Origin of the sequence: Streptomyces montanisoli (genome assembly GCF_017813245.1) — a bacterium.
GTDB lineage: Bacteria > Actinomycetota > Actinomycetes > Streptomycetales > Streptomycetaceae > Streptomyces > Streptomyces montanisoli.
On sequence record NZ_JAGIQL010000024.1, the window covers coordinates 1 to 54,677 of the forward strand.

Annotated in this window: 57 protein-coding genes and 1 tRNA gene (1 of these 58 running past the window's edge); 31 read left to right on the plus strand and 27 right to left on the minus strand. The window is 71.8% G+C overall.

All coding sequences use genetic code 11. The features are described 5' to 3' along the window. Window positions 1–789, plus strand: a 789-nt coding sequence (locus JFN87_RS08605; protein WP_245178976.1) for a class E sortase, incomplete at its 5' end; no start/stop codon positions are given. Window positions 790–843: 54 nt separating this feature from the next. After that, window positions 844–1,593 carry a class E sortase gene (locus tag JFN87_RS08610; protein ID WP_209339330.1) on the plus strand — a complete coding sequence of 250 codons (750 nt, stop codon included), beginning with the start codon at window positions 844–846 and terminating at the stop codon, window positions 1,591–1,593. A 63-nt stretch (window positions 1,594–1,656) separates the two neighbouring features. Here JFN87_RS08610 and pknB read toward each other — a convergent pair whose 3' ends face one another. From pknB to JFN87_RS34075, 7 genes are all read right to left on the minus strand, one after another. Beyond that, on the minus strand, window positions 1,657–3,675 hold the full coding sequence (pknB, locus tag JFN87_RS08615) for a Stk1 family PASTA domain-containing Ser/Thr kinase (protein ID WP_209339331.1): 2,019 nt from the start codon (window positions 3,673–3,675) through the stop codon (window positions 1,657–1,659). A 190-nt stretch (window positions 3,676–3,865) separates the two neighbouring features. After that, window positions 3,866–5,332: a peptidoglycan D,D-transpeptidase FtsI family protein gene (locus JFN87_RS08620; protein WP_209339332.1), complete on the minus strand. Its 1,467-nt coding sequence runs from the start codon at window positions 5,330–5,332 to the stop codon at window positions 3,866–3,868. Then, complete coding sequence (locus tag JFN87_RS08625; RefSeq protein ID WP_209339333.1) at window positions 5,329–6,741, minus strand: FtsW/RodA/SpoVE family cell cycle protein; 1,413 nt, start codon at window positions 6,739–6,741, stop codon at window positions 5,329–5,331. Before JFN87_RS08625 ends, JFN87_RS08620 begins: the two co-directional genes overlap by 4 nt. A 28-nt stretch (window positions 6,742–6,769) precedes the next feature. Next, entirely contained in the window at window positions 6,770–8,344 is a 1,575-nt protein-coding gene (locus JFN87_RS08630) for a Stp1/IreP family PP2C-type Ser/Thr phosphatase (RefSeq protein ID WP_209339334.1), read from the minus strand. Between the two features lie 163 nt (window positions 8,345–8,507). After that, window positions 8,508–9,035: an FHA domain-containing protein FhaB/FipA gene (locus JFN87_RS08635; RefSeq protein ID WP_209339335.1), complete on the minus strand. Its 528-nt coding sequence runs from the start codon at window positions 9,033–9,035 to the stop codon at window positions 8,508–8,510. A gap of 10 nt (window positions 9,036–9,045) precedes the next feature. Beyond that, complete coding sequence (locus JFN87_RS08640; RefSeq protein ID WP_209339336.1) at window positions 9,046–9,924, minus strand: FHA domain-containing protein; 879 nt, start codon at window positions 9,922–9,924, stop codon at window positions 9,046–9,048. After that, window positions 9,912–10,040 carry a hypothetical protein gene (locus tag JFN87_RS34075; RefSeq protein ID WP_282961563.1) on the minus strand — a complete coding sequence of 43 codons (129 nt, stop codon included), beginning with the start codon at window positions 10,038–10,040 and terminating at the stop codon, window positions 9,912–9,914. Before JFN87_RS34075 ends, JFN87_RS08640 begins: the two co-directional genes overlap by 13 nt. Window positions 10,041–10,393: 353 nt before the next feature. Between JFN87_RS34075 and JFN87_RS08645 the strand changes: the two genes are divergently transcribed. Together JFN87_RS08645 and JFN87_RS08650 are read left to right on the plus strand one after the other, a co-directional pair. After that, window positions 10,394–10,480, plus strand: a tRNA-Leu gene (locus JFN87_RS08645). Window positions 10,481–10,670: 190 nt separating this feature from the next. After that, window positions 10,671–11,207: a DinB family protein gene (locus tag JFN87_RS08650; RefSeq protein WP_307865369.1), complete on the plus strand. Its 537-nt coding sequence runs from the start codon at window positions 10,671–10,673 to the stop codon at window positions 11,205–11,207. 34 nt (window positions 11,208–11,241) lie between these two features. Here JFN87_RS08650 and JFN87_RS08655 read toward each other — a convergent pair whose 3' ends face one another. Continuing rightward, on the minus strand, window positions 11,242–11,721 hold the full coding sequence (locus tag JFN87_RS08655) for an ATP-binding protein (protein WP_209339338.1): 480 nt from the start codon (window positions 11,719–11,721) through the stop codon (window positions 11,242–11,244). A gap of 261 nt (window positions 11,722–11,982) precedes the next feature. Between JFN87_RS08655 and JFN87_RS08660 the strand changes: the two genes are divergently transcribed. Both JFN87_RS08660 and JFN87_RS08665 read left to right on the plus strand, forming a co-directional pair. Continuing rightward, on the plus strand, window positions 11,983–13,374 hold the full coding sequence (locus JFN87_RS08660; protein WP_209339339.1) for a WXG100-like domain-containing protein: 1,392 nt from the start codon (window positions 11,983–11,985) through the stop codon (window positions 13,372–13,374). Between the two features lie 4 nt (window positions 13,375–13,378). Next, complete coding sequence (locus JFN87_RS08665; protein WP_209339340.1) at window positions 13,379–13,720, plus strand: hypothetical protein; 342 nt, start codon at window positions 13,379–13,381, stop codon at window positions 13,718–13,720. Here the strand turns inward: JFN87_RS08665 and JFN87_RS08670 are convergent. Beyond that, window positions 13,652–14,671, minus strand: a complete 1,020-nt coding sequence (locus tag JFN87_RS08670; protein WP_209339341.1) for a hypothetical protein — start codon at window positions 14,669–14,671, stop codon at window positions 13,652–13,654. The genes JFN87_RS08665 and JFN87_RS08670 overlap by 69 nt on opposite strands. A gap of 382 nt (window positions 14,672–15,053) precedes the next feature. Between JFN87_RS08670 and JFN87_RS08675 the strand changes: the two genes are divergently transcribed. The 5 genes from JFN87_RS08675 to JFN87_RS08695 all read left to right on the plus strand — a co-directional run bounded on the left by JFN87_RS08675 (window position 15,054) and on the right by JFN87_RS08695 (window position 17,502). Continuing rightward, window positions 15,054–15,899 carry a helix-turn-helix domain-containing protein gene (locus tag JFN87_RS08675; RefSeq protein WP_209339342.1) on the plus strand — a complete coding sequence of 282 codons (846 nt, stop codon included), beginning with the start codon at window positions 15,054–15,056 and terminating at the stop codon, window positions 15,897–15,899. Next, on the plus strand, window positions 15,896–16,138 hold the full coding sequence (locus tag JFN87_RS08680; RefSeq protein WP_209339343.1) for a DUF397 domain-containing protein: 243 nt from the start codon (window positions 15,896–15,898) through the stop codon (window positions 16,136–16,138). The genes JFN87_RS08675 and JFN87_RS08680 overlap by 4 nt, the downstream gene beginning before the upstream one ends. A gap of 28 nt (window positions 16,139–16,166) precedes the next feature. Then, window positions 16,167–16,724 (plus strand): isochorismatase family protein, encoded by a 558-nt coding sequence (locus tag JFN87_RS08685; RefSeq protein WP_209339344.1) that lies wholly within the window; start codon window positions 16,167–16,169, stop codon window positions 16,722–16,724. Between the two features lie 135 nt (window positions 16,725–16,859). Next, on the plus strand, window positions 16,860–17,252 hold the full coding sequence (locus tag JFN87_RS08690; protein ID WP_307865370.1) for a type II toxin-antitoxin system RelE/ParE family toxin: 393 nt from the start codon (window positions 16,860–16,862) through the stop codon (window positions 17,250–17,252). Next, on the plus strand, window positions 17,212–17,502 hold the full coding sequence (locus tag JFN87_RS08695) for a helix-turn-helix domain-containing protein (RefSeq protein WP_245178977.1): 291 nt from the start codon (window positions 17,212–17,214) through the stop codon (window positions 17,500–17,502). Before JFN87_RS08690 ends, JFN87_RS08695 begins: the two co-directional genes overlap by 41 nt. A gap of 108 nt (window positions 17,503–17,610) precedes the next feature. Here the strand turns inward: JFN87_RS08695 and JFN87_RS08700 are convergent. Together JFN87_RS08700 and JFN87_RS08705 are read right to left on the minus strand one after the other, a co-directional pair. After that, window positions 17,611–18,521 (minus strand): IS5 family transposase gene (locus tag JFN87_RS08700; protein WP_209339381.1). Its coding sequence is split into 2 segments (ribosomal slippage): window positions 17,611–18,182 and window positions 18,182–18,521, totalling 912 coding nucleotides; the frame shifts between segments, so codons are not numbered across the junction. A 22-nt stretch (window positions 18,522–18,543) separates the two neighbouring features. After that, entirely contained in the window at window positions 18,544–19,131 is a 588-nt protein-coding gene (locus JFN87_RS08705) for an NADPH-dependent FMN reductase (protein ID WP_209339347.1), read from the minus strand. Between the two features lie 88 nt (window positions 19,132–19,219). On the opposite strand from JFN87_RS08705, the gene JFN87_RS08710 reads away from it, so the two are divergent. Continuing rightward, entirely contained in the window at window positions 19,220–19,708 is a 489-nt protein-coding gene (locus JFN87_RS08710) for a MarR family winged helix-turn-helix transcriptional regulator (RefSeq protein ID WP_209339348.1), read from the plus strand. Window positions 19,709–19,882: 174 nt separating this feature from the next. Here the strand turns inward: JFN87_RS08710 and JFN87_RS08715 are convergent, their stop codons facing one another. Beyond that, window positions 19,883–20,761 carry an SAM-dependent methyltransferase gene (locus JFN87_RS08715; RefSeq protein ID WP_209339349.1) on the minus strand — a complete coding sequence of 293 codons (879 nt, stop codon included), beginning with the start codon at window positions 20,759–20,761 and terminating at the stop codon, window positions 19,883–19,885. Between the two features lie 184 nt (window positions 20,762–20,945). Next, window positions 20,946–22,001, minus strand: a complete 1,056-nt coding sequence (locus tag JFN87_RS08720) for a methyltransferase (protein ID WP_209339350.1) — start codon at window positions 21,999–22,001, stop codon at window positions 20,946–20,948. 123 nt (window positions 22,002–22,124) lie between these two features. On the opposite strand from JFN87_RS08720, the gene JFN87_RS33575 reads away from it, so the two are divergent. The 3 genes from JFN87_RS33575 (at window position 22,125) to JFN87_RS08735 (ending at window position 25,040) form a co-directional block, all read left to right on the plus strand. After that, window positions 22,125–23,186, plus strand: coding sequence for a helix-turn-helix domain-containing protein (locus JFN87_RS33575; protein ID WP_307865371.1), 1,062 nt, complete (start codon window positions 22,125–22,127; stop codon window positions 23,184–23,186). Between the two features lie 121 nt (window positions 23,187–23,307). Continuing rightward, on the plus strand, window positions 23,308–24,114 hold the full coding sequence (locus tag JFN87_RS08730; RefSeq protein WP_209339351.1) for an SDR family oxidoreductase: 807 nt from the start codon (window positions 23,308–23,310) through the stop codon (window positions 24,112–24,114). A gap of 26 nt (window positions 24,115–24,140) precedes the next feature. After that, window positions 24,141–25,040 carry a helix-turn-helix transcriptional regulator gene (locus tag JFN87_RS08735; RefSeq protein WP_209339352.1) on the plus strand — a complete coding sequence of 300 codons (900 nt, stop codon included), beginning with the start codon at window positions 24,141–24,143 and terminating at the stop codon, window positions 25,038–25,040. A gap of 117 nt (window positions 25,041–25,157) precedes the next feature. Here the strand turns inward: JFN87_RS08735 and JFN87_RS08740 are convergent, their stop codons facing one another. Then, window positions 25,158–25,874, minus strand: a complete 717-nt coding sequence (locus tag JFN87_RS08740) for a TetR/AcrR family transcriptional regulator (protein WP_209339353.1) — start codon at window positions 25,872–25,874, stop codon at window positions 25,158–25,160. An 89-nt stretch (window positions 25,875–25,963) separates the two neighbouring features. Here JFN87_RS08740 and JFN87_RS08745 point away from each other — a divergent pair, with 89 nt between their 5' ends. After that, window positions 25,964–26,842, plus strand: a complete 879-nt coding sequence (locus JFN87_RS08745; protein ID WP_209339354.1) for an aldo/keto reductase — start codon at window positions 25,964–25,966, stop codon at window positions 26,840–26,842. A gap of 9 nt (window positions 26,843–26,851) precedes the next feature. Here JFN87_RS08745 and JFN87_RS08750 read toward each other — a convergent pair whose 3' ends face one another. Then, the gene (locus tag JFN87_RS08750) at window positions 26,852–27,289 is read right to left on the minus strand and encodes a glutaredoxin domain-containing protein (RefSeq protein WP_209339355.1); all 438 of its coding nucleotides are present in this window, start codon (window positions 27,287–27,289) and stop codon (window positions 26,852–26,854) included. Between the two features lie 162 nt (window positions 27,290–27,451). Then, a complete protein-coding gene (locus JFN87_RS08755; protein WP_209339356.1) occupies window positions 27,452–28,066 on the minus strand; it encodes an FMN-dependent NADH-azoreductase in 615 nt (204 codons plus the stop codon). Window positions 28,067–28,223: 157 nt separating this feature from the next. Here JFN87_RS08755 and JFN87_RS08760 point away from each other — a divergent pair, with 157 nt between their 5' ends. Next, window positions 28,224–28,571, plus strand: a complete 348-nt coding sequence (locus JFN87_RS08760; protein WP_209339357.1) for a winged helix-turn-helix transcriptional regulator — start codon at window positions 28,224–28,226, stop codon at window positions 28,569–28,571. Window positions 28,572–28,592: 21 nt separating this feature from the next. Here JFN87_RS08760 and JFN87_RS08765 read toward each other — a convergent pair whose 3' ends face one another. Then, the gene (locus tag JFN87_RS08765; protein ID WP_209339358.1) at window positions 28,593–29,276 is read right to left on the minus strand and encodes a hypothetical protein; all 684 of its coding nucleotides are present in this window, start codon (window positions 29,274–29,276) and stop codon (window positions 28,593–28,595) included. 81 nt (window positions 29,277–29,357) lie between these two features. Here JFN87_RS08765 and JFN87_RS08770 point away from each other — a divergent pair, with 81 nt between their 5' ends. Both JFN87_RS08770 and JFN87_RS08775 read left to right on the plus strand, forming a co-directional pair. Further along, the gene (locus JFN87_RS08770) at window positions 29,358–30,161 is read left to right on the plus strand and encodes a hypothetical protein (RefSeq protein ID WP_209339359.1); all 804 of its coding nucleotides are present in this window, start codon (window positions 29,358–29,360) and stop codon (window positions 30,159–30,161) included. Between the two features lie 39 nt (window positions 30,162–30,200). Further along, window positions 30,201–30,542, plus strand: coding sequence for a rhodanese-like domain-containing protein (locus JFN87_RS08775; protein ID WP_209339383.1), 342 nt, complete (start codon window positions 30,201–30,203; stop codon window positions 30,540–30,542). 374 nt (window positions 30,543–30,916) lie between these two features. Here JFN87_RS08775 and JFN87_RS08780 read toward each other — a convergent pair whose 3' ends face one another. From JFN87_RS08780 to paaA, 5 genes are read right to left on the minus strand one after another with little or no spacing between them, the layout of a single operon-like run. Beyond that, the gene (locus tag JFN87_RS08780; RefSeq protein WP_209339360.1) at window positions 30,917–31,966 is read right to left on the minus strand and encodes a 2Fe-2S iron-sulfur cluster-binding protein; all 1,050 of its coding nucleotides are present in this window, start codon (window positions 31,964–31,966) and stop codon (window positions 30,917–30,919) included. Further along, complete coding sequence (gene paaD, locus JFN87_RS08785; protein WP_209339361.1) at window positions 31,967–32,527, minus strand: 1,2-phenylacetyl-CoA epoxidase subunit PaaD; 561 nt, start codon at window positions 32,525–32,527, stop codon at window positions 31,967–31,969. After that, a complete protein-coding gene (paaC, locus tag JFN87_RS08790) occupies window positions 32,521–33,222 on the minus strand; it encodes a 1,2-phenylacetyl-CoA epoxidase subunit PaaC (protein ID WP_209339362.1) in 702 nt (233 codons plus the stop codon). The genes paaD and paaC overlap by 7 nt, the downstream gene beginning before the upstream one ends. Further along, a complete protein-coding gene (paaB, locus tag JFN87_RS08795; protein ID WP_030905597.1) occupies window positions 33,219–33,509 on the minus strand; it encodes a 1,2-phenylacetyl-CoA epoxidase subunit PaaB in 291 nt (96 codons plus the stop codon). Before paaB ends, paaC begins: the two co-directional genes overlap by 4 nt. Continuing rightward, window positions 33,506–34,504 carry a 1,2-phenylacetyl-CoA epoxidase subunit PaaA gene (gene paaA / locus JFN87_RS08800; RefSeq protein ID WP_209339363.1) on the minus strand — a complete coding sequence of 333 codons (999 nt, stop codon included), beginning with the start codon at window positions 34,502–34,504 and terminating at the stop codon, window positions 33,506–33,508. The genes paaB and paaA overlap by 4 nt, the downstream gene beginning before the upstream one ends. Before the next feature lie 563 nt (window positions 34,505–35,067). On the opposite strand from paaA, the gene JFN87_RS08805 reads away from it, so the two are divergent. From JFN87_RS08805 to JFN87_RS08815, 3 genes are read left to right on the plus strand one after another with little or no spacing between them, the layout of a single operon-like run. Further along, window positions 35,068–35,832, plus strand: a complete 765-nt coding sequence (locus JFN87_RS08805) for a DUF5819 family protein (RefSeq protein WP_209339364.1) — start codon at window positions 35,068–35,070, stop codon at window positions 35,830–35,832. Continuing rightward, window positions 35,829–37,073: an HTTM domain-containing protein gene (locus JFN87_RS08810; RefSeq protein ID WP_372449203.1), complete on the plus strand. Its 1,245-nt coding sequence runs from the start codon at window positions 35,829–35,831 to the stop codon at window positions 37,071–37,073. The genes JFN87_RS08805 and JFN87_RS08810 overlap by 4 nt, the downstream gene beginning before the upstream one ends. Next, window positions 37,070–37,759 carry a TrmH family RNA methyltransferase gene (locus JFN87_RS08815; RefSeq protein ID WP_209339365.1) on the plus strand — a complete coding sequence of 230 codons (690 nt, stop codon included), beginning with the start codon at window positions 37,070–37,072 and terminating at the stop codon, window positions 37,757–37,759. The genes JFN87_RS08810 and JFN87_RS08815 overlap by 4 nt, the downstream gene beginning before the upstream one ends. Before the next feature lie 31 nt (window positions 37,760–37,790). On the opposite strand, the gene paaN is transcribed toward JFN87_RS08815, so the two are convergent. Next, window positions 37,791–39,485 (minus strand): phenylacetic acid degradation protein PaaN, encoded by a 1,695-nt coding sequence (gene paaN, locus JFN87_RS08820; protein ID WP_209339366.1) that lies wholly within the window; start codon window positions 39,483–39,485, stop codon window positions 37,791–37,793. Window positions 39,486–39,658: 173 nt separating this feature from the next. Between paaN and JFN87_RS08825 the strand changes: the two genes are divergently transcribed. Both JFN87_RS08825 and JFN87_RS08830 read left to right on the plus strand, forming a co-directional pair. Then, entirely contained in the window at window positions 39,659–41,230 is a 1,572-nt protein-coding gene (locus JFN87_RS08825; protein WP_209339367.1) for a 3-hydroxyacyl-CoA dehydrogenase, read from the plus strand. Next, the gene (locus JFN87_RS08830; protein WP_209339368.1) at window positions 41,227–41,829 is read left to right on the plus strand and encodes a TetR/AcrR family transcriptional regulator; all 603 of its coding nucleotides are present in this window, start codon (window positions 41,227–41,229) and stop codon (window positions 41,827–41,829) included. The genes JFN87_RS08825 and JFN87_RS08830 overlap by 4 nt, the downstream gene beginning before the upstream one ends. A 660-nt stretch (window positions 41,830–42,489) precedes the next feature. On the opposite strand, the gene JFN87_RS08835 is transcribed toward JFN87_RS08830, so the two are convergent. After that, the gene (locus tag JFN87_RS08835; RefSeq protein WP_245178993.1) at window positions 42,490–42,990 is read right to left on the minus strand and encodes an Lrp/AsnC family transcriptional regulator; all 501 of its coding nucleotides are present in this window, start codon (window positions 42,988–42,990) and stop codon (window positions 42,490–42,492) included. 199 nt (window positions 42,991–43,189) lie between these two features. Between JFN87_RS08835 and pdhA the strand changes: the two genes are divergently transcribed. From pdhA to JFN87_RS08860, 6 genes are all read left to right on the plus strand, one after another. Beyond that, entirely contained in the window at window positions 43,190–44,383 is a 1,194-nt protein-coding gene (pdhA, locus tag JFN87_RS08840; RefSeq protein ID WP_209339370.1) for a pyruvate dehydrogenase (acetyl-transferring) E1 component subunit alpha, read from the plus strand. Continuing rightward, the gene (locus JFN87_RS08845) at window positions 44,380–45,405 is read left to right on the plus strand and encodes an alpha-ketoacid dehydrogenase subunit beta (RefSeq protein WP_209339371.1); all 1,026 of its coding nucleotides are present in this window, start codon (window positions 44,380–44,382) and stop codon (window positions 45,403–45,405) included. The genes pdhA and JFN87_RS08845 overlap by 4 nt, the downstream gene beginning before the upstream one ends. Next, window positions 45,405–46,784 (plus strand): dihydrolipoamide acetyltransferase family protein, encoded by a 1,380-nt coding sequence (locus JFN87_RS08850; protein ID WP_209339372.1) that lies wholly within the window; start codon window positions 45,405–45,407, stop codon window positions 46,782–46,784. The genes JFN87_RS08845 and JFN87_RS08850 overlap by 1 nt, the downstream gene beginning before the upstream one ends. A 122-nt stretch (window positions 46,785–46,906) precedes the next feature. Then, a complete protein-coding gene (locus JFN87_RS33580; RefSeq protein ID WP_245178979.1) occupies window positions 46,907–47,803 on the plus strand; it encodes an NTP transferase domain-containing protein in 897 nt (298 codons plus the stop codon). Further along, a complete protein-coding gene (locus JFN87_RS08855) occupies window positions 47,800–49,209 on the plus strand; it encodes a molybdopterin molybdotransferase MoeA (RefSeq protein ID WP_372449204.1) in 1,410 nt (469 codons plus the stop codon). The genes JFN87_RS33580 and JFN87_RS08855 overlap by 4 nt, the downstream gene beginning before the upstream one ends. Further along, window positions 49,206–50,312: a potassium channel family protein gene (locus JFN87_RS08860; protein ID WP_372449205.1), complete on the plus strand. Its 1,107-nt coding sequence runs from the start codon at window positions 49,206–49,208 to the stop codon at window positions 50,310–50,312. Before JFN87_RS08855 ends, JFN87_RS08860 begins: the two co-directional genes overlap by 4 nt. A 17-nt stretch (window positions 50,313–50,329) precedes the next feature. Here JFN87_RS08860 and JFN87_RS08865 read toward each other — a convergent pair whose 3' ends face one another. After that, complete coding sequence (locus JFN87_RS08865) at window positions 50,330–51,274, minus strand: ribose-phosphate diphosphokinase (RefSeq protein WP_209339375.1); 945 nt, start codon at window positions 51,272–51,274, stop codon at window positions 50,330–50,332. A gap of 178 nt (window positions 51,275–51,452) precedes the next feature. Between JFN87_RS08865 and JFN87_RS08870 the strand changes: the two genes are divergently transcribed. Continuing rightward, window positions 51,453–52,430: an NAD(P)H-quinone oxidoreductase gene (locus tag JFN87_RS08870; RefSeq protein WP_209339376.1), complete on the plus strand. Its 978-nt coding sequence runs from the start codon at window positions 51,453–51,455 to the stop codon at window positions 52,428–52,430. Window positions 52,431–52,541: 111 nt separating this feature from the next. On the opposite strand, the gene JFN87_RS08875 is transcribed toward JFN87_RS08870, so the two are convergent. Beyond that, entirely contained in the window at window positions 52,542–53,096 is a 555-nt protein-coding gene (locus tag JFN87_RS08875) for a bacterial proteasome activator family protein (RefSeq protein WP_209339377.1), read from the minus strand. 33 nt (window positions 53,097–53,129) lie between these two features. Further along, window positions 53,130–54,677, minus strand: partial view of an ABC transporter permease gene (locus JFN87_RS08880; RefSeq protein ID WP_209339378.1) — the 3' portion only. Its footprint extends 1,305 nt past the window's final position; only the last 1,548 of its 2,853 coding nucleotides appear in the window; its start codon lies off the right edge, out of view; its stop codon occupies window positions 53,130–53,132.

Consider the following 54,677-nt stretch of genomic DNA (forward strand, 5'->3'; position numbering starts at 1 on the left):
CTCCCGCCGCTCCCCGCGCCCGGCGCGCCGGAAGCGGCGGACGCGGCGGCGCGGCCGCCGGGCCGCCCCCTCACGCGCATAGAGGCACGGCAGGCCGCCCGCGCGCTCAAGGACAGCCCGGGCGTCGTCGTCAGCCGGGCCGTGGGGGAGTTGTTCATCAGCTTCGGCGTGCTGATGCTGCTGTTCGTGACCTACCAGTTGTGGTGGACGAACGTCCGCGCCGACAACTACTCCAACAACGAGGCGAGCAAGATCCAGAACACCTGGAAGGACCACAAGGGCCCCGCGGCCGGCGCCTTCGAGCCCGGCCAGGGGTTCGCGATCATCCACATCCCGAAGCTGGACGTGGTCGCGCCGATCGCGCAGGGCGTCAGCAAGGAGAAGGTGCTCGACCACGGGATGGTGGGGCACTACTCCGAGGGCTCGCTCAAGACGGCCATGCCCGAGGACAAGACGGGCAACTTCGCCCTCGCGGGCCACCGCAACACGCACGGCGAGCCGTTCCGCTACATCAACCGGCTGAAGCCGGGGGACAAGGTCGTCGTCGAGACGCAGGACGAGTACTACACGTACCAGATGACGCGGACACTCCCGCAGACCTCCCCCGCCAACGTCGGCGTGATCTCGCCGATCCCGCAGGGCTCCGGCTTCACCGAGCCCGGCCGGTACATCACGCTGACCACGTGCACGCCTGAGTTCACGAGCACCTACCGGCTCATCGTCTGGGGCAAGATGGTCAGCGAACAGCCGCGCAGCCAGGGGCTTCCCGCGGCTCTGCAGAAGAGCTGACGGCACGGCGGAACGAACAGCGCGGTGGAACAACTGGAACGGGGCGGAACAGGGGTGGCAGCCACGACCGAGCAGGAGGGGCGTGACCGGACGGCCGGGCGGCGCCCGAGACCGAAACGCGGACCGGTCGCCGGCACGTTCGCCGTCATCGGCGAACTGCTCATCACGGCAGGCCTGGTGCTCGGCCTGTTCGTCGTCTACTCGCTGTGGTGGACGAACGTGATAGCCGACAAGGAGGCGCACAAGCAGGCCGACCAGGTGCGCAAGCACTGGGCGCAGGCCCCGCCCGCCGGCCAGGACGGCAAGGCGCCGTCGTTCGACACGAAGGACGGCATCGGCTTCCTGCACGTGCCGTCGATGAAGAACGGCGAGGTCCTCATCAAGAAGGGCACCGGCGTCCCCGTCCTCAACCAGGGCGTCGCGGGCTACTACACGAAGCCCGTCAAGTCGGCGCTGCCGTGGGACAAGACGGGCAACGTCACGCTGGCCGCGCACCGCGACGGGCACGGCGCCAAGTTCCACAACATCCACAAGGTCAAGGTCGGCGACCCGATCGTCGTGGAGACGCGGGACGTCTGGTACGTCTACAAGGTCTACAAGATCCTTCCGTCCACGTCGAAGTACAACGTCAACGTGATCCAGCAGATCCCGAAGGAGTCCGGCAAGACCAAGCCGGGCCGCTACCTGACGCTGACGACGTGCACGCCCATGTACACCTCGGACTACCGCTACATCGTGTGGTCGCAGCTGGTGCGCACGCAGAAGGTCGACAAGAACCGCACCCCGCCGCCCGAGCTGCGCTGAACGACGAAGCTCCCGCACCCGGGCTCGCGTGGGTGCGGGAGCTTCCGCGTTCGCGTGCCGACGTCAGTGGCCGGGCCACCAGCTGCTCAGGCCGCCGTTGCCGTTGTTGCCGCCGTTCTTCCCGCCGTTGCCGTTGCCGCCGCCGGCCGGCGGTCCGACCGTGTTCAGCTTGACGACGCTGCCCTGGTCGACCATGGTGCCGGCCGGAGGGTCGATGGCCATGACGGTGGAGGTACTCGGGTCGTCCGGGCCGTTGATCTTCGGGTTGAGGCCCGCCTGCTGGAGGGCGTTGAGGGCGTCCTGAAGCTTCGTGCCCGGACCGATGTTCGGCACCGCGACCTGCGGCGTCGCCGGCCCCTTCGAGACCTGGAGCTTGACGTGGCTGCCCTTGGCGGCCTTCTCGTTGCCCTTGGGGCTCTGGTCGGTGACCGTCCCCGCGGCCTGGTCGGATTCGACGTCCTGGCGGTCGACGACGAAGCCGAGCTTCTGGAGCTGGTCGCGTGCCGCGTCGAACTGCTGGCCGTTGACCGGCGGCACCGTCACCTGCGCCGCCTTCGCCACCTTCAGCGTGATCGTCGCGCCCTTCTGGGCCTTCGAGCCGCCCGACGGGTCCTGGCCCGTGACCGTGCCCTCGGTCTGGTCGGACTCGACCGTCTTCACGTCGACCTTGAAGCCCTTGGACTCGAGGTCCTGCGTGGCCGCGTCCTGGTCCTGGCCCGTCTCGTCCGGCACGTCGACCTTGGCCGCGCCCGCCGAGACGACGACGCTGACCGTGCCGCCGACGTCCATCTGCCCGTTCGCCGGGTTCTGGCTGCAGATGGAGCCCTTCGGCTGGTCGCAGTGGCCGGTGCCGGACTGGGAGACCTTGACGTCCGCGTTCGACGCGAGCGACCTCGCCTCCGACATCGTGTGCCCGACGAGCGTCGGGACAGCGGTCTGCTGGTTGTCCGACTTGCCGCCGAACATCGACTTGCCGATCAGGATGGCGCCGACCAGCACGCAGATCGCCGCGATCACTATCAGGATCGTGCCGGTGTTGGACTTCTTCTGCTGGCGCCGCCTGCCGCCGCCGGCCCGCTGCTCGTCGTAGCCGCCGAACCCGCCGTCGTCGGGGTTCATCGGCGGCAGCATCGACGTCTGGCCGCCCTGGTCGTGCTGGCGCAGCGCCGTCGTGGGCTGGTCCTCGGGGCCGTAGCCGCCGCCGTAGCCGACCGCGCCGAGCGCGGCCGTCGCGGCGACGGGCTGGCCGTCGAGGCAGGCCTCGATGTCCGCGCGCATCTCGTCCGCGGACTGGTAGCGGTAGTCGGGGTCCTTGACCAGCGCCTTGAGGACGATCGCGTCCATGTCGGGCGTGATCTCCGGGTCGAAGACGCTGGGCGGCTGCGGCTCCTCCCGCACGTGCTGGTACGCGACCGCCACCGGCGAGTCGCCCACGAACGGGGGACGCACGGTGAGCAGCTCGTAGAGGAGGCAGCCCGTGGAGTACAGGTCGGAGCGCGCGTCCACCTGCTCCCCCTTGGCCTGCTCGGGCGAGAGGTACTGCGCGGTGCCGATGACGGCGGCGGTCTGCGTCATGGTCATGCCCGAGTCGCCCATGGCGCGCGCGATGCCGAAGTCCATGACCTTGACCTGGCCGGTGCGCGTCAGCATGACGTTCGCCGGCTTGATGTCGCGGTGGACGATGCCGCTGCGGTGCGAGTACTCGAGGGCCTGGAGGATGCCGATCGTCATCTCGAGCGTCCGCTCGGGCAGCAGCTTGCGGCCCGAGTGCAGCAGCTCGCGCAGCGTGGAGCCGTCGACGTACTCCATGACGATGTACGGGAGCGACACGCCGTCGACGTAGTCCTCGCCGGTGTCGTAGACCGCGACGATCGCCGGGTGGTTGAGCGAGGCGGCGGACTGGGCCTCCCGGCGGAACCGGGCCTGGAAGGACGGGTCGCGCGCGAGGTCGGCGCGGAGCGTCTTCACGGCGACGGTCCGGCCGAGCCTGGTGTCATGCGCGAGATGCACCTCGGCCATGCCACCACGGCCGAGCACCGAGCCCAGCTCGTACCGGCCGCCGAGGCGACGCGGCTCATCCATGTCTTCCGGCCCTCTCCGTCAGTACCGACCGCACCTGCGTGTGGTCCGGCGGTGTGCTGTCCGCGCAAAGGCTACCGGGCCCGATCCCTCCGGTTCGCCGGAGCGTGTGACCTGATACACGACCGGTACGGAGCTTCCTTGCCGCCTCCGTATCGTGGCGTGCGCCTTCAGGGGCGAACTGTGCGCCGTGTCACTTCCCACTGTTGATCACGGCCTTCATCACGTCCTTCGCGACGGGAGCCGCGAGACCGCCACCGGAGATGTCGTCGCGGTTGGCCTTGCTGTCCTCGACGACCACGGCCACCGCGACGGGCGAGCTGTTGTGGACCTTGGCGTACGAGACGAACCAGGCGTACGGCTTTCCCGAGTTGTCCACGCCGTTCTGGGCCGTACCCGTCTTGCCGCCGACGGTCGCGCCGCTGATCTTCGCGTTGTGGCCCGTGCCCTGCGGGTCGTTGACGACGGACTCCATCATCGACTGCAGCTTCTGCGCGTTCTCCGGGCTGAGCGGCTGGCTCATCTGCTTGGGCTGCGTCTTGTCGATCACGTCGAGGCCGGGCGAGCGCAGCTCGTCCACCATGTACGGCTTCATCAGCTTGCCGTCGTTGGCGATGGCCGACGCGACCATGGCCATCTGCAGCGGGGTGGTGCGGGTGTTGAACTGGCCGATGGAGGACAGCGCGACCTGGGACTTGTTGATGTCCGTCGGGAACACGGACGCGGCGGCGCGTACCGGTACGAACTGCTCGGCGTTGAAGCCGAACTTCTTCGCCTCCTTCACCATCGCGTCGTCGCCGATCTCGACGCCGAGGTGGCCGAAGACGCTGTTGCAGGACACGGTGAGCGCCAGGCGCAGTGTGGCGTCCTTGCAGGGCAGGTTGCCCTCGTTCTTCAGCGGCGTGGTGGTGCCCGGCATGATGTAGGGCAGCGGCGAGTCCGTCTTCGCGTCGACGTCGGTGACCTTGCCGGTCTCCAGCGCCGCGGCCGACGTGACCAGCTTGAACGTGGAGCCGGGCGGGTACGTCTGGCGCAGCGCGCGGTTCAGCATGGGCTGGTCCTTGTCGCTGTGCAGCGACTTCCACGCCTTCTCGTCGCTCGTGGTGCCGGCAGCGAAGGTCGACGGGTCGTAGCTCGGCGTGGACGCGAGGGCGAGGATCTTGCCGGTGGTCGGGTCGATCGCGACGGCCGCGCCCTTCTTGCCCTTCAGCCCGTCGTAGGCGGCCTTCTGGGCGTCCGCGTTCAGGGTGGTGACGACGTCGCCGCCCTTCTGCTGCTTGCCGGTGAACATCGACACCTGGCGGTCGAAGAACAGGCGCGGGTCGGTGCCGCTGAGGATGCCCTCGTCGATCTTCTCCAGCTCGTTGGAGCCGTAGACCTGCGAGCTGTACCCGGTGACCGGCGCCCACATGGCGCCGTTCTTCCACGTCTGCTTGTACTTGTAGTACGTGCTGTCGGTCTTCACCGCTCCGGTGATCGGCTTGCCGTCGACGATGATGTTGCCCGGCGGGTGGCTGTAGCGCTCGATGGTCGGCCGCTTGTTGAACGCGTTCGTGTTGAGGTCGTCGGCCTTGACGTACCCGAGCCAGTTCTCGCGGACCAGCAGGGCGAGGACGAGGATGCCGCAGAAGATCGCGATGCGGCGCAGGGGCTTGTTCACGGTCGGACCACCTGGGTCATCTCGGCGTCGGGTGAGGGTGCTGGGGCCGGTGCCGGGCGGCGCGCGGTGTCGCTGATTCTGATCAGGATCCCGATGAGCGCCCAGTTCGCGAGCACGGACGAGCCACCGTAGGCCATGAAGGGAAGCGTCATACCCGTCAGGGGGATGAGGCCCATCACGCCGCCCGCGACGACGAAGACCTGGATCGCGAAGCCGCTGGAGAGCCCGACGGCCAGGAGCTTGCCGAACGGGTCGCGGGCCGCGAGCGCCGTGCGGATGCCGCGCTCCACGATCAGCCCGTAGCACAGCAGGATCGCCATCGTGCCCGCGAGGCCGAGTTCCTCGCCGACGGTGGAGAGGATGAAGTCCGCGTTCGCGGCGAAGCCGATGAGGTCGGAGTTGCCCTGGCCGAGGCCGGTGCCGAGCGTGCCGCCCGAGCCGAACGACATCAGGGCGTCGCCGATCTGCTGGCACGAGCCGCTCGTCTTGTAGCAGCCGAAGGGGTCGAGCCACGCCGTGACACGGGCCTGCACGTGCGGCTCGAAGGTCGCGACGCCGACCGCCCCGACCGCCGACATCAGCAGGCCGAAGACGATCCAGCTGGTGCGTTCCGTCGCGACGTACAGCATCACGACGAACAGGCCGAAGAACAGCAGCGACGTACCGAGGTCGGTCTCGAAGACCAGGATCAGGATCGACAGCGCCCAGATCACCAGGATCGGGCCGAGGTCGCGCCCGCGCGGCAGGTAGATGCCCATGAAGCGGCGACTGGCGAGCGCCAGCGCGTCGCGCTTGACCATGAGGTAGCCGGAGAAGAAGATCGCAATGATGATCTTCGCGAACTCTCCTGGCTGGAGCGAGCCGAAGCCCGGGATCCGGATCCAGATGCGGGCGCCGAACTGGGCCGGGAAGAAGACGGGGGCGATCAGCAGGACCAGCGCCACGAACATGGACACGTAGGTGTACCGCTGCAGGACGCGGTGGTCCTTGAGCAGCAGCAGCACGGCGACGAACAGGGCCACGCCGATCGCCGAGTACAGCATCTGCTTGGGCGCCGACGGCGTGAAGTGGCCGTAGGAGATCTTCGCCAGGTGGATCAGCCGCTGCGACTGGTCGAGGCGCCAGATGAAGACGAGGCCGATGCCGTTGAGCAGCGTGGCGAGCGGCAGCAGCAGCGGGTCCGCGTACCGGGCGAACTTGCGCACCACGAGGTGGGCGACGCCGGCGAGCGCGGCCAGGCCGAGCGCGTAACCGAGCACTCCTGACGGCACCTTGCCGTCGAGCGCGAGCCCGACGTTCAGGTACGCGAAGACGGCGATGGCGACGGCGAAGACGAGCAGCAGCAACTCGGTGTTGCGCCTGCTGGGCGCGTCGATGGCGCCGATGGTGGTGGTGTTGGAGATGCTCATGGTGGTGGAGAGGCCCCCCTGCGGCCCGTTACTGCTGCTCGCAGTTGGAGACCAGCTTCTGCTCCTCCTCCGAGAGGGTGGGGCCCGGAGTCGGAGTGCTGTTCGACTGGTTGACGGTGAAGTGAGCGGCGGTCCGCACGGCGGTCTGCTCGCCGGTGGCCACGCCACCCGCGGCGCCCGTCCAGGCGGACGGCGACGGGCTGCCCGACGGCTTGCCGGACTTGCCGGGCGCCGGGGGCTTGCTCGCCTGCTGCTCCTTCTGCTGGGCGGCCTGCTTGCGCTGCTCGTTCTTCTTGCATGCCGAGGCCTGCGTGGACAACTGCTGGATCTTGGTGCGCGCGGTCGCCAGGCCGCCTTCCGTGATCGTGTCCTGGACCTGCTTGCGCTGGTAGTCGGGGAGGTACTTGAGTTCGATCTCGGGGTGGTCGTTCTTCACGTGCGACAGCGAGATCCACGCCAGCTTCTGGCTGATGCCCCGGTACAGCGCGACGTGCTGCTTGTTGGCGCCGACGTAGTACTGGGTCTGCGTCCAGCGGTAGCCGCCGTACAGGGCGCCCCCGACGACGATCACCGCGAGCGCCGTGTACAGCGAGGCCTTGAGCCAGCGGCGGCCGCCGCGGCGCCTGCCGCCGCTCTCCATGCCGTAGTCGTCGGTGTACCCGGCGTAGCCCCCCTCGGGGTCCGCGCCGCCGTACCCGCCGCCGCTTCCGGGCGGGCCGAACGAGCCGCCGGGCGGTTGCGCCTGTCTGCCGAGGCCGGCCGCGCGGCCCGCGGCGGTCTGCATGCCCGTGGCGTCGTGCTGGCTCAGGTGCTGGTTCTCGGCGACGGCGCCCACGATGACGGGCGTGTCGCTGAGGCGGCCTGAGAAAGTGTCGCCCATGTCCTGGTCGAAGACGTCGGCGACGATGCAGGTGATGTTGTCGGGGCCGCCGCCGCGCAGCGCGAGCTCGATCAGCCGCTGCACGGTCTCCTGCGGGCCCTGGTAGTCGGCGAGCGCCTCTTCGATCGTCTGGTGCGAGACCACGGCGGACAGGCCGTCCGAGCAGATCAGGTAGCGGTCGCCGGCGCGCACCTCACGGATCGACAGGTCGGGCTCGACGTGCTCGGCGCTGCCGAGGGCGCGCATCAGCAGCGAGCGCTGCGGGTGCGTCGTGGCCTCTTCCTCGGTGATGCGGCCCTCGTCGACGAGGCGCTGCACCCAGGTGTGGTCCTGCGTGATCTGCGTGAGGGCGCCGTCGCGCAGCAGGTACGCGCGCGAGTCGCCGACGTGTACGAGGCCGAGCCGCCGGCCCGTCCACAGCAGCGCGGTCAGCGTCGTCCCCATGCCTTCGAGCTGGGGGTCCTCCTCGACCATGACGCGCAGCTGGTCGTTGGCGCGCTGGACCGCGACGCCGAGCGACGTGAGGAGGTCGGAGCCCGGCACGTCGTCGTCGAGCTGCACGAGCGAGGAGATGACCTCGGAGGACGCGACCTCGCCCGCGGCCTGGCCGCCCATGCCGTCGGCGATGGCCAGCAGCCGGGGGCCCGCGTAGCCGGAGTCCTCGTTGCCCTCGCGGATCATGCCCTTGTGCGATCCGGCGGCGAAGCGCAGCGTGAGTGTCATGCGCACGCCTCCGGTCGGGCCGCCCGCTGAATCCGGGCCGCCCGCTGCGTCCGGGGCCAGCCGGTCTCGAGCCACACTGCCCACCCTCCGGTCGGGAGTCCGCAGCACCGGCCCGCTGCCCAGGCCGCCGCGGCTCGCTCGCTCCGCTCGATCATTGTCGTGACTACTTCCGCAGCTCGATGACGGTCTTGCCGATGCGGATCGGAGCGCCCAGCGGAATCGGAATCGGGGTGGTCAGTCGGGTCCGGTCGAGATACGTGCCGTTGGTGGACCCGAGATCCTCGACGATCCACTGGCCGTCACGGTCCGGGTAGATCCTGGCATGCCGGCTGGACGCGTAGTCGTCGTCCAGCACGATCGTGGAATCGTGCGCGCGGCCCAGCGTGATCGTCTGGCCGTGCAGCGCGACGGTGGTGCCCGTCAGGGTGCCCTCGGAGACCACCAGCTTGGTGGGCGACCCGCGGCGCTGCCTGCCCGCCCCCTGCTGTTGCTGCTGCCGCTGGTGCGGCGGCGCGGCGCCCTGGCGTGCCTGCTGCGTTCGCGTGTCGCCCGAGCCGCCGCGGCGCGAGCCGCGCTGGGTGACGCGCGTACCGAACAGGTCGCTGCGGATGACCTGGACGGCCACGATGACGAACAGCCACAGAACGGCCAGGAAACCCAGCCGCATGACCGTCAGGGTCAGCTCTGACATTGCCCCCGCTTCACCCTTCGGCTTGCCGGTAAACGATGGTGGTACTGCCCACGACGATCCGCGAGCCGTCGCGGAGCGTAGCGCGGGTCGTGTGCTGCCCGTCCACCACGATGCCGTTGGTGGATCCGAGATCCTGGATCGTCGGGGGCGTTCCGGTCCTGATCTCGCAGTGCCTGCGGGACACGCCGGGGTCGTCGATGCGCACGTCGGCGTCGGTGGAGCGGCCGAGCACCAGCGTGGATCCCGAGATCTGGTGGCGGGTGCCGTTGATCTCGATCCAGCGCCGCGTCTGGGTGTGGGACATCGCACTCGGCGCGGGCGCCGGCGGGTAGCCGTAGCCGCCGCGGCCGCCGGGGGGCGGGGTGCTCGGCATGGGCGGCACGGCGCGCGGCGGGTAGCCGTAGCCGGGTTCGCGACTCCCGGGCTGCGGGCCGGAAGGGGGCTGGTGGCCCGGCGGGGGCTGGTGTCCTGGCTGCGGCTGCTGGGGCTGGTGTCCCGGCTGCGGCTGCGAGGTGCTGGACGCGAGCGTGCGGCTGCGCACCCGGTACAGGCCGGTGTCGAGGTCGTCGGCCCGCTCCAGGTGCACCCTGATCGGGCCCATGAAGGTGTAGCGCTGCTGCTTGGCGTAGTCCCTGACGAGCCCGGCCAGTTCGTCGCCGAGCTGCCCCGAGTAGGGGCTGAGCCGCTCGTGGTCGGGGGCGCTGAGCTCGACGATGAAGTCGTTGGGCACGACGGTCCGCTCGCGGTTCCAGATCGTCGCGTTGTTGTCGCACTCGCGCTGCAGGGCGCCCGCGATCTCGACGGGCTGGACCTCGGACTTGAAAACCTTCGCGAAGGTGCCGTTGACCAGACCTTCGAGGCGCTGCTCGAACTTCTTCAGGACTCCCATGAGGCACCTCCTCCGTAGTCGTTGCCGCTGTTCCCGCCGGTCGCCCGGCCGGTCGTGCCGTTCCGCTCGCACCGCTCGTCGTGCAGCTTCTCGTACTGCTCACTGATCGTATCCACGCGTCGGGAAATCGGCTGGTTCCCCTTGTCTGCCCGGTCGATGGGTGTCACCTCTCACACGGATCGTAGAGGTGGCCCTCCGACAGTGTCCCGCACCCGGCGCTCTGTCTGGAGGAGCGGGTTCTGACCCTGTTCGTTCCCTGTCCGACCCCTGTACCGTCCCCGTTCGGCGGCTGTACCGTCACGCGCCGCGCCCGTACGGCATGGCCATGTCCCCCGGCGGGCGCCGTGGCGGTCGCTCTGCTGCCCCGGACGGCCCTGCGGAAACGAGGGTGAAGCCACCCTCGTCACCGTGCTAATCTTCTGGTGTCGCAGGCGGTCGCAGCAGCGGAAACGCAGGTGACACACCCAATGCGCGGGTGGCGGAATAGGCAGACGCGCTGGATTCAGGTTCCAGTGCCCGAAAGGGCGTGGGGGTTCAACTCCCCCCTCGCGCACCAGAGCGGTACCGAAGATACGGGCCCCAGGCAGTGACGAAAGTCCTGCGGGGCCCGTTTCTCGTTGTCGGGTCCCACGCGTGAAAGTCGCCACATTGTGACGTGGGCCATGGTCGGCCGGCCGGGCGATGACTTCCGCCGCGCCCGCGAGTCCCCAGTGGGTCAGAGCCGCCGACGCATGAGGAGAGCCCCCGTGGGCGACATCGTGGTCCAGAAGATCGTTCGGCCCGAGCGGGTGGTGTCCGGCCCCTGGCTGGAGGTGATCGCCTCGAACCTCGACTACCACAGGGCGACCTTCCTGTGGAAGTGCGAGGGGTTGCCGGAGCAACGGCTACGGCAACGTCCTCTGCCGTCGTCGGCGTTGACCCTGCTGGGGCTCATGCGCCACCTGCAGGGCGTCGAGCGGGCCTGGTTCCAGGGGGCGCTGGCGGGCACAGCGCCTCGGTTCTTCCCCTATGCGACCTACGTCACCGATGCGGGCGACGAGTGGTACGACGAGTCTGACCCCACGCCGGCCACGGAGGTCCACGAGGACTACCTGAGGGCGTGCGAGGAGTCGCGGCAGGTGTTCGCGCGGGTGACGGCCGACCCGGGGCGCCTCGTGCCGAACCCGATGTTCGGCGGCACCGACGTCCGCTTCGTCCTTGAGCACGTGATCGAGGAGTACGCCCGCCATGTGGGCCACGCGGACCTCCTGCGGGAGGCCATCGACGGCGCGGCCGGCGAGTGACCCGGCCCCTTGCCCGCCCCCTTACCCGCCCCCTTTACCCGCCCGTCGGCGCGGGACTGTCGAGCTCCGCCCAGACCGTCTTGCAGGGGCCGGGCCCGTCCTGGACCCCCCAGCGGTCGGCGTAGGACGCGACGAGGAGGAGGCCGCGGCCCGACTCGGCGTCCGGGACCCCGGCCGGGGCGGGGGCCGGGTGCGGGCGGCTCTCGCCGCGGGCGTCGGTCACGGCGATCCGCAGCGCGCGTGCGTCGCCGAGTACGTCATCGGGCCGGTCGCGGAGGGTGAGCGTGAGGCGGAAGTCGCGGCCCGCGACCCGGCCGTGCAGCGCGGCGTTCGACGCGAGTTCGGCGACGACCTGGGCGGCGGCCTCGAAAGGCGTGTCCCAGTCGATGAGCTGCTGCACGGCCAGTAGCCGCGCGAGCCGGGCGCCCCTGCGCGTGGAGGACAGCAGAACCGTGAACTGGCGCGTGGGACGGGCGGTGTGGTCCGTGGCGAGTCGCGTGTCGTGGTGATTCACGTCACTCAGCGTGGTTGTTCGTGTGCGCGCTGGGAAGGCGTCCAGGGTGTACCCGCCGTTACCGTCCGCCGACGGTGGCCGTCTGTACGGCCTGTACTCCCGTGTCGCGCGCGGAGCGCCGAGTGCCTTGCCCGCGTGGCACGTTGATGTGACGCTTTACGTCGTCATCGGACGACGGGGGAACGTGGTCATGCAGCGTGGTGAAGCCGAAGTCAGTGTGCCGCCGGACGCGACGTGCGTCATGGGACGGCGGTTCGGGCGGTGACGCATCCGGGAAGCGGCGGTGGCGATCAGCCGATCGATCTGTATCCGGATGATCTGAACTCGGTGGCGGGGAAGTTCGCGACCGGGCAGACGAACCTCGACACGGCGGCGACGACGCTGAACTCGGCGTTGCAGAACGCTGCGGGGATGGCGGGGAACGACGACTACGGGCACAAGTTCGCCGGGAAGTACGACCCCGCCGCGAAGGCGCTGTTCCACACCTTGTCGGCGGGGATCCGCGCGATCGGGCAGGCGTCGGACGCGCTGGTGACGACGGCCAACAATTATTTGAAGGCCGATCACCACTCCAACGTGAAGAAGGGCAAGGGCGCCCCGAAGCTGTATCCGTCGCCGCCGGTCTTCACGGACGTCATGTATCCGGATCCGGATTCGGCGGTGGGGCCCGGGCATTCGTCGGTGCCGTCGGTCATCGCGAAGTACTGGCCGAACGGGCATCAGGACAAGTTGCGGGATGCCGCGTCGGCGTATCGGACGGCGGCGACGGCGTTCCAGGGGATCGGGCACACGCTGCACACGCAGGTGCAGTCGCTGACGGACAACAACGCGGACGAGTCCGTGCACGCGATGGCCGCGTTCTGGGCGACCATCTGGCAGGACGGCGGGAACGCGCACAAGGCGCCGCTGTCGGCGGCGCATGAAGCGTGCGGGAAGCTCGCCTCGGCCTGTGACAAGTTCGCGCATGCGATCGACGAGGCGCACAGCAGCACCGAGCACAAGCTCGCCGGCGCCGGCATCGCGATCGGCCTGACCACCGTCGTCGGCATCCTCCTGACGCCGTTCACCGGGGGCGGTTCCGATGCGGGGGCCGCCGCGCTGGACGGCGCGGAGGCCGGGGCGATCCTGGGTGGCGTGGAGGTGGCGGCGGATGCCGCCGTCGCGGAGATCGACACCGCCGTCATCGCGGACGTCGGCACGGAACTGGAGGCCGCCGCCGAGGCCGTCCCCGAGATCGAGACCGTCGACGCGGAGGTCACCGAGGTCGACGACGCCCTCTCGGACGAGCTCACCGAGACCGGCGCGCGCGAGGAACCTCCCGGCGAGTTGCCCAAGACGTACGAGGAGAAGTCCTCGGCGGTCCGCGACATCATGACGGACGACGACGGCAACCTCATCGGCGAGGAGGACAGCAAGGGCGTGCGCATGGTGACGGACGAACAAGTCCAGCAAGCACGCATCGAGCTGCGTCAACGTCTCGGTGAGCCCACCATCAAGTCCACCCCGAAGGGAGACATCGAGACATGGCGGCTGTCCGACGACCCGCCGTCCACCGTCACGTACCGGCCCTTCAGCAAGTCGGGCGGGCCCACCATCGACACGAACGGTGTGGAGGACCTGAACATGAAGCGACTCCACATCCCGCAACACTGAGGACATGAGCATGCCCACCGACGCGCAGTACACAGAAGAACTCGACTACCTGGCCGAGTACGTGAACGACGACTGGCTGGGGTTCTCGGTGATCGCCGGAGCGGTCGGAACGCTGCTCGGCAAGGGCCGGCCCTTCGCTGAGCAGACGAGTCTGCTCCTGCGCATCGTCGGCGACCTGCTGGACCAGGGCGCCGAGGCGGGCGACCTGACGGACGATTCCAGTCGGCCGTTCAAGGCGTGGGGCACGAGCAGGGACGAGACGCTCTCCCGGATCAAGTCAGCCGTCGACGAGCTCGGCCGCCTGCCGGACACCGGGGACATCTGCTGGTTCACGGTCGACGACTGACGCAGCGCGGGCGCCCGCGCGGGCCTGCGCCGCGTGGGCGCTGACCCGCTCGGGCGCGAGCGCGCCCGGCCTGCGGGCGGGTGGTTCCTCGCCTCGGCAGGGCCCACACTTCCCGTCGGTCAGGGCTTCGGGACGCCCGGGCGCACGGCATTCTGAACATTCGAGCATGCGCAGCGGGCGGCGGTCGGGGTGCGCGGGCTCCGATCCCGGCCCTGGCGGCTCGGGCTCGGGCTCCGGTGGGAGCTTGTCGGTGAGGCGCCTGCGGATGAGCCCGGCCGCGTGGTGGATGTCCGACGGCAGCCCGTCGGTGAGTGCCCGCACGAGCATCTCCTCGGTGGCGCCCCGCTCGAACCACCGGGCGGCCAGGTCCTCCAGGGCGTCGCAGTCACGCGCGGAGAGGGAGACGGCGGGGTTCCGTCGGCCGAGGCCGGCGAGGACGCGGTAGGCGGGGGAGCGCGTGGCCCGCGTGCTTGCGGGGCTGGGCGCGGGCGGCGTGGGCGGTGGCGTGTCGTCAGGCACGGGGTCGGGCGTCACGGTGCCGTCCTCCGGAAGGGATCCGGAGACGAAGGCGGCCCACCACGCGTCGTCGCGTGCGGCGCGGGAGAACCACGTCCGGGTGATCCAGCGGGCGCCGGTCGGCAGGAGGAGGTGCTCGCGGCCCCTGCGCAGATGCCCAGCCCGTTGCAGGGCGTTGAGCGCGGTCCGCAGGGCGCACTGTCCGTACGGCGTGATCCTGGCCAGGCCTTTCACGGACATGTCCGTGCCGTCGGGCAGCCGGTCGATGAACGCGGCGATGGCCGCCTCGCGGGGCGGCAGGTGTGCGTAGTCCTCGGCGGTGGGAGGAGCCGTGCTGCGGGTGGTCGTCGCCCGCTTGCCGTAGCCCGGGTTGGCCATCGGGTACGCGGTGGAGTGCGCGGGGCCCGGCGCGTCTCTAAACTGGCTGTCATCCATGGGGATCTTCCTTTGGCTTGGGATCTCGGTGGTAGGCCCCTGCCGGTGTTGGAGCACCGGTTGGGGCTGATTCATGTCTGTGGGCAAGCTAAACCGCCGTAACGCTTCGTGGCAAATCCATCACGAAACGTCAACTGGCGAGGTTGGTTGGGCGGGTAGGAATGAGAACCCAACCGATCCTTCAAGGCAGCGCTCGAAGCTCGGAGCTTGCATCACGGGGCACTGGGATGTCGCATCTCCCCAGCTCAGCGAGGGTCGGCGTTCGAGCCTCGGGGCTCGGGCTCCGAGAGTCGATGGGCCGGAAACAGGGTGGGTGAATTCCGGCTATCGCGTCATTCGGTGTGCCTGCGTGTGCGTACGGTGAACAACGGTGCGCCGGTACATGGCGCGGGCGCTGGGAGCGGAGGCGCAACAGGTGGAATTCGAGGACGACTCGGGGGCCGTGCTCAAGGCGGTCGGCCGTCAGCTCAAGTCCTGGCGCGAGCGCGCCGGGCTCACGCAGGGCGAGTTGGGCGCGGCCATCGGGTACGGCGACGAGCAGGTGGCGTCCGTAGAACGAGGACGACGCGTACCGCGCCCTGAGTACTTGGACAAGGCGGACGAGGCCCTCGACGCGGGCGGCATCATCGCGGCGATGAAGGTGGACGTGGCGGAGGCGCGCTACCCGAAGAAGGTTCGTGACCTCGCCAAGCTGGAGTCCGAGGCCGTCGAGTTGGGTGCGTACGAGAACCACAATGTGCACGGCCTGTTGCAGACCGAAGACTGCACGCGTGCGCTGTTCCAGATGCGCCGGCCCGTGCTGGCTGAGGACGTTATCGAGCGAGGCGTGGCTGCCCGCCTGGCGCGCCAGTCCATCCTCACCCAGCAACCGACACCCATCCTCAGCTTCGTGCAGGAAGAGGTGACTCTGCTACGTCCGATCGGAGGCAGAATGGTCTGGCGTGCACAGCTCGAACACCTGCTTGAGGTAGGACGGTTGCGGCATGTTGAGATCCAGGTAATGCCCACGGAGAGAGAGGACCACGCAGGCATGGCGGGCCCTCTTCAGCTGCTAAAGCTAAGGAACGGCAGCACGGTGGGGCACGTGGAGGTACAGCGCTTCACGCGGCTCGCGTCAGCTCCGAATGAGGTGCAGCCACTTGAGACCCAGTATGGAATCATCCGAGCTCAGGCACTCACTCCACGCGAGTCGCTGAAGTTCATCGAAAAAGCGCTGGGGGACTCATGACTCGCCATCCCGTCGTCGGCGACCACTACGCACTGGAGTGGTTCAAGAGCAGCTACAGCAGTAGCGAGCCGGACTCCAGCTGCGTCGAGATAGCGGCTGCGCCGCAGACCGTGCACGTACGGGACTCCAAGGACGTGGCCGGTGGCCGCCTGCGCCTCACGCCGGACGCCTGGACGCAGTTCGTGGCGTACGCGTCCGGCCAGGCGCTCACACGCGGACACCGATGTGCGGGACGATGATGCGATCCCCACGATGAACGGGAGCCCCATGACGACCCTGCCCGATCGGCCGAACACCGCGTTGCTCGTCATCGACGTTCAGAACGGGGTGGTGGAAGGCGCCCATGACCGTGACGGCGTGATCGCGAACATCAACACCTGCGTAGGCAAGGCGCGCGCCGAGGACGTACCGGTGATCTGGGTGCAGCACTCCGACGACCATCTCGAACGAGGCAGCGAAGCCTGGCAGTACGTCGCGGAGTTGGAACGCCGAGACGCCGAGCCTCTCGTCCACAAGACTTACGGCGACTCGTTCGAGGCAACCGAGTTGGAGGCGCTGCTCGCCGAGCGTGGGGCGGGCCGCCTGGTCGTGACGGGGGCGCAGAGCGACGGGTGCATCCGCGCGACCCTTCACGGGGCGTTCGTCCGCGGGTACGACGTGACGCTCGTCGGCGACGCGCACACGACGCAGGACCTCAGCGAGTACGGGGCGCCGGCCCCGCACCAGGTGATCGCGCACACCAACCTCTACTGGCACTGGCAGGACGGGCCAGGACGCCAGGCGCAGACCGTCGACACGGCGGATGTGACGTTCCCCGCCGCTTGATGTCAGTCGCGCCCCGAGCCGCCCGAGCGCGGTGAGGGGACGGTCGTGGTCCGCTTGACGGAGACTCCTGCCCAGACGGGTGCGGAGCACAGGGCGGTGCCTTCGGCGGCCGACCGCCGACGTCAGGCCTTCGCGGTGACATTGACCACCAGCCACCTGCATGTCATAGCCGCTCTGGAAAGGCTCCAGGAAGTAGGCCCAGCGCTTCGCCGTCCGACAGTCGGCGCGATCGAGAAAAGTCGCTACCGGAACATGCGGGAGCTGCGTCCGCGCAGTGGCGGGACGGTAAGTATCCGGCTGCTCTTCGTCTTCGACCCGGAACGGCGGGCGATCTTCCTGGTAGCCGGCAATAAGGCGGCCGGGCGGCAGTGGGCGGCTTGGTATCCCAAGGCGATCAAGGAAGCGGACGGGAAGTACACCGCCTATCTTGAGGCGCTGGAGCAGGAGAAGAGAGAAGGGCAGGGCAGGGCAGATGAAACTCGGCACCATGGCCGACTTGACGGGCGACATCACCCCGGAGAAGCGTGAGCGCATCGAGGCCATCAAGGGGGAGATGGTCGATGCCGAGCGGGGGCATGAACTGGCCGCTCTCCGTAAGGCCCAGGGATTTACTCAGGCCCAGTTCGCCAAGGAGATGGGTGTCACCCAGGGGCGGGTCAGCCAGATCGAGCGGGGCCTCGCCAGCCTGGACACCTCCACCATGGCCGCGTACCTGCACGCGATTGACGGCGAGCTGACCATAACCGCCACAGTGGGGAACCTCTCCGTGAAGCTGTAGCCGAGGGTCTCGCGCACTCGAGGATCTGCCAGGGGTGGAACCGAATGTCGGCAACGTCGTCTGCCGTCCGGCGCTGACCCCGCTGGGGCTCACGCGCCACTGTAAGACCTAGGCCGTGTCTGGCAATCGTTCGTGAGCGGGTTGGCGGAGCCAAAGGATGAGTGAGGCGATGTGGAGTCCGGCCCGATAGCGGGTTGCCAGCTTGTCGAAGCGCCTTGCGATGGCTCGGAATTGCTTGAGGCGGCTGAAGCAGCGCTCGACCACGTTGCGGGCTTTGTAGAGTTCAGGGTCGAAGGCCGTTGGTCTGCCACCGGCTCTGCCGCGGCGCCGGCGATTGGCCCTTTGGTCGGTCCGCTCCGGGATGACTGCGCGGATGCCCCGGCGGCGCAGGTACTGTCGGACCTCCCGTGATGAGTACGCCTTGTCCGCGATGACCGTGTCGGGTCTTTGCCGCGGACGCCCGGCGCCTGCCCGAGGCACCCGCATAGATTCCAGCACCGCTTTGAACACGGTGCAGTCGTTGACGTTGCCGGGAGTGAGGACGACAGTCAGAGGCAGGCCTCGGCCATCGCAGGCGAGATGGACTTTGGTGGTCAGCCCGCCGCGGGAGCGGCCCAGCGCCTGGTCGGCCGCCGAGCGTGCCGAACCTTCCACCCCGCTGTTCGCGCCCGCCCCCTTTTCCGGGCGCCGGCCGCGTGCTGGTGGGAGCGGTTGATGGTGGAGTCCACCGACACCGTCCATTCCACCGCTCCGACGGAGTCGTCCCGCGCCTGAATCTGCTCCAGGAGGCGGGCCCAGGTCCTGTCCCGCTCCCAACGGGCGAACCGCTCATAAACCGTCTGACACGGCCCGTAGCGTTCTGGCAGGTCACGCCAGGGAGCACCTGTTCGCAGCCGCCATAACACGCCGTTGATTACCTGCCGGTGGTCGCGCCACGGACGGCCGGGTCCATCGGCAGCCGGTAGCAGGGGCTTCAGCGTCTCCCATGCATCGTCCGTCAGTTCGCCGCGTCCTGTCACGTGATCGGTCACGAGCTGGGCTTCATGCAGCCGTGGCCGTCTGGGTCTTGGCCTCACGGACCCCGCGCAGGGCGCCGGACCAGGCGATCACCTGGTCGAGCATGCCGCCCACGGCGGTGTCGAGGCCTTCCTGGGGGACGAAGGTGCCGGTGTGGAACGAGGGGTGTGTCGAGATGGTGGGCTGGGCCCGGACCGTGGCCACCTGGAGTTCGGCGAGGACGAGCCGCAGTGCCTCGGCGGCCCGTACCCCGGCGACCCAGCCGCCGTAGCTGATGATCCCGGCGGCCTTGTCGTTCCACTCCCGGTAGACGTAGTCCAGGGCGTTCTTCAGGGCTCCGGGGTAGGAGTGGTTGTACTCGGGGACGAGGAACACGTAGCCGTCGAAGCTGTCGATGAGTGCGCCCCAGGCGCGGGTATGGTCGTGCTGGTACTGCTGGAAATTCGGGTTGCCGGGCTCGTCGAGGTTGCCGAGGTCGTGGTCGGCGAGGTCGATGAGTTCGTAGTCGGCGCCGCCGTAGGCACGGGCGGCCTCCAGTGCCCAGGCGGCGATCTGGTCGCCGCGGCGGCCGGGGCGGGTGCTTCCGAGGATGAGTGCGATGCGGAGTGGCATGGTCTTCCTTCCCAGAGAGTTGTCACGTCAACTCTAGATTGAGAGAAGTTGAAGTGACAACTCTGCTGGTCGCGGTATCCTCGGCGACATGACGGAGACTCGATCGCTTGAACCCGAGGAGTGGGAGTTCTGGGATACCTGGATGCGCGCGCAACGCCTGCTCACCCGGGAGCTGGAGCGTGGTCTACAGCGTGACTGCGACATCTCGAAGGCCGAGTTCAGCGTGCTGGTGACACTGTGGCAGGCCGCTGGCCGCGAGATGCGTGTCGGCGAGCTCTCCGAGTCGCTTGACTGGGACAAGAGCCGCGTGTCACACCAGCTCACGCGCATGGAAAAACGCGGCTTCGTCAAGCGCACTCAGTACGGGGCCGATGGTCGCCGCGCGGGGATCGGGCTGACCGCCGAGGGGCGCCGCGCCGCCCAGACTGCCATCTTCGTGCACGGCGGCAACATCCGCCGCCACTTCCTCGACTCACTGACCCCCGAGCAGGCATCAGTCATCCGGGCATGGAGCGAGCAAGCAGTCGATCGCCTCAACCGGCATGGCAGCAACGCTGCCAGCGACGGCGCGTCCTAGACCGCGTCCCACACCGCCCTCCTAGACGCCGCCGATACGGCCCTGGGCATTGTCAGACAGGCCCTAGGTCACCGATGAGGGCGACGACTGGTTCGACGACTCGGATGCCACGGATGGTCGCAGAGACGAGGCCGGCGGGGGCCGCACGCCGTGCGGGCCGGCCGCTCGATGAGGTCAGTCGCGGCGGGAGTCGCCCGAGCGCGGTGACGGGACGGTCGTGGGCCGCTTGACGGCGACTCCTGCCCAGACCGGTGCGGCGGTGTCGTCGAGGGTGGTCGCGGGGGCCGCCCCGATGTCGGTCACGACCGGGTCGGGACGCCACCGGTGGGGCGGCACGAGGCCGGGCTCCACGAGCTCGGTGCCGTCGAAGAACGCGAGCGTCTCGTCCCGGCCGAGGGAGCGCAGGGCGGTGTCTTCGGCGGCGAAGTCGTCGTGCAGGGAGGCGGATCGGCCCGCGAGCTCCCGCGCGAAGACGCTGATCACCAGGTAGCTGCCGACGGGCAGCGCGTCGACCAGGCGGCGGACGATTGCGTGCGGTTCGTCCTTCGGGTCGATCCAGTGCAGCAGGAGGCCCATCGTCAGCGCGACCGGCTGGGTGAGGTCGATCGTGTCGTGGAGTCGCGGTGCGGTGAGGATGCTGTCCGGGTCGGTGAAGTCGGCCTGGAGGTAGGTCGTACGGCCGGCGGGGTTGGTGACATGCAGGGCACGCGAGTGGGCCAGGACGATGGGGTCGTTGTCGACGTAGACGACTCGGGCCTCCGGCGCGGTCCCCTGCGCGACCTCGTGCAGGTTGGGCGAGGTCGGGATGCCGGTGCCGATGTCGAGGAACTGGCGTATGCCGGCCTGCCCGGCCAGATGGCGCACGGCACGCAGCACGAACCGCCGGTTGGCCACGGCGGCCGTCTTCACCGTGGGCATCTTCTGCGCCACCGCGTCGGCCATCGCGCGGTCGGCCGCGTAGTTCGTCTTGCCGCCGAGGAACACGTCGTAGATGCGCGCGGGGTGGGCGCGGTCGGTGCCCAGATCGGTCAGTTGGTAAGCCGAACCGCTCATCCGGTCGTCCGCTGCCGGCAACGAACTCGCCTCCCCTTGTTGGCGTTCTGCCGCATGACGGTAGCGGGTGTCACGCCGTCAGCACGAGCGGGGCGGCGAACGCATTCCCGTGGGGCGGCCGTCGGCCCCGTACCGGGTGCGCTGCACGGAGCCGCGCCTTGCACGCGGCCCGTGCGGGGCGCGGTCAGACGGCTTCGAGTTCGAGGCCCGAGTAGCCGCCGCCGACGGGGTACGTCCGGCCGCGGCGCCAGCCGGAGGCGGTGAAGAGCGCGTCGAACTCGCTCAGGTCCCGTTCGACGCCGCCGGTGACGGCGAGCATCGCCATGTCCGACATGGTGGCGAAGTCAGGCTTGCCGATCTCGCCGACGACGGTCTCCACGACCAGGGCACGTCCGCCCGGGCGGGTGGCGGAACGGCAGTTGCCCAGGATGGTCAGGCATCGCTCGTCGTCCCAGTCGTGCAGGACCGTCTTGAGCAGGTAGAGGTCAGCGGCGGGCACCTCGGTGAAGAAGTCGCCGGCCACCGCGGAGAACCGGTCCGTCAGGCCGCGCCGCCCGGCCTCCCGGGCCGCGCCGTCGACGGCGTGCGGCAGGTCGAGCACCCCGCCGCGCAGCCCGGGGGCGGCCGCCAGCAGTGCCAGGACGAAGTGTCCGTCCGCGCCGCCGACGTCGAGCACGCTGGTCACGCCGTCCGTGCCGACGGCCGCGACGGCACCCTGGGTGACCGCCTCGGACAGCTCGCCCATCGCAGCGGCGAACAGCCGCGCCTCGTCCGCGTTTTCCGGCCGGGCGAGGTAGTCGAATATGTCCGCGCCCAGCGCGTCGTGTGTCTGGCTGGTGCCTTGTCGCACGGCCTCGGGCAGCAGGCCCAGGGACTTCCAGTGCGCGTGCCCGGCCTGGACGAGCAGGAGGGAGCGCAGGGAGCCGGGCTCGTCGGTGCGCAGCAGCCGGCCCCGGCCGGTGAGGCCGAAGCGGCCCGCGCCTTCGTGGCTGAGCACGCCCAGCGAGGCGGCCGCGCGCATCAGCCGGTAGGTGGCACGCTCGTCAGAGCCCTCGCGGTCGGCCACCTCGGCCGCCGTGCGGGCTCCGGCGGCGAGGTGGTCGGGGATGCGGAGCGCGGCGACCGCGTGCAGGGTCTGGACGGTCACGCCGCCGCCGATCAGGTTGATCAGGCTCGCGATGTCCGCTGCCGGACCGGTGGCGGTCTCGTCCATCGCCTGGTGGGGAGTCGTTTCAGTCATGGGCAGACAACCTCGTTCAACTGACGTAGTTCCAAGGCCTGTAGTTTCGTCACCTCGTCGCGGGGAGCGCTTGGATCTGAGCGTCACACTGGTGGATCTCCGTGCCTGACGGAAGAGGACAGCGTGGAGACAGCTCGTGCGGAGGGGCCGGAGGGACCGGCGGGGCCTGCGGGGCCGGCGCAGGAGCCGCCGCGGGAGCCGCCGCAGAGGACGTTCACCCTGGACGTCACGGGGGCGAGGACGGGCAGGGACGGGTTCGACGCCTTCCGGCAGTCCTTCGAGACGCAGACCGGCGAGCCCTGGCCGCTGCCCTCGCTCGACCTCGGCGAGCGCGGGGACTTCCGGATCAGGGTCCGGGGCGCCGTCGTGCACGACGTGCACATCTCCGACGTCTACAGCGAACGCTTCCTCGGACAGCCCACGGTGGCCCGTGACAACGGCGACCGGTTCGAGCTGCACCTGGTGCGGCGGGGTTCCTGGCGCTTCTCCTCGCCCTCCGGACGAGGGGAGGACATCGCCGTCCCGGCCGGGGCCTTCATCGCCCGTCGCAACAACCCGCCCCTGCTGTTCGACGTGCGACCCGGCACCGAGGCGACCGTCCTACTCCTTCCCACCGCCGTGCTCGGCCGTGCCAGTGGCGGGAAGCCGGTCGTCGGTCCGGCCGGCTCCGGAGAGATGCGCCTCCTGACGGCTCACGTCGCGATGGTCCGCGAGACCGCGCACGACCTCAGCCCCACGGGCCTGCACGGCGCACGCGACGCGCTGATAGAACTCGTCAGGACCGTCCTGCGGCATGAGTTCGACGACACCGAACCCCGGCTGGCTCCCGCGCTCGCCCGCGCCGCCATGGACCTCGCGGACGAACACCTCACCGACCCGGACCTGTCCCCCGCGACGCTGGCCCGCCGCCTCAACGTCTCCGTGCGCACCCTGCACCGCGCGTTCACCACTGCGGAGGAGTCGGTGACGGCGTACGTCCGCCGCAGACGGCTGGAGCGCGCACGGCAGGAACTGCTCGCGCCCTTCGCCCGGCCGACCGTCTCGGAGCTCGCGGCACACTGGCACTTCGCGGACAGCAGCCACTTCATCCGCGCCTTCAAGAAGCAGTACGGGCACACTCCCACCCGGCTGACCGCCCTCTCCGACGAACGAAAGCGCCCCCCGCAGGCCCCTCCGGGCCCCTGACGCCCGGGCCTGGCAAGGGGGCCCTCGCGGTACCTGTGACACCAGGGTCTCCCCGACGTCCCACACGCCTGCCAACCTGCTGTAGCCGAAAGCGGCGACAACGCAGACGGGGCGGAGACCAATGGCGGAAAATCACTTCACCACTCACAGGGGCCTTTTCGATCTGAGTGGGAAATACGCCCTTGTCACCGGCGGCACCAAGGGAATCGGGATGATGATCGCGCGCGGCCTTCTCCAGGCGGGCGCGCGCGTCGTCATCAGCTCACGCGACGCGGACACGTGCGCGGAGGCGCAGCATCTGCTCTCCGCATTCGGCGAGGTCCAGGCAATCCCCGCCGACCTGTCCAGGCACGACGAGTGCCGGCGCCTCGCCGATCTCGTCAAGGACGACTCGGAACGCCTGGACATCCTCGTCAACAACGCGGGAGCGATGTGGCGCGAGCCGCTGGAGACGTTCCCGGACGAGGCCTGGGACTCAGTGCTCGACCTCAACCTTAAGTCGCCGTTCTGGCTGGTGCAGGCGCTGCTCCCCGCACTTCGCAGGGCGGGCACCGCCGACGATCCCGCGCGGATCATCAACATCGGCAGCATCGGCGCCATTCACGTCGCCGAGTCGCCCAACTACTCGTACGCCGCCAGCAAAGCGGCACTCCATCAACTCACCAGAGTGCTCGCCAGAGAGCTGGGCCCACAGCACGTGACGGTGAACGCGGTGGCGCCAGGGGTTTTCCCGTCGCGGATGATGGAGTCCACGCTCGATGCCATCGGCGACACGATCGCGGCGTCGGCCCCTCTGCGCCGGCTCGGCCGCGACGACGACATGGCGGGTGTCGCGGTGTTTCTCGCAAGCCGGGCCGGGTCCTACCTCACGGGTACCGTCGTCCCGGTGGACGGCGGCATCGCGACGACCGCATCGGGCACCCCTTGACCGCGGGACGGGCTTACGGTGAGGGGATGGCCACGAAGGATCCACGCACCGAGATCCGGGAGTTCCTCGGCTCGCGTCGCGCCCGTATCGCACCCGAGCAGGCGGGGCTGCCCGCCTACGGCGGCAACCGCCGGGTCAAGGGTCTGCGCCGCGAGGAGGTGGCGCTGCTGGCGGGGGTATCGGTCGACTACTACGTGCGCATGGAGCGCGGCAGCCTCGCCGGTGCCTCCGACGGCGTGCTCGACGCATTGGCCTCCGCCCTGCAACTCGACGAGGCCGAGCGCGACCACCTGTTCCGCCTCGCGCGCCGATCCAGGACGCCCGGCGGCCCACGCCGGCGCAGGCCCGCCGTGACGGTGCGCTCGACGCTGCGGCAGGTGCTCGACGCGATCTCCGATGCGCCGGCCTGGATCGTCAACGGCCGCTATGACGTGCTCGCCATGAATCAGCTCGCTCGCGCGCTGTATTCGCCGGTACTGGCCGACTCGCGACGGCCCGCGAACATGGCGCGGTTCCTCTATCTGAACCCCGAGGCGGCCAGGGATTTCTTCGTCGACTACGACCGGATCGCCGGTGACGCGGCCGCGAAGCTGCGCATGGAAGCCGGCCGCGATCCGCACGACGAGGAGCTGGTCGCCCTGGTCGGCGAATTGTCGACGTGCAGTGAGCTGTTCCGGCAGCGGTGGGCATCCCAGGACGTGCGGCTGCACCGGTCCGGCCGCAAGCGCATGCACCATCCGATCGTGGGCCGGCTCGACCTGGACGTCGAGTCCCTGGAGCTGCCCGCAGAACCCGGCCTGCACCTCAACGTCTGCACCGCGGCCGCGGGCACACCGACCGCCGACAACCTGGCGCTCCTGGCGTCGTGGGCGGCCACCCAGCAGGCGCCGGCGACCGGGATCGAAGCAGGCAGCGGCAACGGCTAGCCCGACCCGACCCGATCCGACCCGGCTCGACCTGACCCCCGGTCCGGTCCGCCGCGGGCACCGGGTTGCCCGAGCCGGATGCCGACCGGTTCGACGCCGTGGTCGCCGGCGTCCTGGCTAGCGGGCGAGTTCGTGCAGCCAGTCGTGCAGGAGCGCGGTCTCGCTCGGGCGGAGTGGGAGGGCGGGGCCGTCCGCGCCGGTGAGGGCGGCGTCGAGAGCGGCGTCCAGGGCGAGGGCGCGTGAGGCGAGGGTGGCGTCCGATGCCGGGGGCGGGTCGACGGTGAGGGAGTCGATGAGGGTGTCGCGCATCCTCGCGGAGACCTCCATGTCGCGCTCGTCCTCCGAGGCGCCGATCAGGGACAGCGTGACCCCCGTGACGGCCGCCAGGGTGAGGTGGGCGGCGAGGGCGGGCGGCACCCGCAGGCACCCGTCGTCGGCGGCACGGTTGAGGAACCTCATGACGAGCGCCTGGGCTTCCCCGGCCGCGGGCGGCCGGCGGCCCGGGCGATCGGAGCCGTACATCAGCAGGTAGAAGGCGGGATGCCGCAGGCCGAAGTCGACGTGCATGTCCCATCCGCGGCGCATGTCGGCGACCGGGTCGCCGCTCTGCGCGAGGGTGTGCTTCTCGGACAGGTAGAGGTCGAAGGCGTGGATGGCCAGCGCCGAGAGGAGGCCGTCCTTGTCGCCGAAGAGCTGGTAGAGCGACGCGGCCCGGATGCCCGCTGCCGCGGCGACGGCGCGGGTGGAGACCGCTTGCGCGCCCTCGCGCTCCAGGATGCCGGCCGCCACTTCGAGGATCTGCCGGCGGGTGCGGCTCTTCGCGTCGTCGTCCACGGTTGCGACGATACGCCATTCGGCGTATCACTGGAACGTCTTGGTGATACGGGATTGAGTGCATCGGTGATACGGCGAGGGGTGAGTTGATGAATCGTGTCGGGTATGGCGCCTTGCAGCTGGCGGGCCAGAACGTGTGGGGGCCGCCGGACGACCCGGAGTCGGCGCGTCAGGTGCTGCGCCTGGCGGTCGAGCTGGGCGTCACGTTCTTCGACACCGCGAACGCGTACGGACCGCGGACGGTGAACCAGCTGATCGGACAGGCCCTGCGGCCACTCCCTGAGGGCGTGATCGTCGGCAACAAGGTCGGTGCCGTGCGCGGCACGGACAGGTCCTGGATCGTCGACGGCCATCCGGACACGGTCCGGCGGCAGGTCCACGAAGCGCTGGCCGACATGGGGACGGAAGCGAGCGAGCTGACATACCTGCGGCTCGTCGGTGACACCCCGGGAGCGCACGCGGACGTGCCCATGGAGGAGTCACTCGGCGTGCTCGTCGAACTGCGCGAGCGGGGGCTCGTCCGGCGTATCGGTCTGTCCGGCGCGTCCCCGCGGATGCTGGCACGCGCGCAGCGGGTGACTCCCATCGCGGCCGTGCAGAACCGCTTCAACCTGATCGACCGAAGCGGCGTGCGGGTGCTCGCCGACTGCGAGGCTCAGGGCATTCTCTTCGTGCCCTACTTCCCGCTGGCGTCGGGCCGGCTCAGTGGCCACCACGCGCTGACGGGCCCCGCGGAGCGTCTCGGCGTCACGCCGGCCCAGGTCGCACTGGCGTGGCTGCTGCGCCGCTCTCCCGCCATGGTCGTCATCCCGGGCACGAGCAAGCCCGGTCACCTGCGCTCCAATGTCGCCGCGTCCGGGATCGCCGAAGACCTGACCGAGGACGAGGTCGCCCGCCTGACCGGGCTCGTCGACGAGTCGAAGGCGGCGCTCGACCGGCCCACGGCGGCTGCCGACGGCGACCGCTGAGCAGGGCGGTCAGGCGGTGCGGGAGAGCTGGTCCCGTACCCACTGGGGGTCGGGGTTGGTGTGCGGGCGGTCCGCCACCAGGACCGTCGGCACGGTCTCGTTGCCCTCGTTGGCGGCGCGCACCGTCGCCGCCGCGTCCGGGTCGAGCCAGATGTTGACCCAGTGCAGCTGCCGGGCGCGGCGGCCGAGGCGCATGCGCAGGCGGATGCAGTACATGCAGCCGGGGCGCCAGAAGACGATGGGGCGGCCGTCGGACGCGCTGCGGCGCTGGGCCTCGGCCGCGCCGATCGAGCGCGGGAAGGCGAGCGGCGACTGCAAGGCCGCCAGCAGCACGAACGCCACAAAGGGCGCGATGGCCGCGGCGGGAGTCCCGCCGAAGGCCATCCCGGCCGCGAAGACCGCGCCGCAGAGTACGAACAGTGCCGGTATCCCCCAGACGCGCCTCATGGACCACAGGCTAGCGACGGGCGGGGGCTCCGGGCGAGGGGTTGCGCGGCCGCGCGGCGGTTACCAGCCATGCGGGGCGCCCGGCTCGTACGTGCGGGGCGCCCCGCGGGGCGTGGCCTTGCGAGGGTGCGGCCTTGGCGGGGGTGCGGCCGTGGCCCTCGGTCAGGCCGCCAGACGGGCGGCGAGGTCCTTGGCCTTGGTGACGGCCTGCTCGTGCGCCTGCTCGCGGGACTTCGAGGCCAGCGGGCGCAGCGCGGCCATCTCCTCCTTGACCGGGGCCAGGGTCAGCTCGGGCACGATGAACTCGATGTCGGTCGCCCCGAACATGCCCTCGAGGACCTTGCGCAGGTAGTTCTGCACGAACTCGAAGTCCTCGCGCGGGGTGCCGGGCGCGTAGGAGCCGCCGCGGCTGGCCACGATCGTGAAGGGCTTCTTGCCGACGGCGGAGTCGGGAGTGGCGTTGTGGCCCGCGATGATCGCGTGGTCCAGCCAGGCCTTCAGGGTCGACGGGATCGTGAAGTTGTACATCGGGGCGCCGATGAGGATGGCGTCGGCGGCCTCCAGCTCGGCGGCGAGCTCGGCGCGCAGGGCGTGGTCCTTGCCACCGGCGGCCGCGGCGGCGTCGAGGTGCGGGAGCGGCTGGGCGGCCAGGTCGCGGTAGATCACGGTGCCGGCCGGGTGCTGCTCCTTCCAGGCCTCGACGAACCTGGCGGTGACCTCACGGGACGCCGAGCCCTCGGGGAAGAGGGACGAGTCGATGTGCAGAAGCGTGGCCATGGAAGCTCTCCAAATGGATCAGGGCACGACGGGGTAGGGGGAACGGAGGGGGAGGTGCTTGAGCGTTGAACCTTCCGTTCGTACCTATGGATAACACAGTCACTTACTTTTTTTCACCCCCGACTGGAAGGTCAGTGCTCCCACTAGGCTGTGAGGCATGGCGCAGCACAGCGAAGACGCGTGCAAACAGGTGGACGTGGGGATCACTCGCGTCTTCGAGCTGCTCGGGAAGCGCTGGACGGGCCCGATCATTTCCGTCCTCCTGGCACGCCCGGTGCACTTTTCCGAGCTCAGGAGGGCTATCCCAGGCATCAGCGAGCGCATGCTCTCCGACCGGCTGACCGAGCTCGGCGCGGCGGGACTTGTCGTGCGCGAGGTGGACGAGGGCCCGCCGCTGAGGGTCGCCTACCGGCTCACGGAGAGCGGCGCGGCGATGGAGCCCGCGCTCAACGAGCTGCTGAGGTGGGCGGAATCACACATGGGTGTCCCGAAGGGCACCTGCTGAGACCGCGGGGCGGCCGGCGGCCTACGGCCGGGGCGGCCGGGGCGGCCGGGGCGTGCCGTCCCAACGCCACGCGGTGAGACGGGGGCGCCCGGGGAGTCCGGCGCGCCCGGTGGCCCACAGCAGGGTGAGCCAGGGGTCCGTCGTCACCGGGGCGTCGGGGAACAGCCGGGCGAGCGTCCGCGCGCAGAGGCCGGCGGGCGGCGTCCAGGCGAGCCCGAGCCCTTCCGCCAGGTCGTGCGTGTGCACGAGCGTCTCCACGACACCCATCGCCGCGAAGCCCTCGGGGTCCGACACCCCGAACGCGTGATAGGCCCGGGTCTCGTCCGGTGCCGTACGCACCATGGCGACCAGCAGCGCGCCGCTCGCCTCCAGCACCTGCATCAGGCCGCCCGGACCGGCGGCACGGTCCGCGAACACCATGTTCGTGGGCCCGCCCGGCCGCTTCTTCTGCATGGCGAAGGGGACGTGGGTGTCCAGCGGCGGTTGCAGCGGCCCGAGTTGGGCGGCGTAGAAGAACAGGTCGTCGGCGAGGTGCTCGACGGTCTCCCAGCAGTCCCACTCCAGCGAACCGGCCTTGCCGTCCCACGCCTCCGCGGGCGCCGTACGCAGGACGTCGACGGCGAGCCGGACGGCGCGGTCGAGGTCGTCCGCGGTCACGGGGGAGGCGGGCGACGGTTCGGCTTCGGATTCGGCTGAACGGGACATGACGGGACCGTATCGCGGCGGGGCGCGGTGGCGGGGCCCGCTGTGGGGCGGGGCGGCGGTCGGGGCCACTACGCTGGCCGGGTGACGCAGGACGTACCCCCTGAAGCCCACGAATCCCAGAGCGCCCGGCTCGAGCGTGCCGTGCGGGCGGCCGAGCACGCCCTCATCGAGTTCGAGATCGCCCTTGAGACGTTCAGGATCGAGGTCGAGAACTTCTCGCGACTGCACCACCAGCGGCTCGGCCCCATGTACGCCCGCCTCGACGAACTCGACGCCCTGATCGCCGAGGCCCGGGCGCGGCGCAGCGGCGACCCCGAGGACCTGCGCAAAGCGCAGGAGGCGCGCGGCATGGTCCAGCCGATGCCGGGCGTCGAGGAGCTGTTCCACGACTGGCTCGACTCCGACGGGCTCTCCCCCGAGGCCGCCGCGATGCTCACCGAGCAGCCCGTACGCCCGCCGCGCCGCGTGCGGCCGAGCGACGAGGCGCGCAAGCTCTACCGCGAACTCGCCCGCAAGGCACACCCCGACCTCGCGCAGGAGGAGGACGAGCGGGCCCGCCGCGAGGAGTTCATCGCGCGCGTGAACGGCGCGTACGGACGCGGCGACGAGGCGCTGCTGAGGGAGCTCGCCGCGGAGTGGGAGGCGGGCCCGGCCCCGAAGCCCACGCCGCTCACCGAGAGCGAGCAGCTCTACGCGCGGCTCGAATGGCTCTCGCAGCGCAAGGAACTGCTCTCGCTGCTGGCGAAGGACCTGGAGGAGTCCGCCATCGGCGCCATGCTCCGGATGGCGCCCGACGATCCGGACCGGCTGCTCGAAGAGGTCGCCGAGCAGCTGCTCGCGCAGGTCGCCGAGCGGGAGGCCGAGCTCGGCGGGCTCGTGCAGTAGGTTCGAAAGGACAGGCCCGAACCGGAAGAGAGCATGACCATGAGCTTTGCCGCGCTGCCGTCCGTCGACGTCACCTCGCTGCCCGCCGACGCCCTCCTGATCGACGTCAGGGAGGACGACGAGTGGTCCGCGGGCCACGCCGAAGGCGCGCTGCACGTGCCGATGAGCGCGTTCGTCGACCGCTTCGGCGAGGTCTCCGAGGCCGTCTCCGACGGCCGCACCGCCTACGTGGTGTGCAGGTCGGGCGGCCGGTCGGCGCAGGTCACGCAGTACCTCGTGCAGCAGGGCGTGGACGCGGTCAACGTCGACGGCGGCATGCTCGCCTGGGACGGCGCCGGACGCCCCCTGGTCGGCGACAACGGCTCCGCCGCGGTCCTGTAGCCCGCGAGCGCGCTCGCGCGCGCCGCGCGCTCGGCCATCGGCCCGTGGCGCGCACCGCCGTGCGCCGGCCCGGTCGGGGAGCCCCGACCCTCAGCTGCGGAGCGCGGAGCGCGCCGCCGTGTGCCGCGTCCGCTCGTTCACCGGCCACTGGGCTGTGGCGCACCGTCGTGCGCAGACCGGTCGAAGAGCGCGGACCGCCGCCGCTGAGCGTGGAGCGCGCCGACCGCCGGCTGCCTGCCGCCCTGCCGGCACCTCTCCGGCGATCCCGGCGCCGGGAGCGGGGGCATTGCCGTTCACCCTGCGAGCGGACGTGGCGTGGCGCGGTCCGGATGCCGGCACCGGGGCCTCGGAGGCCTCGCCCGGGCCCGGGGCCGTTACCTGTCGAAGTCGAGCTCCACTTCCGGCGTCGCCGCGTGCGACTGGCACGCCAGTACGTAGCCGGCCTCCGTCTCCTCCGGCTCCAGCGCGAAGTTGCGGTCCATGGTGACCTCGCCCGAGACGAGGAACGCCCTGCACGTACCGCAGACGCCGCCCCTGCACGCGTACGGTGCGTCCGCGCGCGCCCTGAGCACCGTCTCGAGCAGCGGCTCGCCCGCCTGGACCGGCCAGCTGCCTGACCGGCCCGCGAGCGTGGCCGTGAGCGTGGAGCCCGCCGCCGGGGGCGGCGGCGCGGGTATCGCCTCGCCCACCGCGTCCACGTGGAAGATCTCCTGGTGGATGCGGCTGCGGTCGACGCCGAGCCCGCGCAGCGCACGGTCGGCGCCCGCCACGAGGCCGAGCGGCCCGCACAGGAACCAGCCGTCGACATCGGCCACGGGCAGCAGCGAGGGCAGCAGCCCGGTGAGCCGCTCGCGGTCCAGCCTGCCCGTCGGCAGACCTGCCTGCTGCTCCTCCCGCGAGACCACGGTGACCAGCTGGAAGCGGTCGGGGTAGCGGTCCTTGAGGTCGGCGACGTCGTCGAGGAACATCGTCGACGCGACCGTACGGTCGCTGCGGACCAGGCAGAACCGGGCCTGCGGCTCCCGCGCCAGCAGCGTCGAGGCGATCGAGAGCACCGGCGTGATCCCGCTGCCGCCGACGACCGCCGCGAAACGCCCGGGCCTGGGCTCCAGCACGAACCGGCCCGCGGGCTCCATCACGTCGACCGTGTCGCCCACGGCCAGGCCTTTGAAGGCGTAGGGGGAGAACGCGCCGCCCTCCACCAGCCGCACCCCGACCCGCAGCAGCGGCTCCGCACCGGCGGGAGCGCAGATCGAGTACGTGCGCCTGACCTCCTCGCCGTCCTCGCCCGTCCTGCGCAGCGCGATGTGCTGGCCGGGCGTGTGCAGGAAGGACTCGCGCAGCTCGGGCGGCACCTCGAAGGTGAGGGCGACCGCGTCGTCCGTGAGGCGTTCGACCTCGCTGACCCGGAGCGGATGGAACATCTACAACTCCTTGAAGTGGTCGAACGGCTCTCCGCACGCCGTGCAGCGCCGCAGCGCCTTGCACGCGGTGGAGGAGAACCTGCTGAGCAGCTCGGTGGCCGTGGATCCGCAGTGGGGGCAGCGGATCGCGAGCGACAGCGCCACCGTGCCGTCCGCCCCGCGCGGCCGGGGCGGCGCGATGCCGGACTCGTCGAGCTTGCGCCGCCCTTCCGCGCTGATGTCGTCTGTGGACCAGGGCGGCGACAGCACCGTGACCACCGAGACGTCCCGCTCGCCGTGCGTGTGCAGTACCTGCTCTATGTCGGTGGCCATCGTCTCTATCGCGGGGCAGCCCGTGTACGTCGGCGTGAGCTCGACCCGGACCGCCCGGTGCCCGTCGCCCGCGTACTCCACCCGCACGTCACGCAGCACGCCGAGCTCCGCCAGCGACACGACCGGCAGCTCGGGGTCGGGCACGGCACCCGCCAGCCGGCGCAGCTCGCGCTCCAGGGCCGTCTCGCCCGCGCCGGGCTCGGTGGGCGACGGTGTGGGTGACGGCGCGGGGCGCGCGCCCGTCACCATGTCGCACCCGGGTGGCTGCGGTGCAGGTGCTGCATCTCGGCGAGCATCCGGCCGAACGGCTCGGTGTGCAGGCCCTGCCGCCCGGCGCCCGCCGCCCAGCCGCCCAGCCTCGGCCCGTCGGGCAGCGTCAGCGTGGCGCGCTCGAGCACCTCCCGTATGTCCACCAGCCACTCGGCCTCCAGGGCCGCCGGGTCGGCCTCGAGACCCTCGACGGGCTGGAACAGCTCGCCGGTGAACTTCCACAGCGCCGTGCAGGCGCGCTGCATGCGCGCGTGGCTCTCCTCTGTGCCGTCGCCCAGCCTGAGCGTCCACGTCCTGGCGTGGTCCAGGTGGTACTCGACCTCCTTGGCGGCCTTGGCCGCGAGCGGCGCCAAGTCGCTGTCCGTGGCGGCGAGCGCCCGGTAGAGGGGGAGCTGGTAGGCGGAGAAGTAGAGCTGGCGGGCGAACGTGTGCGCGAAGTCGCCGTTTGGCTGCTCCACCAACTGCACATTGCGGAAGGCCCGCTCCTCGCGGAGGTAGGCCAGCTCGTCCTCGTCCCCGACGAGGGAGTACAGCGACCTCGCCTGGCCGAGCAGATCGAGCGCGATGTTGGCGAGCGCGACCTCCTCCTCCAGGACGGGGGCGTGGCCCGCCCACTCCCCCAGCCGGTGCGAGAGCACCAGCGCGTCATCGGCGAGGGCCAGTGCGGCGCTCACAGGTGCTTCACCCCCTCCGGGATCTCGTAGAACGTCGGGTGCCGGTACGGCTTGTCGGCGGCCGGGGCGAAGAACGGGTCCTTCTCGTCGGGCGAGGAGGCCGTGATCGCGGCGGACGGCACGACCCAGAGGGACACGCCCTCGCCGCGCCGGGTGTACAGATCGCGCGCATTGCGCAGGGCCAGCTCCGCGTCCGGCGCGTGCAGACTGCCCGCGTGCGTGTGGGACAGGCCGCGCCGCGAGCGCACGAACACCTCCCACAGGGGCCACTCCGTCTGCTCGCTCATGCCGCTACCGCCTTCTCGTCAGAACCCGCCGCCTGCTTCGCCGCGTATGCCGCCGCCGCGTCCCGCACCCACGCGCCGTCCTCATGGGCGCGGCGGCGCTGCGTTATCCGCTCCTCGTTGCACGGACCGTTGCCCTTGAGGACCGCCTGGAACTCCGACCAGTCGACCGTGCCGAAGTCGTGTCCGCCCTTTTCCTCGTTCCACCGCAGGTCGGGGTCGGGGAGCGTGAGGCCGAGTGCCTCCGCCTGCGGGACGCAGATGTCCACGAACCGCTGCCGCAGCTCGTCGTTGGAGAACCGCTTGATCTTCCAGGCCGTGGACTGGGCCGAATGGGCGGATTCGCCGTCCGGCGGGCCGAACATCATGAGCGACGGCCACCACCAGCGGTCCACCGCGTCCTGCGCCATCGCGTGCTGCTCGGGGGTGCCCTCGCTCAGGGCGAGCAGCAGCTCGAACCCCTGGCGCTGGTGGAAAGACTCCTCCTTGCAGATGCGGATCATCGCGCGGGCGTAGGGGCCATAGGAGCAGCGGCACAGCGGGACCTGGTTCGTGATCGCGGCGCCGTCCACGAGCCAGCCGATCGCGCCGACGTCCGCCCAGGTCAGCGTCGGATAATTGAAGATCGACGAGTACTTCTGGCGGCCCGCGTGCAGCTTGTCGAGCAGCTCGTCCCTGCCCGTGCCGAGCGTCTCCGTGGCGCTGTAGAGGTACAGGCCGTGCCCCGCCTCGTCCTGCACCTTGGCCATCAGGATCGCCTTGCGCCGCAGGGACGGGGCGCGCGTGATCCAGTTGGCCTCCGGCTGCATGCCGATGATCTCCGAGTGCGCGTGCTGCGCCATCTGCCGTACCAGCGTCGCGCGGTAGGCGTCCGGCATCCAGTCCCGCGGCTCGATGCGCTCCTCGGCCGCCACGGCGGCGTCGAACGCCGCCAGGAACGCGTCCTCGCCGCTCCCGGCGCCCTCGGCCGCGCTCGTCCCACCCGCCACTGCCGTCATCACGACTCCCTACCGACCGATCGTTCGGTTCCCGGACTTCAATGGTCGGTCGGCGGCCCGTAGGGTGTCAACCCTGTGGATAACTGGCTCGCGGCAGCGACACGGATCGGGGCGGGATGGATTCGCACGGGGACAGGGGGACGGGCGCGGGCGGGCCCGTGGGGCCCGAGGGAGCGGGGCCCGGCGCGACGCACCCGTGGGACGCTCCCGCGCCGGGTCCGACCCGCCTCGGCACCGGGCGCCCCGGTGCCTGGGACCCTGGCCCGGTGGCTCCGGACGCCGGGGATGCGGCCTCCGGCCCCGGCGACCCGGCCACCGGCCCTGGCGACCTGGGCACTGGCGCCTCCGCTCCGGAGCCGGACGGTCCTGGCAGCGAGCGTCCCGGTGCCTGGGCCCCGGGCCCTGTGGCGGCGGACGCAGGGGGCCAGGCTTCCAGTCCCGTCGGTGCGGGTGCCGACTCCGGAGGCGGGGCCTCCGGCTCGGGCGGTCCTGGCACCGGCGCCCCGGCTTGGGAGGCGGGCCGCCCAGGCGCTGGGCATCCCGGCGCCTGCGGCCCTGCCCCCGTGGCTCCGGACGCCGGCGGCGCGGGCTCCGGTCCCGGCGGCGCGGCCGCACAGGACGAAGCGGCCGGGGGGCCGCGGCCGGCCGGTGCGGGGATAGCCGGCCTGCCCCGCCGCTACCAGTGGGTCGCCGGCGTCGGGATCGTCGCCGTGCTCGCCGTCGTCTGCGTCCACCTGGCGATGGTCTTCTTCTACGTGGCCCCCGCCAACACGGTCTCCAAGCAGCACTCGCAGCTGATCAACCGGTGGGTGAACCCCGAGTTCGAGCAGAACTGGAAGCTGTTCGCGCCCAACCCGCTCCAGCAGAACGTGCACGTCCAGGCGCGGGCCCGGATCGAGGACGCCTCGGGACGGATGACCACAGGACCCTGGACCGACCTGTCGGCGCAGGACGCCGCCGCGATCCGGCACAACCCGCTGCCCAGCCACACCCAGCAGAACGAGCTCCGCCGCGCCTGGGACTACTTCACGCAGACGCACGACTCCAAGGAGCGGCCGATCGGCGCGAGGGGCAAGCTCTCCGAGGCGTACATGCGCCGCCTCGTCGTGCTGCGGCTCGGCCAGGACCACCCGGGGGAGCCGATGACCCGCATCCAGGTACGGTCCGCGACGACGAACGTCGCGCCGCCGCCGTACGCCGAGGAGAGCACCGACACCCGCACCTCCTACCGGACCTTCCCCTGGTGGACGGTCGGCCCCTCCGACGTGCCCGGCGGCGTGGACAAGTCCGTCGTCGCCGCGAGCGGGAACGGGGAGGCCGCGAAGTGAGCACGTCGACGCCCGCACCGGCTCCCGCATCGCCCCCCGCCGCCCCGCGCCGCCCCGAGGGCGACCCGCTGGAGCGGATCGCGCGCGCCTTCCAGCGCGTCACGGCCACCTCGTTCGGCCCGTACCAGAGCGCCCTCATCCGCATCGGCTTCGCCGGCACCTGGCTCGTCTTCCTGCTGCGCGAACTGCCGCACAGGAACGAGATGTACGGGCCCGACGCGCCCTGGAGCTGGGGCCTGGCCAAGCAGCTGATCGCCGGCAACGGCGCCTTCAGCGGGCTGATGTGGTCGGACAGCGCCGTGTGGTTCGAGATCGTCTACGCCGTCGCGATCATCTCCAGCCTGCTGCTGATGCTCGGCTGGCGCACCAGGACGATGTCGTTCCTCTTCATGTTCGGCGTGCTGTCCCTGCAGAACCGCTCCGTCTTCCTCGGTGACGGTGGCGACAACGTCATCCACCTCATGGCGATCTACCTGGTGTTCACTCGGTGCGGCCAGGTCTGGTCGCTGGACGCGCGCCGTGCGTCCGTGCCCGCGCGCGCCGGCAGGACGGACCGTGTCGGGCCCGCCCTGTGGGCGGTCATGGGCGCGTTCCTCGTCGCCGGTGCGGTGACCGAGCGCGTCGACATCCAGCTGTGGATGCGGGTCCTGCTCTGGGGCGGCTGGGTGGCGCACGGCCTGTGGTGGACGGCGAACCGCTACGCGCCCGCAGGCCAGGAGCGCTCACTGCTCGACGTCTTCGCGAACCTCTTCCACAACGCGGCACTCCTCGTGATCGCCGCCGAGGTCTGCTTCGTCTACGCCACCGCCGGCTGGTACAAGATCCAGGGCACGCGCTGGGAGGACGGCACCGCGCTGTACTACCCGCTGAAGCTCGACTACTTCACGCCGTGGCCGCACCTCTCCGGGCTGCTCGCCGCCAGCAGCCTGTTCGTGCTCCTGTTCTCCTACGGGACGGTGATGGTGCAGGTCGCCTTCCCGTTCACGCTGGTCAACAGGCGCGTCAAGAACGTCCTGCTGGTGGGCATGATGCTCGAGCACGCGGGCATCGCCGTCCTGCTGGGGCTGCCGTTCTTCTCCCTCGCCATGATCACCGCGGACGCGGTGTTCCTCCCGACGGGGTTCCTGCTGTGGCTCGGCGGCAGGGTCGCGCGGGGGCGGGCGCGAGTGCTGCGGCGGGCGGCCGCCGTGCCGGGCCAGCGGCAGGGCAGCACCGAGGAGAGCCGTACCCTCATCGGATGAGCAGTGAGACGGGGGCCGGCGGCGGCACGCCGACCGAGGAGCCGGCGCAGTACGACGAGGGGTTCGGCCCCGAGATCGGCGTGGGACCGCACCCCGGGCCCTGGCCGGCGGGCGACCGCTACGACCCCGCGCTGCTCGCGGCCGGCGACCGGCGCAACGTGGCCGACCGGTTCCGCTACTGGCGGCGCGAGGCGATCGTCGCCGACCTGGACACGCGCCGGCACGACTTCCACGTGGCCGTGGAGAACTGGAACCACGACTTCAACATCGGCTCCGTCGTTCGCACGGCCAACGCCTTCCTGGCGCGCGAGATCCACATCGTCGGGCGGCGGCGCTGGAACCGGCGCGGCGCCATGGTCACCGACCGCTACCAGCACGTGCGCCACCACGCCGGCACGGCCGAGCTGACCTCGTGGGCCGCGGCCGAGGGCCTGCCGGTCATCGGCATCGACAACCTGCCGGGCGCCGTGCCCCTGGAGCACACCGAACTGCCGCGCCGCTGCGTGCTCCTGTTCGGCCAGGAGGGCCCGGGGCTCACCGAGGAGGCCCACGCCCACGCGGCGATGGTGTGCTCCATCGCGCAGTTCGGCTCGACGCGCTCGATCAACGCCGGGGCGGCGGCCGCGATCGCCATGCACGCATGGATCCAGCGCCACGCGCACATCCGGGCAGCCCCGGCCACCTGAGCGGCGCGGCCTCCGTGCCGCGGGGGCCGCGTCAGACCGGGCGGCGCACCTCGACCGTACGGAAGCGGTTCGCCACGAACGCCGCGTCGCACAGCGCCGCGTTGGCCGCCGGGTTGCCGCCCGAACCGTGGAAGTCGGAGAACGCCGCCGTCTGGTTCACGTAGACGCCGCCCGTCAGGTTCAGCGACAGCTGCGCCGACTCCTCCAGGCAGACCTCCTCCACGGCGGCCTCCACGTCGGCGGACGTCGTGTACGCGCCGACCGTCATGGCGCCCTTCTCGCGGACCGTGCGCCGCAGCAGCTCGACCGCGTCATCAGTCGAGTCGACGGCGACCGCGAACGACACGGGACCGAAGCACTCCGCGAGGTAGGGCACCTCGTCGGCGGACTGCCCGTCCTTGTGCGAACCGTCGGCCTTGACGATCAGCGGCGTGCGCACCACGGCGTCCGGGAACTCCGGGTGGACCACCTCGCGCGAGGCGAGCGCCACCTCGCCGAGCTCGGCGGCCGCCTCCAGGCGCGCCTTGACGTCCGGATTGACGAGCGCGCCGAGCAGCGCGCTCGCGCGCGCGTCGTCACCGAGGAGCTTGTCCACGGCCCCCGCGATGTCGGCCACGACCTCGTCGTACGTCTTGTGGCCCGCGTCGGTCTCGATGCCGTCGCGCGGGATAAGCAGGTTCTGCGGGGTGGTGCACATCTGGCCGCTGTAGAGGGACAGCGAGAACGCCAGGTTGCCGAGCATGCCCCGGTAGTCGTCCGTGGAGTCCACGACGACGGTGTTCACGCCGGCCTTCTCCGTGTAGACCTGCGCCTGGCGCGCGTGCTCCTCCAGCCAGTCGCCGAAGGCCGTCGAGCCCGTGTAGTCGATGATGCGGACCTCGGGGCGCAGCGCCAGCACCTTGGCCAGGCCCTCGCCCGGGCGGTCCACGGCGAGCGCGACCAGGTTCGCGTCGAACCCGGCCTCCGCGAGGACCTCGCGTGCCACGCGCACCGTCATCGCCAGCGGCAGCACCGCGCGGGGGTGCGGCTTGACCAGCACCGGGTTGCCCGTGGCCAGGGACGCGAACAGGCCCGGGTAGCCGTTCCACGTCGGGAACGTGTTGCACCCGACGAGCAGCGCGATGCCGCGCGGCACCGCCGTGAACGTCTTGCGCATCTCCAGCGGGTCACGCTTGCCCTGCGGCTTCGACCAGGACGCGGCCGCCGGCGTGCGCGTCTGCTCCGCGTACGCGTACGCCACCGCTTCGAGGCCCCTGTCCTGCGCGTTGGCCCCGCCGGCCTGGAGCGCCATCACGAAGGCCTGGCCGCTCGTGTGCATGACCGCGTGCGCGAACTCGTGCGTACGGGCGGAGATGCGCGCGAGGATCTCCAGGCACACCAGGGCGCGCGTCTCGGGACCGGCCTCGCGCCACGCGCGCATGCCCGCCCGCATGGCCGGCAGCAGCACCTCCACGTCGGCGTGCGGGTACTCGATGCCGAGCGCCGGGCCGTACGGCGACGTCTCGGCGCCCGTCCAGCCGTCCGTGCCCGGCTGGCCGAGCTCGAAGCGGCCGCCCCGCAGTGCCTCGAACGCGGCGAGCCCGTCGGCGGGGCCCGTCTCGCCGTAGGCCTTCGGGTGCTCGGGGTGGGGCGACCAGTAGGCGCGGGTGCGGATGGCGTCGAGCGCCTCGTCGAGCGTGGCCCTGCGGGTCTCGGCGAGCTTCTGGACGCTGAGCTGCGCGGTCATGGTGGGGACCAACTCCTCATCGAGCCGGGTGTGCGGGTCGTCGAGCCGGTGGGCGGACGGTCCGCGCGAAGCCCGGGACACACGTGCACGGACAGGGTTAGAGTAACCGAACGATCGGTCGGTTCAAGAGGGTCCTGGCAGATCTGTGGACAACCCCTGGGAGGATCGTGTCCATGGCAGCAGTCGCGCATCGCCGTCCCGTCTCGGTGGTCGGCACAGGCACCATGGGACAGGGCATAGCCCAGGTCGCCCTGGTCGCGGGCCACCCCGTCCGCCTGTACGACGCGGCCCCAGGCCGCTCGGGGGAGGCCGTCTCGGCGGTCACCGCCCGGCTCGACAGGCTGGTCGAGAAGGGCCGGCTGGAAGCCGCCGGGCGCGACGAAGCGGTGCGGCGCCTCACGGCGGTCGACGACCTCGCGGGCCTCGCGGGCAGCGCGCTCGTCGTGGAGGCCGTGCTGGAGGACGCGGCCGTCAAGCGGCAGCTGTTCGCCGACCTCGAGAAGGTCGTCGCCGACGACTGCCTGCTCGCCACCAACACCTCCTCACTCGCCGTCACCGAGATCGCGGGCGCGCTGAGGCTGCCCGGCCGCTTCGTCGGGCTGCACTTCTTCAACCCCGCCCCGCTGCTTCCGCTGGTCGAGGTCGTCAGCGGGTACGCGACGGACCCGGCCGCGGCCGACCTCGCGTACGAGACCGCGCGCGCGTGGGGAAAAACGCCGGTGCGCTGCTCGGACACCCCCGGCTTCATCGTCAACCGCATCGCGCGCCCCTTCTACGCCGAGGCCTTCCGCCTCCACGAGGAGCGCGCCGCCGACGCGGCGACGATCGACGCGGTCCTGCGCGGCTCGGGCGGCTTCCGCATGGGCCCGTTCGAGCTCACCGACCTGATCGGGCAGGACGTCAACGAGGCGGTCACCCGCTCCGTCTGGGACGCGTTCTTCCACGACCCGAAGTTCACGCCGTCCCTCGCCCAGCACAGGCTCGTCCAGGCGGGCCGCCTCGGCCGCAAGTCGGGGCACGGCTGGTTCCCGTACGGGGACGGCGCGGCGAAGCCCGAGCCGCGCACGGAGGCGCCGTGCGAGGCGCACGGTGACGCGCCGCGCGAGGTCGTCGTCCACGGCGATCTCGGTCCGGCGGCCGGCCTCGCCGGGCTGCTGCGCGAGGCCGGCGTCGAGGTGCGCGGCGGCCGGGACGGCCGCGGAGACGGCGCTGGGGAGATCGAGGTGCCGGGAGGCCCGCGGCTGTTCCTCGCCGGCACCGGCCCCCGCGAGGGCGGCACCGCGGGCGTCGTCCGCTTCGACCTCGCCCTCGACTACCGCTCGTGCACGCGCGTCGCCCTTTCGCCCGCCGACGGCACCGGCGAGAGCGACCTGCGCGCGGCCGTCGGCCTTTTTCAGCGCCTCGGTAAAGAGGTCAGCGTCATCGCCGACGTCCCCGGCATGGTTGTCGCGAGGACGGTCGCCATGCTCATCGACCTCGCGCTCGACGCGGAGGCGTGCGGCGTCGCGTCCCTCCAGGACATCGACACCGCGATGCGGCTCGGCGTCAACTACCCGGCGGGCCCGGGCGAGTGGTGCACGCGCGTGGGCGCCGGATGGGCGCTCGGCGTGCTGCGGGAGCTGCACGAGGAGCACCCGGGCGGCCGGTACGCGCCGAGCCGCGCCCTGCGCGGGCGCGCCGCGGCGGAAGGCGCCGGAGGCGCCGTGGGCGCCCGGAGCGCCGGTGCTGCGGAGGACGGCTCGTGACCACGCCCAGGCGCGACACCTACACGCCGGAGACGCTGCTGTCCGTCGCCGTAGCCGTCTTCAACGAACGCGGCTACGACGGCACGTCGATGGAGCACCTCTCCAAGGCCGCCGGCATCTCCAAGTCGTCGATCTACCACCACATCGCGGGCAAGGAGGAGCTGCTGCGCCGCGCGGTGAGCCGCGCGCTCGACGGACTCTTCGCCATCCTCGACGAGGACGGCGCGACGCGCGGCAAGGCGCTCGCGCGCGTCGAGTACGTCACCCGCCGCATGGTGGAGGTGCTGACGGCGGAGCTGCCGTACGTGACGCTGCTGCTGCGCGTCAGGGGCAACACCCGCACGGAGCGCTGGGCGATGGAGCGGCGCCGCGAGTTCGACCAGCGCGTCGCGGAGCTGCTCGGGGCCGCCGCGTCCGAGGGCGATCTGCGGACCGACGTCGAGGCCCGGCTCGCCACGCGCCTGGTGTTCGGGATGGTCAACTCGCTGGTGGAGTGGTACCGGCCGGACGCACCGGGCGGCTACGACCTGAAGCAGGTCGCGGACGCGGTCGTGCGGCTCGCGTTCGACGGCCTCCGCGCGCCGGGCCCGCCCGCCTGACCCGTCCGCGGGCCGCGCGGGCCGTACGGAAGGCTCCGCGCTTGCCCCGCAGGCCCCACAGGCGGCCCCGAGCGGGCGGAGAAGTGACCCTCCGTCGGTCCGTGGCAGTCACGCGCCTCCGGGCGCCTCCGGGCGCCGCCCAGCCGGTGACAGCTGGGGTGTCGGGCGCGAGGGGCCGCCACGCGCCGACCACCCGGCGCCCTGCCCCGGTGCGGCGCGGGCGGTCGCGGGTTCCGGGAGCCGCGCCGGGCCGCGGGCCAGGGTCCATCCCTGGCCGCCGGGTTCCGGGCGCCGGCCCCTGGTGCAGGCAGCGACAGGCCTCGCCGCATGGTGGGCGCGCACGCAGGGCGGCGGTCGACAGGTGCCGCCGGGGCGGTCGCTCGGCTCGGGCTCGGCCCGCCGGCAGACAGCCCGCTTCCGGAGCGCCACGGGCCGAGGCCGGGCTTCGCTCTGTGGCGCTGGGCCCCAGGGCCACGGCCTCTCCACTGCACGAGTCGTGGGGAAGGGGCGCGCATGTACGCCGGGAGGCGGGTGCCAGGCGCAGCCCGGGCAACCGTACGGTGCGGGGCCGGGCTCCGGTGCCTGGGGGCGACCGCCGCGACGCGGCGCGGGCGCGGCGGCCACGCGGGGCCACGTCCGCAGGGGCCACGCCCGCCGGGGTCACTCCGGTGGGGGCTGTGGGTTGAGGTCCGTTTCCTCGAAGACCAGCAGCGTCCGCGTCGACAGCACCTCGGGGATCGCCTGCAGGCGCGTGAGCACCAGCTCGCGCAGCGTCCTGTTGTCCGGGCTGTGCACCAGCAGCAGGACGTCGAAGTCGGCGCCGAGTAGCGCGATGTGCGCGGCCCCCGGCAGCGCCTCCAGCTGGCCCCGCACGGTGCGCCAGGAGTTCTGCACGATCTTCAGCGTGATGTACGCCGTGGCGCCCTGGCCGGCGCGCTCGTGATCGATGCGGGCCGAGAAACCCCTGATCACGCCGTCCTCGACCAGCCGGTTGATGCGCGCGTACGCGTTGGCGCGCGAGACGTGCACCCGTTCGGCGACCGACCGTATCGACGCGCGGCCGTCCGCCTGGAGGATGTGCAGGATCGCCCGGTCGATGGTGTCGAGCGGGCGGATCGCGGCGTCCCCCGATCCGGCCCCGTGGGCGGTCTCGTCGGCCATTTGTTCAGTCCCCATGCCTTCCCGCCTCAGCCAGGTGGACGACCTGCGTCCATCACAGAGCCTGCCGAACCGTTTGTCCACAGGATGGCGGCACATGTAGCCAAAGTGGACCGGCGACCGAACAATCGGTAGGTGAGAGTCGCCACACACCGGCCGCTCTCCGACTCCGCCGCCATGAGCCGCACGAGGAGGGGCACGCGTGAAGAAGAGCAGTACGCCGGTCCGGGAGCCGGCCGCGAAGACCACGGGCTCGCGGGGCGCCACCGCGGGCGCGCAGCGCCCCGCGGCGCCCGCCTGGCGCGTCCGCACGGACCCCGCGCCGCTGCTCCCCGACGCGCGTCCGTTCCGCGTGCTCGGCACGCGTGCCGCGGCGGACGCCGACCCCGCCCTCCTGCTGCGCCTCTACGGCGAGCTGGTGCGCGGCCGCAGGTTCAACACGCAGGCGACGGCGCTGACGCGCCAGGGCAGGCTCGCGGTCTACCCGTCGAGCGCGGGCCAGGAGGCCTGCGAGGTGGCGGCCGCGGCCGTGCTCGCCGAGCGCGACTGGCTCTTCCCCAGCTACCGCGACACGCTCGCGGTCGTCTCGCGCGGCGTCGACCCCGTGGAGGCGCTGACGCTGCTGCGCGGCGACTGGCACACGGGCTACGACCCGCACCGCTACCGCGTCGCGCCGCTGTCCACGCCGCTCGCGACGCAGCTGCCGCACGCGGTCGGCCTCGCCCACGCGGCCCGCCTCAAGGGCGACGACGTCGTGGCGCTCGCTCTCTGCGGCGACGGCGGCACGAGCGAGGGCGACTTCCACGAGGCCATGAACTTCGCCGCCGTCTGGCAGGCGCCCGTCGTCTTCCTCGTGCAGAACAACGGCTTCGCCATCTCCGTCCCGTTGGCCAAGCAGAGCGCGGCACCGACGCTCGCGCACAAGGCCGTCGGCTACGGCATGCCGGGCAGGCTCGTCGACGGCAACGACGTCGCGGCCGTCCACACGGTGCTCGCCGAGGCGGTGGACCGGGCGCGTACGGGCGGCGGGCCCACGCTCGTCGAGGCCGTCACGTACCGGATCGACGCGCACACGAACGCCGACGACGCGACGCGCTACCGCGAGGACGACGAGGTCGGCGCCTGGCGCGCCTACGACCCCGTGCGGATCCTGGAGGCCGAGCTGCGCGGCCGCGGCCTGCTCGACGACGAGGAGGCCGAGCGCGTCGCGCACGGCGCGGAGGAGATGGCGGCGCGGCTGCGGGAGCGGCTGAACGCGGACGCGGCCACCGACCCCATGGAGCTTTTCGGGCACGTGTACGCGGAGCCGACGCCCCAGCTGCGCGAGCAGGCGGCGCAGCTGCGCGCCGAGCTCGACGCGGCGGCCGGCGCGGACGGCCAGGAGGGCGGACGATGACCACGGTCGCGGCGCAGCGCACGGCGGGGGCCGCGAAGCCCGCCACGATGGCGCAGGCGCTCCAGCGCGCCCTGCGCGACGCCATGGCGGACGACCCGGCGGTGCACGTGCTCGGTGAGGACGTCGGCACCCTTGGCGGCGTCTTCCGGATCACGGACGGCCTGGCGAAGGAGTTCGGCGACGACCGCTGCACGGACACCCCGCTGGCGGAGGCCGGCATCCTCGGCACGGCCGTCGGCATGGCCATGTACGGGCTGCGTCCCGTGGTGGAGATGCAGTTCGACGCGTTCGCCTACCCGTCGTTCGAGCAGCTGGCGAGCCATGTGGCGAAGATGCGCAACCGCACGGGCGGCGCGATGCCGTTGCCGCTGACGGTGCGCATCCCCTACGGCGGCGGGATCGGCGGGGTCGAGCACCACAGCGACTCGTCGGAGGCCTACTACATGGCCACGCCCGGGCTGCACGTGGTCACGCCGGCGACGGTGGAGGACGCGTACGGCCTGCTGCGGGCGGCGATCGCCTCCGACGACCCGGTCGTCTTCCTCGAACCGAAGCGGCTGTACTGGTCGAAGGCGCAGTGGTCACCGCAGGCGCCGGCCGCCGTCGAGCCCATCGGCAGGGCCGTGGTGCGGCGCGCCGGGACGAGCGCCACGCTCATCACGTACGGGCCGAGCCTGCCGGTCTGCCTCGAAGCGGCCGAGGCGGCGCGCGCCGAGGGCTGGGACCTCGAAGTGGTCGACCTCAGGTCGCTGGTGCCGTTCGACGACGAGACGGTGGTCAGGTCGGTGCGGCGCACGGGCCGCGCGGTCGTGGTGCACGAGTCGGTGGGGTTCGGCGGCCCGGGCGGCGAGATCGCGGCGCGCGTGAGCGAGCGGTGCTTCCACCACCTGGAGGCGCCGGTGCTGCGGGTGGCCGGGTTCGACGTTCCGTATCCGCCGCCGATGCTGGAGGGGCACCATCTTCCCGGTGTCGACCGGGTGCTCGACGCGGTCGCGCGGCTCCAGTGGGAGGCGGAGAGCTGATGGCGCAGGTGCTGGAGTTCAAGCTGCCCGACCTCGGCGAGGGGCTGACCGAGGCGGAGATCGTCGGCTGGCTCGTCTCGGTGGGCGACGTGGTCGCCGTTGACCAGCCGGTGGTCGAGGTGGAGACGGCGAAGGCGCGCGTCGAGGTGCCGTGCCCCTACGGGGGCGTGGTGACGGCGCGCTTCGGCGAGGAGGGCAGCGAACTGCCGGTCGGCGCGCCGCTGATGACGGTGGCCGTGGGCGAGGCGCCGGACGCGGCGGGGGCCGGAGCCGGTGCGGCCGATGCCGGCGGCGGTGACACGTCGGGCAACGTCCTCGTCGGATACGGCACGGCCGCGCCGACCGCGCGGCGTCGCAGGGTCAGGCCCGGGCAGCTCGTGGAGACCCCCGCGGACTCCGGGAGCGCCGGCGGTGTGGCGACGGAGAGCGAGGTCCACGAGGGGCCCGTGCCGGTCGTGTCGCCCCTCGTGCGGCGCCTCGCGCGCCAGCACGACCTCGACCTGCGGCAACTCTCCGGATCGGGGCGTGAAGGGCTGATCCTCCGCGCGGACGTCGAGCGGGCCATCCAGCTCGCCACAGCTCCCCCCGCCGAAGCTTCCCCGGCCACGACGGCGCCTGCCGAACAGCCGGGGTCCGGGCAGGACCGTGCCGTCCGGGTGCCGCTCAAGGGCGTGCGGGGCGCCGTCGCGGACAAGATGTCGCGCAGCCGCCGCGAGATACCCGAGGCGACGTGCTGGGTCGACGCGGACGCCACGGAGCTGATGGCCACGCGCGCCGCGATGAACTCCGGGATGCACCCGGCTTCGGCCGGGGCGGCGGGCGCGGCGGGCGCCGCTGGTCCGCGGAAGATCTCCGTGCTCGCGCTGTTCGCCCGCATCTGCACGGCGGCGCTCGACCGGTTCCCCGAGCTCAACTCGACGGTGGACACCGCCGCGCGTGAGGTCGTGCGGCTTCCTGCCGTGCACCTGGGGTTCGCGGCGCAGACCGAGCGCGGGCTCGTCGTGCCCGTCGTACGGGACGCGCACGCGCGCTCCGCCGAGTCGCTGACGCAGGAGTTCGCGCGCCTCACCGAGGCGGCGAGGACGGGCGCGCTGACGCCCGCCGACATGACAGGCGGCACGTTCACGCTCAACAACTACGGCGTGTTCGGCGTCGACGGCTCCACGCCGATCATCAACCACCCCGAGGCCGCCATGCTGGGCGTCGGCCGGATCGTGGCCAAGCCGTGGGTGCACGGCGGCGAGCTGGCCGTGCGTCAGGTCGTCCAGCTGTCGCTGACGTTCGACCACCGGGTCTGCGACGGCGGCACGGCGGGCGGCTTCCTGCGGTACGTGGCCGACTGCGTGGAGCAGCCCGCGGTACTCCTGCGCACGCTCTGACGGGCCGCGGGCGGCCCACCGACGGCCACTGACGCGCCACTGACGACTCTGCGAAGCCGACGGGGCCGAAGCTCCCGCCCCGCACGTGCATCAGAGGCGCGATCGCGGACGATACTTCAGCCATGACAGCTGAGCCGCGCGCGGTCGCCGCGTATGACGCCGTGGTGCTGGCCGGAGGGGCGGCGAGGCGCCTGGGCGGCGCCGACAAGCCCGCCGTGCGCGTCGGCGCCCGCTCGCTGCTCGACCGGGTCCTGCGGGCCTGCGGCGGCGCGGGCGCCACCGTCGTCGTGGGCGGCAGGCGCCCCACCGTGCGGCCCGTGCGGTGGGCGCGCGAAGAGCCGCCGGGCGGGGGCCCGGTCGCCGCGCTCGACGCGGGTGTGCGGTGCGTGACGGCGGAGACGGTCCTCGTCCTCTCCGCCGATCTGCCGTTCCTCGACCCCGCCACGGTGGACGCGCTGCTCGGCGCCCTCGCCGCGGGCCCGGGCGAGGCCGCGCTCCTCGTCGACGCCGAAGGCCGCGACCAGCCCCTCGTCGCCGCCTACCGAACGGAGCCGCTGCGCCGCGGGATCGGCCTGCTGGCCGCCGAGTACGGCGGCCTCACGGGGCTCCCGCTGCGGCTGCTGTCACAGGAACTCGACCTCGTCCGGGTGACAGCGGGGGCCGGTACCCTCGCCGCTTTCGACTGCGACACCTGGGACGACATCGCCACCGCCCGCGAACGCATCAGGGAGCATGGGACCGTGTTGGACGAATGGATCACCGCAGTCAAGGACGAGCTCGGCATCGAGCTGGACGTCGACACCGATCTGGTGCTGAACCTGGCGAGCGACGCGGCGCACGGCGTCGCGCGCCCCGCGGCCCCGCTGACGACGTTCCTGGTCGGGTACGCGGCGGCGAGCGCGCGGGGCGGAGGCGCCGAGGCGGTCGCCGAGGCCGTCCGCAAGGCCTCGGCGCTGGCACGCCGCTGGGAAGCGGAGACGGACGGCGCGAGCGGCGGCACCGGGAACGACGCCGGATGACCGCACGAGGCGGCGAGGCCGGGAGCCGCGAGGCCGGGAGCCGCGAGGCCGGGGACGCGATGTTCGGAGACGCGACGGTCGCGGACGCGACGGCCGGGAACGCCGCAGTCGGGGACACGGAGGTCGAGGGCGTCGAGGACGCGCTGGCCCTCGTCGGCAGCAGGTCGGCCGCGGACGACGGCACCGGCCACGCGGGCCCGCACCGCTCCATGGAGTGGACGCGGGCGCGCGCCCGGGCCGCCCGCGCAGGGCGTCAGTCGCAGGGCGGACGTGCCCACCGGGTCGCCGCCGACCGCGCACTCGGCGAGGCGCTCGCCGAGCCGCTCACGGCCCTCACCGACCTGCCGTCCTTCGACACCTCGGCCATGGACGGCTGGGCCGTGGCCGGGCCCGGCCCGTGGGCGGTCGTCACCTCCGAATCCGTGCTGGCCGGGCACGCCTACGCGGGTCCGCTGCCCGACGGCACGGCGGTCCGCATCGCGACCGGCGCCCGCATCCCGGCCGAGACGACCGCCGTCATCCGCAGCGAGCACGCGCACGCGGACGAGGCGGGCCGGCTGCACGCCCAGCGCCGCGTCGTGCAGGGCCAGGACATCAGGCCGCGCGGCCAGGAGTGCCGCTCGGGCGACCTGCTGCTGCCCGCCGCCACGCTCGTCACCCCCGCCGTGCTGGGGCTCGCGGCCGCGGCCGGGTACGACACGCTGCTCACGGTCCCGCGGCCGAGCGCCGAGGTGCTGGTCGTCGGCGACGAGCTGCTGACCGAGGGGCTGCCGCACGACGGGCTGATCAGGGACGCGCTGGGCCCGATGGTCGCGCCCTGGCTGTGCTCCCTCGGCGCCGAGGTGCTGGGCACGCGCGCGGTACGCGACGACGCGAACGCCCTGTACCGGGCGATCACCGGATCACGCGCCGACCTGGTGGTCACCACGGGCGGCACGGCGGCCGGTCCCGTCGACCATGTGCACCCGGTGCTCCTCAAGGCCGGCGCGCGGCTGCTGGTGGACGGCGTCGCCGTACGGCCGGGCCACCCGATGCTGCTGGCGGCGCTGGACGGCGGACGGCACCTGGTCGGCCTGCCGGGCAACCCGCTCGCGGCCGTCTCCGGCCTGCTCACGCTCGCCGAGCCGCTGCTGCGCGAGCTGGCGGGGCGCAGGGCGCCGACCGCGTACCACGCGCCGATAGGAGCGGAGCTGCGCGGGCACCCGAGGGACACCCGCCTTGTGCCGTTCCTGCACCGTGCTGAGAGGCTGGAGCCCGTGCACTTCAACGGCCCGGCCATGCTCCGCGGGATCGCGATCGCCGACGGCCTCGCGGTCGTACCGCCGGGCGGCGCCGACCCCGGAACGCTGCTTGAAGTCCTCGACCTGCCATGGACGGCCCCCGTCGAGGGCGGGTGTTTCACGTGAAACTTCCCGGCCACGACGCCATAGCCAGGGAAGCGGACGAACACCTGGTCGCGGCCCGCGTCAAGCTGCCTCAGCGCCGTATCCAGCGCCCGCTGCGCCAGGTGCTGCGGCGGCTCGCGATGGCGCTCGCCGTGCTGTTCCTGACGGTGTTGATCGTGTGGCTGGACCGCAGCGGCTACCACGACAACGCCAACGGCTCCGTGGACTTCCTGGACGCCGTCTACTACGCGACGGTCACGCTCTCCACCACGGGGTACGGGGACATCGTTCCGTACAGCGACGGCGCCCGGCTGGCCAACATCCTGCTCGTGACGCCGCTGCGCGTGATGTTCCTGATCATCCTCGTCGGTACGACTCTCGAGGTCCTCACGGAGCGCACCCGGGAAGAGTGGCGGCAGAACCGCTGGAGGTCCGCCTTGCGCGATCACACCCTGATCATCGGATACGGCACCAAGGGCAGGTCAGCGGCGCAGACGCTGTGCGCCACCGGCTTGCGCAAGGAGCAGCTGGTCGTCGTGGACCCGTCGCCCCGGGTGATCGAGGCGGCCAACGCGGAGGGGCTTACCGGGGTCATCGGCGACGCGACCCGCAGCGACGTGCTGCTGCGGGCCGAGGTCCAGCGGGCGAAGCAGGTGGTGATCGCGACGCAGCGGGACGACACGGCCGTGCTGGTGACGCTGACGGCGCGCCAGCTCAACAAGCGCGCGAAGATCGTCACCGCGGTGCGCGAGGAGGAGAACGCGCCGCTGCTGCGTCAGTCGGGCGCGGACGCCGTCATCACCAGCGCGAGCGCGGCCGGCCGGATGCTGGGCATGTCCGTGCTCAGTCCCTGGGCGGGCTCGGTGATGGACGACCTGATCCAGCAGGGCAGCGGTCTCGACATGGTCGAGCGGCCGATCACCAAGGCCGAGGCCGGCAGGGGCGTGCGCGAGACGGACGACCTGGTGGTCAGCGTCGTGCGCGGCCACCGGCTGCTCGGCTACGACGACCCCGCGGCGAGCCCGCTGCAGCCCACGGACCGGGTGATCTCCATCGTCCGCGCCCAGGGCGAGCCGCCGGAGGAGCCGGGCCTGGGGAGGATCCCGCCCGTAGTGCGGCCGTAGCGCCGACAGACCGGGAGTCAGGGCGCGTCGAACAGGGCGCTGACCGACTCGCCGTTGTGGATGCGCCGCATCGCCTCGGCGAGCGCCGGGGCGATCGACAGGATCCGCAGCTTCTCCGTGTGGTGCTCCACCGGGATCGGCACCGTGTTGGTGCAGACGATCTCCAGGACGTCCGGCTGCTCGGAGAGCCGCTTGAGCGCGTCCGCCGCGAACAGGCCGTGCGTGCACGCGATACGGACGGAGCGCGCGCCCTGTTCCCGCAGCCGGGCGAGGAGTTCGAGCACCGTGCTGCCCTTGGCGATCTCGTCGTCGAGCACGATCACGTCCCGCCCGCCGATGTCGCCGATGACGGAGCTGATGGACACCCGGTCGTCGGCGAACCGCTGCTTGGCCCCGGCCGCCACCTCGGCCCCCAGCATGCGCGCGAAGGCCGCCGCCTCCTTGGCGTTGCCCAGGTCGGGCGAGACGACGGTGGTCCGCGACAGGTCGTAGCCGCGGAAGTGGAGCGCCAGCTCGCGCAGGGCGTGCAGATGGTCGACCGGCACCGAGAAGAACCCGTGCACCTGCGGCGAGTGCAGCGTCATCGCGAGCACGCGGCTCGCTCCCGAGGCCACCAGCAGGTCGGCCACCAGGCGCCCGCCCAGGGAGATGCGCGGCGCGTCCTTCTTGTCGGAGCGCGCGTACGAGTAGTGCGGCATGACGACGGTGATCCGCGCGGCCGACGCGCCGCGCGCCGCGTCGCACATCATCAGCAGCTCGACCAGGTGCTCCTGCACGGGAACCACCAGCGGCTGGACGAGGAAGACGTCGCGCTCCCGGCAGTTCGCCTGGAGCTGCACTTCCAGGCAGTCGTTGGCGAACCGGCTGATACGCGTCGGGTTGAGCGGCACCTCCAGGTGCGCGCACACCTCCGCCGCGAGCTCCGGATGCGCACTGCCGCTGAATACCGCGATGTCTCGCAACGAACCGCTCCTCGGTCACGCGACGGATGGGGGGCGTGTGTCCATGCTAGGTCGTGCCGGAGGTACGCGCGGCCGCCGCGGACAGCGGGGCACGCGACGCTGCGGACAGAGGGGCACGCGGCCGCCGCGGGCGCGGACAGCGGGGGATCGGGGGGCGCCCGGGAGTAGCCTCGCGGCCATGCATGCGATCACGATTCCGGAACCCGGTGGACCCGAAGCCCTGGTGTGGTCGGAGGTGGCGGACCCCGTCCCCGCCGAGGGCGAAGTGCTCGTCGACGTCGTGGCGAGCGCCGTCAACCGTGCCGATGTGCTGCAACGGCAGGGCCACTACGATCCCCCGCCCGGCGCCGCCCCCTATCCGGGCCTGGAGTGCGCGGGCCGCATCTCCGCCGTCGGGCCCGGGGTCTCCGGCTGGGCGGTGGGCGACGAGGTGTGCGCGCTGCTCGGCGGCGGCGGGTACGCCGAGAAGGTGGCCGTGCCGACCGGGCAGCTGCTGCCGGTGCCCGAAGGGCTCGAACTGGCGGACGCCGCAGGACTGCCCGAGGTGGTCTGCACGGTCTGGTCCAACGTCTTCATGATCGCGCACCTGCGGCCCGGCGAGACGCTGCTGATCCACGGCGGCGCGAGCGGCATCGGCACGGCGGCGACCCAGCTGGCCAAGTCGGCGGGCGCGCGGATCGCGGTCACCGCGGGCGGCGCGGACAAGCTGACCCGGTGCAAGGAACTCGGCGCCGACATCCTCATCAACTACCGCGAGCAGGACTTCGTCGAGGAGATCAAGGCCGCGACGGACGGCAAGGGGGCCGACGTCATCCTCGACATCATCGGCGCCAAGTACCTGTCGCGGAACGTGGACGCGCTCGCCGTGAACGGCAGGATCGCCGTCATCGGCATGCAGGGCGGCGTGAAGGGCGAGCTGAACCTCGGCGCGCTGCTGGCCAAGCGCGGCGCGATCACCGCGACATCGCTGCGGGCCCGTCCCGCCGCGGAGAAGGCCGCCATCGTCGCGGCCGTGCGCGAGCACGTGTGGCCGCTGGTCGCCTCCGGCGATCTGCGGCCGGTGATCGACCAGCGTCTCGCGATGCGCGACGCGGCCGAGGCGCACCGGGCGCTCGACGCCGGCAGCCACGTGGGCAAGATCCTGCTGGTGGCCTGAGCCCGCCGCAGTCAGTAGCGGGCGTCGGCCCCGGCCGGTCAACGGACCGGCCGGGGCCGCTTGTGGGACGCTCCCTGCTCGCGGAACGCGCTCCTGCTTGCTGGACGCGCCCTAGAGGTACGGGCCCGAGCGGATGGCGGAGCTGCCCTGGTTCTGCTGCTCCTCCTCAGGCACCGCGCCGGGCGGCAGCGCCCTGCGCATCTGCTCCAGCTGCGCCCTGGCCGCCATCTGCTGGGCGAACAGCGCGGTCTGGATGCCGTGGAAGAGGCCTTCGAGCCAGCCGACGAGCTGCGCCTGCGCGATGCGCAGCTCCGCCTCCGAGGGGACCTTGTCCTCGGTGAAGGGCAGCGAGAGCCGGTCCAGCTCCTCGACGAGCTCGGGTGCGAGCCCGTCCTCGAGCTCCTTCACCGAACCGGCGTGGATCTCCTTGAGCCTGACCCTGCTGGCCTCGTCGAGAGGAGCGGCGCGCACCTCTTCGAGCAGCTGCTTGATCATGCTGCCGATGCGCATCACCTTCGCGGGCTGTTCGACCATCTCCGTCACCGGGCTCTCGCGCGGCGCGTCCTCGGCGTCACCGTCTCCGCCGCCACCGAGAGCCATACCGTCCTGTCCCACCACGAGAATGTGGGGGCTCTCCTGCGACCGTTCGTTGCTCGGCATCTCCATGTGTCCAGTGTCTCGCACGGCCCGGCCGCCCGGTCAGGTGGCCGCCCTGCGGGACAGGGCACGCTGGGACCTGGTGACGGCCGCCGCCAGCAGCGCGGCGCCCAGCGGCACGGCGATCAGCAGCCCGGCCAGCGTCCCCCAGGGCACGACGATCGGCACGTGCGGCAGGGTGGCGTCGCCCAGCATCCCCTGCGCCAGGTGCTGCCGGTAGTCGGCCAGCGCGGTGCGCCGCTCCGTGAGCCGCAGGCCGATCGACGGCAGGACGCCGGCGAGCGACCCGAGTACCACACCCATCGCGGCCACCACCCCGCACTGGAACCCGCTGAGCGTCCTGCGCACCCGGCCGGGTGCGCCGACCGCCGCCAGCGTCTTCAGGTCGGCCTCCGCGTCCGTCTGCGCGAGGCCGGTCGCGATCCCGGCCGCGCCGATGGTGACGAGGCCGGCGAAGACCCCGAGGGCCAGCAGCACGATGTCGTTCTTGCTGGCGTAGCCCTTTTCCACGTGGAGTTCCACGTTGCCGCCGATGTTGTCGACGGCGGCGTTCAGCTTCTGCTCCTGGGCGCTCGTGGGCAGGGAGCTGGTCGTGTAGTACGCGCCGTACGGGACGGTGTTCAGGTGCGCGTGCCTGGCCGCGGACGGCGGGATCAGCAGCTGGAGGCCGTAGGCCTTGGTGCCGGAGCGCACCTCGGTCGCGGGCAGCGTGACGATGCTGGTCTCGGGCGTCTTCCCCTTGTCCAGGTCCGCTGCCTCCTTGGCGTTGTCGGCGTAGATCCGCAGGGCCACCGTGGTCCTGCCGTCGTGCGTGGAGACGTTGCGCCGGTCGAACGAGACGGCCTTGCCTGCGGCGAGTGCCCGCTCGGCGGCCGGGTCGTGGATCGACATGACCTTCAGGAGGTCCGCGCCGCCGACGACCACGCCGGTCATGGTGTCGCTGCTCGCCTCGTCCTTGCAGCGCGGGTCCTTGGCCAGCTTGCGGCGCTGCGCGGCGGTGAACTGCGGCTCCGGGGCGGACGTGTCCTCGTACGTCCACAGCGGGCACTGGTTGGCCTTGGGCACGGCGATCTCGGCGCGTCCGCAGCCGGGCGCGTCGCCGTACTCGTCGCAGCCGGGCTTGCCGACCGAGAGCCGGTCGACGTTCGCCCGCAGGTCGACGGGGAGCGAGCGCAGCACCGCGCTGCGGGCCGCCGGCACGTCACGGCCGCCGTCGTCGCCCACCGCCACGGAGACCGCGCCGTAGGGCAGGGTCGGCCGGTACTCGGCACGGTCCTGGGCGTCGCTGCTCGCCGTGTACGTGGAGACCGCGACCGTGCCGGCCACGGCGGCGAGCACCGCGGCGACCGCTGGCGCCGTGCGGCCCCTGTTGCGTACGGCGTCACGCAGCGCGAGGCGGGGCGACAGCGGCAGCCACCTGCCGCCGCGGCCGAACAGCCCCACGAGCGCGGGGGTCAGCGCCACGAAGCCCAGTTCGGCGAGTGCGCTGCCGCCGACGACGATCAGCGACCGGTCGGAGACGGTGGACCCGTAGAGCGCGATCACGCCGCCGAGCACCACGGCCACCAGGCCGAGCACGGGCAGTACCCG

Coding starts and splice junctions, on each gene's coding strand:
- pknB (WP_209339331.1), bottom strand. CDS start 3,675: ATGGATGAGCCGCGTCGCCTCGGCGGCCGGTACGAGCTGGGCTCGGTG.
- JFN87_RS08625 (WP_209339333.1), bottom strand. CDS start 6,741: ATGAGCATCTCCAACACCACCACCATCGGCGCCATCGACGCGCCCAGC.
- JFN87_RS08630 (WP_209339334.1), bottom strand. CDS start 8,344: ATGACACTCACGCTGCGCTTCGCCGCCGGATCGCACAAGGGCATGATC.
- JFN87_RS08635 (WP_209339335.1), bottom strand. CDS start 9,035: ATGTCAGAGCTGACCCTGACGGTCATGCGGCTGGGTTTCCTGGCCGTT.
- JFN87_RS08640 (WP_209339336.1), bottom strand. CDS start 9,924: ATGGGAGTCCTGAAGAAGTTCGAGCAGCGCCTCGAAGGTCTGGTCAAC.
- JFN87_RS08665 (WP_209339340.1), top strand. CDS start 13,379: ATGAGCATGCCCACCGACGCGCAGTACACAGAAGAACTCGACTACCTG.
- JFN87_RS08670 (WP_209339341.1), bottom strand. CDS start 14,671: ATGGATGACAGCCAGTTTAGAGACGCGCCGGGCCCCGCGCACTCCACC.
- JFN87_RS08675 (WP_209339342.1), top strand. CDS start 15,054: ATGGCGCGGGCGCTGGGAGCGGAGGCGCAACAGGTGGAATTCGAGGAC.
- JFN87_RS08680 (WP_209339343.1), top strand. CDS start 15,896: ATGACTCGCCATCCCGTCGTCGGCGACCACTACGCACTGGAGTGGTTC.
- JFN87_RS08685 (WP_209339344.1), top strand. CDS start 16,167: ATGACGACCCTGCCCGATCGGCCGAACACCGCGTTGCTCGTCATCGAC.
- JFN87_RS08695 (WP_245178977.1), top strand. CDS start 17,212: ATGGCCGACTTGACGGGCGACATCACCCCGGAGAAGCGTGAGCGCATC.
- JFN87_RS08705 (WP_209339347.1), bottom strand. CDS start 19,131: ATGCCACTCCGCATCGCACTCATCCTCGGAAGCACCCGCCCCGGCCGC.
- JFN87_RS08710 (WP_209339348.1), top strand. CDS start 19,220: ATGACGGAGACTCGATCGCTTGAACCCGAGGAGTGGGAGTTCTGGGAT.
- JFN87_RS08715 (WP_209339349.1), bottom strand. CDS start 20,761: ATGAGCGGTTCGGCTTACCAACTGACCGATCTGGGCACCGACCGCGCC.
- JFN87_RS08720 (WP_209339350.1), bottom strand. CDS start 22,001: ATGACTGAAACGACTCCCCACCAGGCGATGGACGAGACCGCCACCGGT.
- JFN87_RS08730 (WP_209339351.1), top strand. CDS start 23,308: ATGGCGGAAAATCACTTCACCACTCACAGGGGCCTTTTCGATCTGAGT.
- JFN87_RS08735 (WP_209339352.1), top strand. CDS start 24,141: ATGGCCACGAAGGATCCACGCACCGAGATCCGGGAGTTCCTCGGCTCG.
- JFN87_RS08745 (WP_209339354.1), top strand. CDS start 25,964: ATGAATCGTGTCGGGTATGGCGCCTTGCAGCTGGCGGGCCAGAACGTG.
- JFN87_RS08750 (WP_209339355.1), bottom strand. CDS start 27,289: ATGAGGCGCGTCTGGGGGATACCGGCACTGTTCGTACTCTGCGGCGCG.
- JFN87_RS08755 (WP_209339356.1), bottom strand. CDS start 28,066: ATGGCCACGCTTCTGCACATCGACTCGTCCCTCTTCCCCGAGGGCTCG.
- JFN87_RS08760 (WP_209339357.1), top strand. CDS start 28,224: ATGGCGCAGCACAGCGAAGACGCGTGCAAACAGGTGGACGTGGGGATC.
- JFN87_RS08765 (WP_209339358.1), bottom strand. CDS start 29,276: ATGTCCCGTTCAGCCGAATCCGAAGCCGAACCGTCGCCCGCCTCCCCC.
- JFN87_RS08775 (WP_209339383.1), top strand. CDS start 30,201: ATGAGCTTTGCCGCGCTGCCGTCCGTCGACGTCACCTCGCTGCCCGCC.
- JFN87_RS08780 (WP_209339360.1), bottom strand. CDS start 31,966: ATGTTCCATCCGCTCCGGGTCAGCGAGGTCGAACGCCTCACGGACGAC.
- paaD (WP_209339361.1), bottom strand. CDS start 32,527: ATGGTGACGGGCGCGCGCCCCGCGCCGTCACCCACACCGTCGCCCACC.
- paaB (WP_030905597.1), bottom strand. CDS start 33,509: ATGAGCGAGCAGACGGAGTGGCCCCTGTGGGAGGTGTTCGTGCGCTCG.
- paaA (WP_209339363.1), bottom strand. CDS start 34,504: ATGACGGCAGTGGCGGGTGGGACGAGCGCGGCCGAGGGCGCCGGGAGC.
- JFN87_RS08815 (WP_209339365.1), top strand. CDS start 37,070: ATGAGCAGTGAGACGGGGGCCGGCGGCGGCACGCCGACCGAGGAGCCG.
- paaN (WP_209339366.1), bottom strand. CDS start 39,485: ATGACCGCGCAGCTCAGCGTCCAGAAGCTCGCCGAGACCCGCAGGGCC.
- JFN87_RS08825 (WP_209339367.1), top strand. CDS start 39,659: ATGGCAGCAGTCGCGCATCGCCGTCCCGTCTCGGTGGTCGGCACAGGC.
- JFN87_RS08835 (WP_245178993.1), bottom strand. CDS start 42,990: ATGGCCGACGAGACCGCCCACGGGGCCGGATCGGGGGACGCCGCGATC.
- JFN87_RS08845 (WP_209339371.1), top strand. CDS start 44,380: ATGACCACGGTCGCGGCGCAGCGCACGGCGGGGGCCGCGAAGCCCGCC.
- JFN87_RS08850 (WP_209339372.1), top strand. CDS start 45,405: ATGGCGCAGGTGCTGGAGTTCAAGCTGCCCGACCTCGGCGAGGGGCTG.
- JFN87_RS33580 (WP_245178979.1), top strand. CDS start 46,907: ATGACAGCTGAGCCGCGCGCGGTCGCCGCGTATGACGCCGTGGTGCTG.
- JFN87_RS08855 (WP_372449204.1), top strand. CDS start 47,800: ATGACCGCACGAGGCGGCGAGGCCGGGAGCCGCGAGGCCGGGAGCCGC.
- JFN87_RS08870 (WP_209339376.1), top strand. CDS start 51,453: ATGCATGCGATCACGATTCCGGAACCCGGTGGACCCGAAGCCCTGGTG.
- JFN87_RS08875 (WP_209339377.1), bottom strand. CDS start 53,096: ATGGAGATGCCGAGCAACGAACGGTCGCAGGAGAGCCCCCACATTCTC.